We start from the raw sequence: 55,242 nt of genomic DNA on the forward strand, positions 1-55,242 counted from the left end.
CTCGCCTTGCTTGGCCTGACCCTGACACGCCAGCGAAAACGAGGTCCAGTTGTCCAATTTGCCAATTTGTGCGAAGGGTCCGTACGCTCTTTGCAAAGGTTGCGAATCGGCCGGTTCGCAAGTGATCGAAAATCCGCGTTCTTGACCGTTCACGTAACCGTTCAGGACCGGAAACCTTCCGGAAAGGAGGGCACGAATGGAGAAGACTTTCGCCGGCGCGCGGCTGCGACACCTCCGCGAAAGCCGCTCGATGAGCCAGGCCGACCTCGCCCGTGTGCTGGAGATCTCACCCAGCTACCTCAACCAGATCGAGCACAACTCGCGCCCGCTGACCGTGCCGGTCCTGCTGCGGATCACGCAGGCGTTCGGCGTCGACACCGAGTTCTTCGCCAACAACGACACCTCCCGCCTGGTCGCCGACGTCAAGGAAGCCCTGCTGGACGAGGTCCTCGGCGTGGACGTCACGACCAGCGAGCTCAACGACCTGGCGACGAACCTCCCGGCGATCGCGCAGGCGCTGGTCAAGCTGCACCGCAGCTACCGCAACGCCGTCGAGAGCACCGCCGCCCTGACCACGGAAAACGGTCTGGGCCTGCACGGCAGCGCCGCCGCGCCGCTGCCGCACGAGGAGGTCCGCGACTTCTTCTACGAGCGCGAGAACTATGTCGCGGAACTGGACGAACGCGCCGAGAAGATGGCCGCGGACATCCCGCTGCTGCGCGGGCAGGTGCTGGGCGCGCTGAAGGACCGCCTCTCCCAGCGCTACGGCGTCGAGGTGACCAGCGAGGGCATCGACGAAGGCGCCGGTCAGCAGCACCGCTACGAGCCGGTGACGCGGGTGCTGCGGCTGGCGCCCAGCCTGCGGGTCGGGCAGCAGGCGTTCCGGATGGCTTCGCAGATCGCGCTGCTCGAGTACGACGACCTCATCACCGAGCTGGCCGACTCGTGGGCGTTCTCCGGCCCGGCCGCCCGGTCGCTGGCCCGGGTCGGCCTGGCGAACTACTTCGCCGGGGCGCTGATCCTCCCCTACGGGCCGTTCCTGGCCGCGGCCGAGCGGTTCCGCTACGACATCGAACGGCTCTGCGACCACTACGGCGTCGGCTTCGAGACCGTGTGCCACCGGTTGTCGACTTTGCAGCGGCCGAAGCAACGGGGCGTGCCGTTCTCCTTCGTGCGGGTCGACCGGGCCGGGAACATGTCGAAGCGGCAGTCGGCGGCCGGGTTCCACTTCTCCCGGGTCGGCGGGGCGTGTCCGCTGTGGAACATCTACGAGGCCTTCACCCAGCCGGGCAAGATCCTCACCCAGATCGCCACCCTGCCCGACGGCAAGAGCTACTTCTGGATCGCGCGCACGGTGTCGCGCAACATCGGCGGCTACGGCAGCCCGGGCAAGACCTTCACGGTCGGGCTGGGGTGCGAACTGCGCCACGCCGGACGGCTGGTCTATTCGACCGGCCTCGACCTGGACGAGCCGGCCGCCGCGACGCCCATCGGGATGGGCTGCAAAGTCTGCGAACGGCCGGCCTGCTCGCAGCGCGCCTTCCCGACGATCGGCAAGCAGCTCACCGTGGACGAGAACACCAGCACGTTCGTCCCCTACCCGGCGGTGCCCAAGGGCTGATCACCCGACGACGTGCGTCGTCCACTTCGTCTCGTCCATGCCGAGCAGGGTGATCCGGCTCAGCAGTTCCTTCGCGGTGACGCCCCCGATCTTCGTCTGGTTGAACGAGACGCAGGCCTTCAGGCCGTTCTTCGTCACGCACTCCGGTTTGCCGAGGCCGTCGGTGGGGGCGCCGGGGGGTGCGACGTTGATCGTCGCCAGCCCGCCCTCCGACGTGTACTGCAGCACCAGCCGCCACGGAACGCCGTCCTGGTCCTGACGGCGGTTCAGGTAGCCGTCGCTGAGGGAGAACGTGCCCGGCAGGCTCGTGATGCGCAGCGGCAGCGGGACGGGCCGGATCCCGAACGTGACGTCGCCGGCCACCCGAGTCAGCACCTGCTGCCGGTCCGGGCCCGTGAGGTAGTAGGCGTGCAGCTGGGCCCACCGGCCGTCCCCTGCCCGCCAGCGCAGGTAGCTGTCGCCGCGGTTCAGCGGGTCGTTCGCGGCGGTCGTGAGCCAGTAGCCGTCCTGGGCGCCGATCCGGACGGGGATCCGCGACGGCTGTCCGCCCAGGCCGGGGGGCACGGGCGGCTCCCGGTCGTAAACCGACAACCAGATCATCGGCGGCAGCTCCCCGCGGCCGATGGCCAGCGTCGTGTCGCCGTGCGCGCCGACCGCGTACTCGATGCCCTTGATCTGCTCCGGCAGCCAGCCGAAGTTCGCCTTCGCCACCATCGGGTTGTCGACCGGCACCGGAGTGACGGGCGTGGGCGTGGCCGACGCCGGCGCGGACGCCGCGGGCGCGATCGCCGGCGGCGGGACCGGCCGGAAAAGCGACACCGCCGTCAAGCCGCCGGCCGTCACGACGGCGGCGCAGCCGACGACCAGCGCGGTGGTCCGCACCCGGCGACGGCGTCCCCCGATCCGGCGCGCGCGGTCGAGGTCGATCCGCGGCGGCGGGGCGGGCGTCTCGGCCAGTTCCTTCAGCTTGGTGGCCAGCTCGTGGTCGGTCATGCTCGTCCCTCCCGGATCGGTTCGCGCAGCAGCTCGCGAAGCGCGTCCACGGCTTTGGCGGTCTGGCTCTTGACGGTGCCCTCGGAGCAGCCCAGCGCCCGCGCGGTCTCCGCGACCGGGAGGTCGCAGAAGTAGCGCAGGACGACGGTCGCGCGCTGGCGGGCCGGCAGCCGCTCCAGCGCCGCCCGCAGGTCCAGGGCCAGTTCGACGTCCGCGCCGGGCGCGGGCGGGTCGTGGTCTTTTTCGCGCAAATCCACTCGCCGCCACCACGACGTCCGCTGTTCGGCCAGGAACGTGTTGACCAGCGTGCGACGTGCGTAGCCGTCGAGGTTGCCGGCGCGGGAGGCCCGCGGCCAGTTCGCGTAGAGCCGGGTGATCGCCGACTGGACCAGGTCGTCGGCCCGGTGCCAGTCGCCGCAGAGCAAGTACGCGACCTTGCGCAGCCACGCCGCCCGCGCGGTCACGTACTCGGTGAATCCGGCGTCCATCGGCGCCCCCCATTTCGTTCGTCACCCCTTTGATGCGCCCGGAGGCCCGCGCGGTTGCCCGGTGCGCGCGAGTCGTAGATTCACCGGGGTGCACGACATCGACACGGTGACCGCGGCGACGATCGAGAAGGCCGCCGAGCGGCTGGCCGGGGTGGTGACCCGGACGCCGCTGGAGCCGAGCGCCCGGCTGTCGTCCCGGGTGGACGCGCAGGTCTGGGTGAAGCGCGAGGACCTGCAGACCGTCCGGTCGTACAAGATCCGCGGCGCCTACAACTTCATCGTCCAGCTCGACGAGGACGTCCGCGCCCGGGGCGTCGTCTGCGCCAGCGCAGGCAACCACGCCCAGGGCGTGGCGTACGCGTGCCGGCGGCTCGGCGCCACCGGCCGCGTGTTCGTCCCCGGGACCACGCCGCGGCAGAAGCGCGAACGCATCGCGACGCTCGGCGGCGCGCACATCGAGGTCATCGTGGTCGGCGAAACGTACGAAGACGCCTTCGCCGCGGCCAACGAAGACGCCCAGCGCACGGGCGCGACCCTCGTGCCCGCGTTCGACGACGTCCGCACCGTCGCCGGCCAGGGCACGGTCGCCCTCGAGGTGGTCGAGCAGCTCGGCTTCGTCCCCGACGTGGTGGTCGTGCCCGTCGGCGGCGGCGGGCTGCTCGCCGGGGTCGGCAGCTGGCTGCGCGAGCGGCACCCGGACGTCCGGATCGTCGGCGTCGAACCCGCGGGGGCGGCCTGCATGTCCGCTGCCCTGGAGGCCGGGCACCCGGTGCGGCTGCCGTCGCTCGACTCCTTCGTCGACGGCGCCGCCGTGCGGGAGGCCGGCGCGGTCACCTATCCCCTGGTCCGCGAGAGCGGCGCCGAGCTGACCGCGGTCGCCGAGGGCGCGGTGTGCACCGAGATGCTCGCGATGTACCAGTCCGACGGGATCATCGCCGAACCCGCGGGCGCGCTCGCCGCGGCGTCGCTCGGCACGGTCGTCGACGTCGAGCCCGGCCAGACCGTCGTCTGCCTGGTCTCCGGCGGCAACAACGACGTCAGCCGCTACAGCGAGATCCTCGAACGCTCGCTGATGCACGAAGGGCTGAAGCACTACTTCCTCGTCGGGTTCCCGCAGGAGCCGGGCGCGCTGCGGCGGTTCCTCGAGCAGGTGCTCGGGCCCGAAGACGACATCACGCGCTTCGAGTACGTCAAGCGCACGAACCGCGAGATGGGTCCCGCGCTGGTCGGCATCGAAATCGCCCGGTCGGCCGACCTGCCCGGGCTGCTGGCCCGGATGGACGCGAGCCCGCTGCAGGTCGAGCGGATCGAGCCGGGCAGCCCCCTGTTCCACTTCCTGCTCTGAGCGCGTGGTCCACTAGGCGGATGGTGAAGGTCGACGGTGTCCGCAGTGTCGAGGCGTTGCGCGAAAAAGTCCACGAGGGTGCCGAGCCCGAATACCTGCTGTTCTACGGGCACACGCCCTCGAAGTCCGGGCGGGTGACGGCGAGCTGCCTGAGCCAGTGGTGGGCCGACCCGTTCGAGGCCGACGGCGTCGTCTACCCGACCGCCGAGCACTACATGATGGCCGGCAAGGCGCTGTTGTTCGGCGACGTCGAGAAGGCCGAGCTGATCCGATCGACGCCCGACCCGAAGACGGCGAAGGTGCTCGGCCGCGAGGTCGCCGGCTTCGACGCCGCCACTTGGGAGCGGCACCGGTTCGACATCGTCGTCGACGGGAACCTGGCCAAGTTCGGCGCCCACCGGGACCTGCGCCGGTTCCTGCTCGGGACCGGGGACGCGGTGCTCGTCGAGGCGTCCAAGAAGGACCTCGTCTGGGGCACCGGCCTCGCGCGCGAGGAGAAGAACGCGACCAAGCCGGACTACTGGCGCGGGCTGAACCTGCTCGGCTTCGCGCTGATGGAGGTCCGCGACCAGCTGCGGGCCCGCGTCTGAGTCACCGCGCTCACGGCGCCGGGATCGGCGCTCCGGCGCACGACGCCGACGTCGTCCTGCCCGTGTCGAAGAAAGTGACCACGGCGTCGGCGCAGGGCAGCGACGACAGCGAGCCGTGGACGTCGTCCTCGACGGTCATCAGCGTGCCGCCGATCCGCTCGCGCATCGCGATGGCCCAGCCGATCGGGGTGACCGGCTCGTAGAGGTGGCCGACGAGCTGCAGCGGGCTTGTCCCTTTTTCGAACATCCACGGCCGGGCGGCCAGGGGCCAGCCGACGCAGAGCTGTTCGTAGAAGCCGTAGCCGCCCGCGACCGGGAGGCGTTTCACTCGGTCGAGGCGGTGCTGCCAGACGGTCTCGAAGTCGCGCGGGCTCGGTGACTCGGTGCAGAGCAGCGCCGTCTGCTGGAAGTGGTTGAACGCGTGCGGCTCGCCGTCCCAGCCCAAGCCGCTCTTCGCCGGTTTTCCGGCAACGGGTGTCCCGCCGTCGCGGATGGCGGCGAGCTGCTTCGCCAGGCCGGCCCATTCGCGACGCGGGTTGGCGAGCATGTCGTTGACGCTGGCGCCGTACTCGTCCCGCAGGGCGAGCAGGGCCTTCGCGACTTCGGGCTCGGTGGTCCCGAATCGGTAAACGGCGTCGTACCTGGCGATCCAGGCCGCGAAGTCGTGGAAGGTGTTCTCACCCGCGGTCGCCTGGCCGTCGTCCATCGCGGTGACGCTGAAGTCCGGCGGCATGACGGAGTCGAGCAGCATCCGGTCGACGTGGTCGTCGAAGAGCGACCGGTACTGGGCGCCGAGCGCGGTCCCCCACGAGACGCCGTAGTAGCCGATCTTGTCCTCGCCGAGCGCGACGCGGATGCGGTCCAGGTCGCGGGCGATCGTCGGCGTGGTCAGATTCCGGACGAACGCCGGGTCGGCCGCGACGCACTTGCGGTTCGCCGCGGCGAACCGTTCGGCCGCTTCGCGGGCCTTCTCCTTGTCGGAGACGCCGGGCTCGGGTAGCTCGGCCGGGCACGGCAGGTCGGCGCTGTAGCCGACGCCGCGCGGGTCGAACCCGACGAGGTCGTGGTGGACGCCGAGGCCGCCGGCGTGGCTGTCGGCGATGCTGCCGGGCATGCTGAGACCGGACTGGCCCGGACCGCCCGGGTTCAGCAGCACCGCGCCGGTCCGCGTGCCGGTCGCCCGGATCCGGCTGACGGCGATGTCGATTTTCCGGCCACCGGGGTCGGCGTAGTCCACCGGGACCGGGACCAGCGCGCACTCGGTGCGATGGTCATCGGGGTCCCAGCCCTTCGCGACGGCGGCGCAGAGCTGCCAGGCGAGGCCGTCCGCGGCGGCGACCGCGGGGGCGACGGGCAGCAGCGCCGCGGCGGCGAGCAGCGGGACGGCGAACCGGGTGATCGACATGCGCCTCAGGCTGCCGGGCCGGGGTCCCGCGGAGATCGGCCGATCAGCCGACGATCGCCGCCGAACGGCCGGACAACGCGCGTGGCCGATTTCCGACCATCGGAAGGAACCGCAGGTCAGTCACCAGGGCACTCGTTGCCGCCGCCGCTGTGCTCGACGCAGCCGATCGGCTCCGGGGCCGGCGGCGGCCCCGGGTGGGCCTGGGCCCACCTGACGCCCACCACCACGACGACCACGACGACACCGACCCCGTAGAACCAGATCCAGCGCCGGCGCCGCGTGGCCGCGGAAACGACCAGACCCACGATCGGGATGCCGGCGCCCAGCCAGCTCGCCCCCGTGAAGGTCGAACTCGCCGCGGCGGGACTACCGGGCGCCAGCCCGATGCCATACGCAATCACCGCGCCATCGAGAAACATCAGCGGAACGACGATCAGCCACACGAACGCGCCCAGCCGCAGCAGGGTGGACACGACGACCTGGCGGTACTCCCCCATGCGACGACTATGTCGCGAAAACAGACCATGCCGCTTGAGTAGTACTACTGCTCTCCGAGCGTTTTCTGCAGGGCCTTGTTCGCCTTCCGGGCCATGTCCGCGACGGCCTCACGACGGGCGGCGTCGGCCGCGTAGTCGTCTTCGCGGTTGCGGACCACGCGGGCCGGCGCACCGACCGCGATCGAGTAGTCCGGAATGTCACCACGGACGACCGCGTGCGCGCCGAGCACGCTGCCGCGGCCGATGCGGGTGCCCTTCAGCACGCTGACCTTGGTGCCGAGCCAGGTGTCCGGGCCGATCCGGACCGGCGACTTCACTATGCCCTGGTCCTTGATCGGCACGTGGATGTCCGAAATGACGTGATCGAAGTCACAGATGTACACCCAGTCGGCGACCAGGGTGGCCGCGCCGAGCTCGATGTCGAGGTAGCAGTTGATCACGTTCTGGCGGCCGAACACGGACTTGTCGCCGATGCGCAGCGAGCCTTCGTGGCAGCGGATGGCGTTGCCGTCGCCGATGTGGACCCAGCGGCCGATCTCCAGCCGCCCGTAGCCGGGGCGGCAGTGGATCTCGACGTCCTTCCCGAGGAAGAGCATCCCCCGCAGGATGATGTGCGGGTTGGCGAGCCGGAACTTGAGCAGCCGGTAGTACCGGACCAGGTACCAGGGCGTGTACGCGCGGTTGCGCAGCACCCAGCGCAGCGAGTCGGCGGTCAGGAACTTGGCCTGCCGCGGGTCCTGCCGGGCACGGCGCCAGGCCCGCACCCGCGACAGCGCGGGCGCACCCCACATCGACGTCATGCCCGTGACCGTAACCTGTGTGCGGGACGGGTTCGCAGGCAAGGGGAGCGGGATGGGCACGAAGCTGATCATCGACACCGACCCGGGCGTCGACGACGCGCTGGCGATCGCGCTGGCAGCACTGTCCCCGGACGTCGACCTGCTGGGCGTGACGTCGGTTTTCGGCAACGTCCCCCTCGACCGCACGACGTCGAACGCGCGCCGCCTGCTGCAGCTGTTCGGCCGCGACGACGTGCCGGTGGCCGCCGGGGCGGCGCGGCCGCTCGTCTACTCCAAGCCGCGGGACGCGAAAGAGGTCCACGGGGGCGACGGCCTGTCGGGCCACTCCTACACGCTGCCCGAAGCGAGCCGTCCGCTGGAGGAGCGGGACGCCGTCCGGCTGATGCTCGACCTCCTCGAAACCGCCGGCGAACCGGTGACCATCGCCCCGATCGGACCGCTGACGAACATCGCCGCGCTGCTCGCGGCCCACCCGGGCGCGGCGGCGAAGATCGCGCGGCTGGTGATCATGGGCGGCGGCGTGACGTTCGGCAACAGCACGACCGCCGCCGAGTTCAACATCTGGAGCGACCCCGAGGCGGCCCGGCGGGTGCTGGTCGAGGAGGACGTCCCGGTCGTGCTGGTCCCGCTGGACCTCACGCACCGCTGCGCCGTCGACGGCGAGTGGCTGGCGAAGCTCGCGTCGTCGGGGCCCGTCGGCGCCACCCTCGAAGGACTGACGTCGACCTACCGGCAGCACTACACGCGCGTGTTCGGCGAAGACCGGATGGTCATGCACGACGCCGTCGCGGTCGCCGAAGCGATTTCGCCGGGCATCCTGCACACCGAGACCTACCGGGTCGACGTCGACTGCGGCCTCGGCCCGGCGCGCGGCCAGACCCTGGTCGACCGGCGGCGGCTCGGCGAGGACGATCCGCAGTTCTCCCCCGGCCGTCCGATCGAGGTGGCGATGGACACCGACCTCGACGGCCTGCGCGGTTTCGTCCTCGACCGGCTCACCGGAGCGGCCCGGTGAGCGAGAAGCCCGAGATCGTCCCGGCCGAAACACCCGAACCGTCCGAGTCGCCTTCACCGCGCCGCCGGAAGCCCGTGGTCGTGATCGCGGCGGTGGTCGTCGTCGCGGGCGCCCTGGTCGCCGGCATCCTGCTCGCGCCGAAGCAGCAGGAGACCACGAACGCCGCCGCGACGGCGACACAGACCTCGCCGAAGCCGGCGTCGCCGCAGCCGTCCAAGCCCCCGACCGCCCCGCCGCAGACTTCGACGCCGCCGAAGGTGCCCGAAGCCAGTGAGTTCGACGCCTGGGCGTCCAAGACCAGCCAGTGGCTCGACATCCCGCTGCGCGCGATGGTCGGCTACGCGAAGGCCACGACGAAGCTGAGCAAGGACATCCCCGGGTGTCACCTTTCCTGGGTCACGCTGGCCGCGGTCGGAAAAGTGACCACGGACCACGGCCGGGTCCAGGGCGGGCAGTTCGGCACCACCGGCGTCCTCGACAAGCCGCTCGCCACGATCGAGGTGCGCGACTTCTACAGCAAGGTCGTCTCGACGGCTAACGCCGCCGGGCCGATGCAGCTGGCCCCGGCGATCTGGAGCAAGTACCAGGCGAGCGCGTCCGGCGGGAAACCCGATGTCCAAAATATCGACGACGCCGCTTTGACCACGGGCCGCGCGCTGTGCGCCGACGGCCACGACCTGTCCCAGGGCCAGACGTGGTGGAACTCGGTCAGCACGCTGCAGGCGGCGCCGCTGTTCCTGCACCGGACGCTGGCGACGGTGAACGTCTACGGCACGGTGGGCCAGGGCTCGGCGGCGCCGAACCCGGCGGTGCTGAGCGCGGTGAACTTCGCGATCGACAAGATCGGCCTGCCCTACATCTGGGGCGGCAACGGCACCGGCGGCAACGACCCGGGCTTCGACTGCTCGGGCCTGACGACGGCGGCGTACGGGAGCGCGGGCATCAAGCTGATGCGCACGGCCGACACGCAGTTCCGCAGCGTGCCGCACGTGACCGACCCCGAGCTGGGCGATCTGATCTTCTACGGCGAGCCGGCGACGAAGATCCACCACGTCGGTCTCTACATCGGCAACCAGCAGATGATCGACGCGCCGCAGACCGGCCAGGCGGTCCAGGTCCACTCGTACCGGCGGGACGGCGACGACTACGCGGGAGCGGGCCGCCCGACGGCCTGATCCAGGGCGTGGTCGCGCAGGCGACAAAAGGATTGGACGCCTGCCGCGCCGGCTTGTAGCTTGCCGGGGACCGTGACACCGCCCGAGGAGGTGAGACCCATGAACGCTGGATCGACGTGGGTGCTCCCCCTTGAGTCACGGCCGGGCGGATGACGTAGGTGTCGCCGGGAGCGCCTCGACCTCAGGGCACTCCCGAAAGGCACCACCATGGACTCTTCGCCCCCTCCGTTCGACGTGATCATCGCCGGCTGCGGGCCCACCGGTGCGACGCTGGCCGCCGAGCTGCGGCTGCACGACGTGCGGGTCCTCGTCCTCGAACAGGACACCGAGCCCGTGTCGTTCGTCCGCATCGTCGGGCTGCACATCCGCAGCCTCGAGCTGATGGCCATGCGCGGCCTGCTCGACCGCCTCCTCGCGCACGGGCGGCAGCGTCCGGCCGGCGGGTTCTTCGCCGCCATTCCGGCGCCGGTTCCCCCGGACCTCGACTCCGCGCACGCCTACCTGCTGGGAATCCCGCAGCCGGTCATCGTCCGGCTCCTCGAAGAACACGCGGTCCACCTGGGCGCCGAGGTCCGGCACGGCGCGGCAGTGGTCGATTTCGAGCAAGACGACGACGGCGTGACCGTCGAGCTGGCGGATGGCGGCCGGCTGCGGGCGCGCTACCTCGTCGGCTGCGACGGCGGGCGCAGCACGGTCCGGAAGCTGAGCGGCATCGGCTTCCCCGGCGAGCCGTCGCGGACCGAGACGCTGATGGGCGAAATGGAAGTGAGCGCGCCGCCGGCGGAGGTCGACGCCAAGGTGCGGGAGGTCGGCGAGAACCACCGGCCGTTCTGGCTGCGGCCCTTCGGCGGCGACGTCTACAGCGTCGTCGTCCCCGCCGCCGGTGTCGGCGATCGCGCGGCGCCGCCGACCCTGGACGATTTCCGGCAACAGCTGCGGGCGATCGCCGGGACCGACTTCGGGGTGCACTCCCCGCGCTGGCTGTCCCGGTTCGGTGACGCCACCCGGCTCGCGGAGCGGTACCGGACCGGGCGCGTGCTGCTGGCCGGGGACGCCGCGCACATCCACCCGCCGACCGGCGGCCAGGGCCTCAACCTGGGTGTCCAGGACGCGTTCAACCTCGGCTGGAAACTGGCGGCGCAGATCCGCGGCTGGGCACCGGACCCGCTTCTGGACACTTACGAGGTCGAACGCCGTCCGGTCGCCGAGGCCGTCCTGGACAACACCCGGGCCCAGATGGAGCTGTCGTCGCCCGGACCGGGCCCGCGGGCCGTGCGGCGGCTGCTCGCCGAACTGATGGACATCGACGAGGTGAACCGGCGGCTGATCGGGAAGATCACCGCGATCGACCTTCGGTACGATTTCGGCAACGGCCCCGACCTGCTCGGCCGCCGCCTGCGTGACATCGACGTGGACCAGGGCCGCCTCTACGACCGGCTGCACCGGGGACGCGGGCTGCTGCTGGACCGCACCGGACGCCTGACGGCCGGTGGCTGGTCGGACCGGGTCGACCTCCTCGCGGACCCGGCCGCGGCCCTGGACGTTGCGGCCGTCCTGCTGCGCCCCGACGGTCACGTCGCCTGGGTCGGCGACGACCAACGGGACCTGGACGACCACCTCGCCCGCTGGTTCGGCTCACCTCTCCGGTGACGCCCGGTGCACGGCGTCGAGGCGGACGAGCTCGTCCGCCGCGAGCCGAAGACCGCCGGCGGCGCCGTTGTCCTCCAAATGACCAGGGGTCCCGGTACCGGGGATGACCAGCACGTTCGGTCCCCGCCGCAGCGTCGACGCGAGCCACACCTGCGCCGGGCTCGCCCCGTGCGCCCGGGCGGTGGCGAGCACCTCCTCGTGCTCGTCGCCGCCGGCGCCCGCCTCGCGTCCGGCGCCGGCGATTGCGAAAAAAACGGCACGAACGCGATGCCCTGCTCCCCGCAGGTGTCGACGAACGCGTCCTGCTCGCGGCGGTAGCCGAGGCCGTAGGCGTTCTGGACGCACACCACCGGCGCGATCGCCTGCGCCTGGGCGAGGTGCGCGGGCCGCGCGTTGGAGATCCCGAGGTGCCGGATCACCCCGGCGACGCGCGCAGGTTGACCACGTCCAGGTGGTCGCGGCCGAGCTGGCGCAGGTTGCCCGCGCAGCTGCTCCGGGCGGGCCAGGGGCAGCCAGTCGCCGCCCGGGTCGCGGGCCGGGCCGACCTTGGTGGCGATGACCAGGTCGTCCGGGTGCGGCGCCAGCGCGCGGTTGATCAGCTCGTTGGCCGACCGCGGCCGCGAGAAGTGGAACGCGGCGGTGTCGATGTGGTTCACGCCCAGCTCGACGGCCCGGCGCAGCACGGCGATCGCCTGGTCGCGATCGCGCGGGACGGCGTCGGCGGCGAACGCCTGGCCGTTTTGCGGCAACCGCATCGCGCCGAAGCCCGATCCGGTTGACCGTCAGGTCGCCGAGTGTCCAGGTGCCGGGCAGGTCCGTGCTCACCCGGCGGGTGATCGCACGGGCCGGGCACCGGCCACGCCAAGGATCCTGGACCTCTGCGAGACGTCTGTCCAGGTGCTCGAAGGCCGGCTTCGGGGCAGCCGATCATGACCCCACGGCCGCCGTCGCCTGACCTACGGTGGCGAGGTGAAGTCCTTGAGCCACGACCAGCTGGCCGCCGCCCTCGTCGCCGAAGCCGACCGGTTCGGGACGGCGATCGCGGGCGCCGCCCCGGATGTGCGCGTCCCGACGTGTCCGGAGTGGACACTGCGGGACCTGACCTGCCACGTCGGCGTCGCCTACCACAAGTCCGCTGCGATCATCGCGAGCCGGCCCACCGGTTACGTGCCGTTCGAGGCCGTCACGATCGACGACCCGCCTGCCTTCGAGGCACTGGGCGGCTGGCTGCGCGACGGCGCGGAGCGCCTTGTCGCCGTGGTGGTCGAAGTCGGCCCCGAGACCCCGACGTCGACGTGGACTCCGGATCGGCGCGCCGGGTTCTGGACGCGGCGGCTGACCCACGAGACGGTCGTCCACCGCGCGGACGCCGCCTTCGCGACGGGCACGGCGTACGACGTCGATGCCGACCTCGCCGCAGACGGGATTTCCGAGGGACTGGACCTGGTGGCCGTCTTCGCGCGGCAACCGCACCCGGCGCTGGACCGGGCGTCGCTGCGCGGCGCCGGTGAGACGCTGCTGTTCCACGCCACCGACCCCGACGTCTCCTGGCTGGTCCGGCGGACGCCGTCGGGGGTCGAGGTGAGCCGGGAAACGGCTTCGGAGCCCGACGTCGTCGTCGAGGGCCGCGCTGTCGACCTGCTGCTCGCGCTGACCCTCCGCATCGCCGCGGACGATCCCCGGCTCACCGTGTCCGGGGACGCGGCGCTGTTCCAGCACTGGCGGGAGAATACGCGCTTCTAGGGCGGCCGGCGTCGATGGTGGTGGCCGGGAAAATGTGTAAGGCTCCTGTCATGAGTCAAGCCCCGACCGGCGACCGGCCCGGCTACCTGCTCAAACGCGCCCAGCAGGCCCTGCACCAGGCCTGCACCGACCGGCTGCGCCCGCTGGGACTGTCGATGTCGCAGTACGCCGTGCTGCGCGCGCTCGACGACCACCCCGGCGCGTCGTCGGCCGAGCTCGCGCGGATCACCTTCGTCACGCGGCAGTCGCTGCGGGACGTCCTGGGCGGCCTGCAGTCGGCCGGACTGGTCACCGTCGCCGAGCAGGCGAGCACCGGCCGGGCGCGGCCGGTGACACTGACGCCGTCGGGGCGCGCTCGGCTCGACGCGGCCGAAGAGCTGGTCGCCCAGGTCGAAGCGCAGATGCTCGGCACGTTGTCGGCCGACCAGCGGCGCTACCTGGCCGATCTCCTGCGGACCTGCGTCGGCAACCTGGCTTGACGACGGTCGTATAGTCGGTTCCGACTAATAGGGAGCGACTGTTGGCGCCACGCAAAATCCGCAACACCCTGGCCCTGGCCCTGCTCGGCCTGCTGCTGGAACGCCCGATGCACCCGTACGAAATGGCGTCCACGCTGCGCGAGCGCCACAAGGGCTCGACGTTCAAGATCAACCCGGGATCGCTCTACGACACCGTGGAGTCCCTGGCGAAGCATCGCTGGATCGAGCCCGTCGAGACGGTCCGGGACGGCAACCGGCCGGAGCGGACGGTCTACGCGCACACCGAACTCGGCCGCCAGGAATTCGTCGCCTGGCTCGACGAGCTCGTCCGCGAACCGGTCGCGGAGTACCCGAAGTTCGTCGCGGCGGTGAGCTACCTCGGCGCGCTCGGCCCGGAGCGCGCCGCCGACGCGCTGGAGGAACGCGCCCGCCACCTCGCCGAACGCATCGACGGCGCCGACTCGGCCTTGGCCGAAACGGTCGGCAAGGGCGCGCCGCGGCTGTTCATGATCGAGGTCGAGTTCGTCCGGCACGCCTGGCGCGCCGAGCTCGACTGGGCGCGCAGCACGGCCGCCGAAATCCGGTCCGGCTCCCTGCCGTGGCCCGAAAACTTCTGAGGGGAAAACCGTGTCCGATTTCGAAACCGACGTCCTCGTCGCCGGCGCCGGCCCCGCCGGTCTGCTGCTCGCCGCGGAGCTCGCACTGGCCGGCGTCCGCACCACGATCGTCGAGCGCCTGCCGGAGCAGCCGCCGTACTGCCGCGGCTTCAACCTGAACGCGCGGGCGCTGGACCTGCTGGCCCGCCGCGGCTTGGCCGAGGGGCTGGTGGCCGAGGGACACCGGGTGCCGCACGCCCCGGCCACCGGCCTGCCCGGCCCGCTCCTGCTCGACGGCGCGGCGACGGACCACCCGTTCTCGCTGGGCATCCCGCAGACGCGCGTCGAAGAGGTGCTGGAGGCGCGGGCACTCGAACTGGGCGTCGAAATCCTGCGCGGCCACGATCTTCGCTCGTTCACCCAGTCCGCGGACGAGGTCGCCACGGTGGTCCACAATGGACGCTTCGGCCGGACGATCCGGTCCCGCTACCTGGTCGGCTGCGACGGCGGCCGCAGCACGGTGCGCAAGCAGGCGGGCATCGGTTTCCCCGGCGTCGACGCGCGCTGGTACGCGCTGCTCGGCGACGTCGAATGCGAGCTGCCGTACGGGCCTTCGTCGGGGCCGGACGGGCGGAGTGTGTTCGTGATCCCGCGACCGGGGTACGTCCGGATCGTGGTGCGCGAGGACGACCCGCCGTCGGACAAGGACACCCCGGTGACGCTGGAGAGGTTGCAGGCCCAGGTGGACGCGGTGCTGGGCCGCCACGTCGAGCTGCGCGCGCCCCGCTGGCTGAGCCGCTTCGGCGATGCGGCGCGCCTGGCGTCGCGGTACCGCGAAGGCCGGGTGCTCTTGGCGGGCGACGCGGCCCACATCCACCCGCCGGCGGGCGCGATCGGGGTGAACGTCGCGCTCGACGACGCGTTCAACCTGGGCTGGAAGCTGGCGGCGACAGTGCGGGGGACGGCACCAGAGGGCCTTCTGGACACGTACCACGACGAGCGGCACGCGGCGGGCGCGCGGATCCTGACGAACACGCGGGCACAGGTGGCCTTGGAGGAAGCCGATTCGGAGCCGTGGGCGGACCTGATGCGGCGGGTGGCGGCGCACCCGGCGGGGAACCGGGCGCTGGCGGAGATCATCACGGGATTGGACGCGTGTTACGAGCCGGGCGGACACGCTTGGCTGGGGCGGCTGGCTCCGGACGTGCCGCTGCGGGTTTCGGGAGCGGAGACGCATCTGGCGGCGTTGCTGCACGACGGGCGGCCGGTTCTGCTGGACCTGACTCCTTCGGGATCGTTCACCGCGTGGTCGGCGGGGCTGGAGGTGGTGGCGGCTTCGAGCCCGTCCACTTCGGACGTCGATGCGGTGCTGCTGCGGCCGGACGGGCACGTCGCCTGGGTGGGCACGCCCGGCTCGGGTGATGCCGGGCTGGCGGAGGCGGTGCACCGATGGGTGGGTGACGTTCCGGTTCCGGCATCCGCCTGACTCCGGCGCTCGGGCCCTCCGCCGTTCGGAGCGACGTCGCATCCTGCGGCGGACTCCACCGGACATCCAGCCCCTCCTCGACGATCGCCCACAACCCCGGGCCCGCGGTCGGCTTGCCGGCCTTGGGCCCGGTCCACCGCCCGGCCGGCGATCACGATCCGCTCGGCCAGGCCCAGAAACCGCGACCGGCACCACCGGTGTCGTCGCGGCTTGGGCTGCCTCGGCGCGCCGGCGTTTCGCGGTCCGGTAGTTGATCCCCACCCGCCGGGCCGCTTCGCGTCTACCGACACCGTCATCCACCAGGCCAAAGCAAGCCGGCCGCCCGGCAGGCAAACCCCCCGACCACGCCGCCCCGGACCCGGGACAAGCAGGCTAGGGCACGGTCACGAGCCCGTCCGGACACGACGCAACTCCTGAACACTCAGGTGGTTGCAACCACCTCGAGAAACCGCCTCCCTCGGGGGCGCCCCCCGATTCCAGTCTATCGGCCAGGTCCGACAAATCCTTGAGAACGACCGCCCCGTGGCCCGGTTGTCCACACCTCGGCGCCATTGTGGAAAACCGGCTCAGTGCGGCCGTTCCAGGACCGCTCGCTGCTCCACCCGTCCGTCGAGCACGAACTTTCTGTGCAAGGAAAATCCCAGCTTTTCGACCACCCGGGCCGAGGACTTGTTCACCGGCTCGTACACCGCCAGCAACCGCTCTGCCCAGCCCGACTCGAATGCCTTGTCCCGCACCGCCGTCGTCGCTTCCGTTGCGTACCCGCGACCCCAGCACGATGGCGCTATCCACCAGCCCATCTCCACCGCCGGACGGCCCAGGCCCGACTCTGTTGCCGTGCGCCGCACCAACGAGACCACTCCGTCGAACGAATCCGGAGCCGCCGATACCGCGAACCAGCCGAAGCCGTGCGACGCCCAGTGCGCCAGTGTCGCGCGGTGTTTGGCCAGCGTGTACTCGTGGCTCCACGGCTCTCCCGTTCCCACGTAACGGACCGTCTCGGGCAGCTGGGCCAGCGCGAACAAGTCGTCGAAACGGTCTTCGGTCCACGCGTGCAGCGTGAGCCTCTCCGTGGTGATCAGCACCGCCGCCAGTCTAGTGGCGGTCCAGCAGCACGGCGATCCCGTCGAGCTGGCGCTGCAGGCCGAACTCGAACGCCTCGTCGAGATCCACGTTCTCGACGCCGGTCATCACCTCGGCCAGCGTCGGGAACCGGCCCGACTCGAGGAATCCGGTCAGCAGCGCCATGTCCGCCGCCAGGCGCTGGTCGCCCGTGATGCCCGTGTCCTGCTCCGCCTGGACCTCGAACGCGTTGCTCGCCGCCAGGCCGCCCACCCAGCCGTTCAGCGTCATGATCACCTGCAGCTTCACGCGCCGCTTCAGGCCCGTTCCGGCCAAGGCTCGCAGTGACCAGTCGACCAGGCGCAAGCCCGCCGCCAGCACCGGCGGGCGGACCAGGGAGTTGAGCAGGATCGGCGCCAGCCACGGGTGACGGCGGTACGCCGCCCACTGCGCGCGCGCCGCTGCCTCCAGCCGGGGCCGCCACCGGGCCGGGCCCGGCTCCGGCAGCTCCGCCTCCCCGAGCGCGACGTCGGCCATCAGGCGGAGCAGCTCGTCCTTGTCCGGCACGTGCCGGTACAGCGCCATCGGACCGACGCCCAGCTCGGCCGCCAGCCGCCGCATCGACAGCGCCGCCAGGCCTTCGGTGTCGGCCAGCGCGATGGCCGCGCGGACCAGCGCGTCTCGGCCCAGCGGCGGCTTGACCGGCGCGCGGTCGGCGACGACCGTGCCGCTGCCCGGTACCGCGCGCACCCAGCCCTGCTCGCCCAGCGCGGACAGGGCCTTCGCCGCCGTCGCCATCGCGACGCCCCACTCGCGGACCAGCGCACGCGTCGACGGGACACGGTCGCCCGGCCGCAGCTCGCCCGCGGTGATCCGGCGGCGCAGGTCCGCCGCGATCCGCAGGTAAGGCGCTTCGGCCACGACCACTCCGTACTAGAACACTTGCCCACCGGACCTAGAACGGTTTCAGGGTACTCCCCCAATGTCAGCAGCAATGATTGCCGCGCACGAACCCCGGAAATACGGTTCGGATACACCGTAAGAAAGCAGGGGGAACCATGACGACGACCGAAGTCCGCCACCCGAAGCCGTGGGTGCGCCGCCCGTGGGTGTTCCCGCTGGGGCTGCTCGTCACGGCCTTCCTGGTCTTCTCACTGCCGCCCTACCTCGGGCTCGATCCCGCGCGGTCGCGCATCCCCGCCCCCACCGGCTGGTACTACCCGGTGCTGGTCACGCACATCGGCTTCGCGACCGTTGCCATGGTGACCTGCGCGCTGCAGATCTGGCCGTGGCTGCGGCAGAAGCACCCGGCGGCGCACCGCCGCACCGGGCGCGTCTACGTCTTCGCCGGCGCGATCCCGGCGTCGGTCGCCGGGTTCGCCATCGCGCTCGCGGCGCCGTTCGGTCCGGTCGGGGCCGTGTCGAACGTCCTGCTCGCGACCCTCTGGTTCGGCTGCACCGTGCAGGGCTACCGGACCGCGCGGGCCCGCCGGTTCGGCGAGCACCGCCGCTGGATGATCCGCAGCTTCGCGCTCTGCATGTCGATCATCAGCAACCGGATCTGGGGCGTGCTCTGGGCGATCGTGCTGACGCCGCAGCTGGACACCACGTTCGGCGGCAGCGAAGTCGCACTGGGCCAGGCGATCGCCGGGATCACGACGTGGACCGGCTGGGTGCTGCCCCTGCTGGCCGCCGAGTGGTGGCTGAGCCGGGGACGCCGTCGCGCGGTGTGACCGGGGTAGCCCGTTCGGCCGATGGTCCACACCACGGTAAATGGTCTATACCAATGGGGACAACTTTCCGCCGCCGCGCTCTCAGTCGTGGAGGTTTCCCATGCGCCTGAAGTCCCTGCTGGCCGCCCTGGCCGGCGCCGCCCTGCTGAGCAACGGGGTCGCCGCCGCGGCGGCCGGCTCCCCGATCCCGGTCGGTCCCTACGTCGACATGGGCGCCTGGCCGACCCCCAGCCTGTCGGCGATGTCGGCCGCGAGCGGCGTCAAGGGCTTCACGCTCGCGTTCGTCAACTCCTACGGCTGCAAGGCCAGCTGGTTCGGTGCCTACGACCCGCGCACGGCCTGGCAGAAGGAGGAGATCGCGAAGATCCGCAACGCGGGCGGGGACGTCAAGATCTCCTTCGGCGGCGCGTCCGGCATCGAGCTGGCCCAGGCGTGCAGCACGTCCGCGCAGGTCGCGGCCGAGTACGACGCCGTCGTCAAGGCGTACGGCCTCAAATACGCCGACTTCGACATCGAAGGCGCGGCCGTCGCGGACCCGACGTCGATCGCGCGCCGCTCCCAGGCACTGAAGACGTTGCAGGACAACAACCCCGGCCTGAAGATCTCGCTGACCCTGCCGGTGCTGCCGGACGGCCTGACCGCGGACGGGCTCAACGTCGTCAAGGCCGCGAAGAACGCCGGGGTGAACCTGGATCTCGTGAACATCATGGCCATGGACTACTACCAGGGCGCCGGCGACCAGGGCGCGAAGGCCATTTCGGCGGCCAAGGCCACGCAGGCGCAGCTCAAGTCGCTCTACGGGCTCGGCGACGCGGCAGCGTGGAAGAAGGTCGGCGTGACCCCGATGATCGGCGTCAACGACTCGCAGAACGAGATCTTCTACCAGAAGGACGCCAAGGCGCTGGTGGCCTTCGCGAAGACGGTCCACCTCGGCATGCTGTCCTTCTGGGAGCAGGGCCGGGACGCCAACGCGTGCACCGGGGCGCTCTACAAGTGCACCAACGTGCCCCAGTCGAAGTACGAGTTCGCGAAGATCTTCGCCGGCTACACCGGCTGAGTCACCACCGGGCGGCGTCCGCGAGCAGTGCGTCCCGCACCGCCGCGGGCCCCGCCCGGCACGGCTCGGTCCGGCTGACCACGAACAGCGTGTTGATCGGCGGCTCCTCCGGCTCCAGCAGCGCTTCCAGGTCCCCCGACGCCAGCTCGGCCGCGCAGAGGTACCGCGGCAGCACGCTGACGCCGAAACCCGCCCGCACGCAGGCCAGGACCGCGCGCAGGTCCGGGACGACGACGGCGGGGCCCGCCGGCGGTGGGGCGCCCAGGACCGAACGCCAGTAGCGGCGGATGATCGGCAGGTCTTCGGCGTAGGCCACCAGCGGCGCCGTGCGGGGATCACCCTCGAAGCCGCGAGGGCCGACCAGGACGAACTCCTCGTCGGTCAGCGGGGTGGCCGTGAAGCCGCGGCCGCGGGGCCGGATCGTCGAGACCACCAGGTCGAAGCGCCGCTGCGCGAGACCCGCCAGGAGGTCGTCGGCCAGGCCGAAACTCACGCGCAGCTCGAGCCCGCGCCCGACCAGGTCCGCCAGCGCGGGCAGGACCCGCGCGGTCGTCAGCTCGGCGGGTCCGGCCAGGTGCACCGGCGCGGCGAATGGCTCGGCCTCACCGGCGGCCACGGAGGTCAGCGCGTCGATGTGCGGCGCGATCCGGGCCGCCAGCTCGTCGGCGGCCGACGTGGGGGTGACACCGCGGGCGCACCGGACGAACAGCTGCCGGCCCAGCTGCTCCTCCAGGGCCCTGACCTGCGCGGTCACCGTCGGCTGGGACAGGCCCAGCGACGGTGCCGCACCGGTCAGCGAGCCGGCCCGGTGGACGGCCAGGAACGTGCGCAGCAGGTCGAGGTCCAGCTCAGTCCTCGACCAGGTCGATCGAATCGACCACGTTCGGGTAGAACGCGACGTGGTCCTTGATCGGCGCGACCGCGTCGTACGGCTTCTCGTACGTCCAGACCGCGTTCTCGGCCCGCACGTCACCGGCGTTGAGGCTGTAGTAGCTCGCTTCGCCCTTGTAGGGGCAGTACGTCTCGTGGTCGGTCCGCTCCAGCACACCCGCTTCGACGTCGGCCAGCGGGATGTACTGGACCGCCGGGTAGGTGGATTCCTGCAGGGTGAAAGCGTTGCGGCTGTCCGCGATGACGCGCCCGCCCGCCTTGACCACCACGCGGGCCTTGGTCGGCTCGACGGTGATCGGGTGGTCCGGGCCCGGCTGCAGAACCTTCTTCGCCATGTCAGCTCCCTATGACTCCTGTGTACAGGGAGCAGCACGCCGGGCCCGGCGGTTATTCCACCTCAGGGCAGGTAGTACATCGGGTTCGGCAGCTTGACCGGACGCAGCGCGTAACCGCCCTCGAGGTCGCTGAACTGGTCGCCGAGGTTGAGCACGATCTTCGCGCCGGTCGCCTCGATGTGCGCCCGCGTGCCCGACTTGTACTGGACGGTGGTGCAGGTCAGCCCGCACGGCAGGTAGTCCGGCGCGGTCGTCTTCGGCTTGAAGAACGCGCCGGCCGGGGCCGGGTAGCCCTCGTTGGCCAGGTTCTTCAGCGACTGCGGGCCCTGGAACTCGTTGCGGCCGGTCAGGAAGTACACCTTGACGCCGTGCTGCGCCGCCCAGTTGGCCAGCTCCAGCACCGGCTTGTTCGCCACGAACGTGCCGTTGTCGATGGCCTGCTGCTGCTTGACCGGGTCGAAGCCGAAGTCGTTGTCGGCCTCCCAGCCGTAGGTGACCTCGGAGGTGTCGTCGACGTCGAGCACGATCGCCGGGTTCTTCACCCGGCCCAGCGACTGCTGCAGAGAGCGCTTCGCGTCGGCGACGATCCGCGTGGTGTCCTTCACGAACCGGCTGGTGTCGGAGTAGTGGTGCTTGCCGGCGGCGTCGACGTAGTCGCCGTAGTAGGCCTTGACGTCGAGCTTGACCTGGCCGATGTTGGCCGGCTCCTTCGAGCGGGCGGCGGTCGATTCGTCGGAGCCGGCCAGCGCGGTGGCTCCCGAGGCGACGGTGGCGCCGATGGCCGCGGCGGCGGCGAGCTTGACGAGACCTGACCATTTTCCGGACACGGCGAACCCTCCAGCAGAACTTGACGACCCGGGGAACCTACGTCACGTTCACCGGGAGTTCCACCCCTCGAAAGTTTCCGTTCACGTGATTCGTTCGGCGCGGCACAGGAACGCCACGGGCGAGCGGCCGATCCGCGTCAGCACCACCGACGCCTCCGCCGCGCCACGCGGTTTCAGCCGCCGCCGCAGCGCGTCCGGATCGACGTCGAGACCCCGCACCAGGATTTCCAGCCGCCCGACGTCGTGTCGCTTGAGGACGGCCTTCAGCGCCTTCTCGGTGTACGGCCCGTGCTCCAGGACGCGGAACGCCCGCACGCCCGGCGGCGGGGTGTCACCGGTCAGGTACGCGATGCGTTCGTCCAGCTGCCACAACCCGTGCCGCGCCGCGTAGTGCCGGACGAGCCCGGCGCGCACGACGGCACCGTCGGGGTCGACGATCCACTCCCCCGGGCCCCTTGTGGGCAGTTCGTCCGGTTCGGCGTCGGTGACCGTCCACTGTGTCCCGTCGGACCGCAGCACGGTCGCCCGGCGGGTGACGCCGGTGCCGAGGCCGCGCCAGAGGCAGGATTCGCGCACCTGGCCGTCCAGGGAAACCAGCTCGACCTCTTCGGCCCACGGCGTGAGCGCGAAGTCGAGACCGGGAGCGCACTTGATCGCGAGCGGACGTCCCGGGTAGGCCTCGACCAGCCCGTCCAGGGGCGGGGCGAAGTCGGCGGGTTTCCACGCCCGCCGCCCGGCGGAGTCACGCCGGGCCGGATCGGCGACGACGACCCCGGACCGGCTCGCCGGGTGCAGCGCGTCGGCACGGGCGAGCCCGAACGCGACGCCCGCCGCGGTCCCGTTGTGGCGGGCCATTTCCAGCCGCACCGGGTCCAGATCGGACCCGAGCGCGGATCGCGCCACCCGGGCGATTTCGACGAGGTCGGCACCGACCGAGCAGGTGACGTCGTGGACGTCGAGACCCGCCAGCCGCCGGGCCCGGTGCCGCGCCACGACCGACGCACTCGCCTGCTGAAGGGCGTCGGAGGTGAACAGCCAGTCCACACCGGACAGCTTTCCGGCGGCTTTCCGCCGCAGCAGCACGGTTTCCAGGACGGCGGCCGCGTGCTCTTCGCCCACGAGGCGGCGGACGGCGGCCACGGACGCGATCGGGTCGGTCAGCGGCAGCGCCGATACCTCGGCGAGCGCCGCCGCCCCCGCGCCGGAACGCAGGTGGGCGACGTCGCCGAGGCTGAACGAATAACCCAACTCAGGACGGCCGCTTGGTCCCGGTGATCATGACGTTGTAGAACAGCTCCCGCGGCAGGATCTTCGACAGCACCTTCTTGTCCACGGCGGACAGCCGCAGCCACAGGTGGTAGGCGAACAGCCGCCAGCGCACGGTCAGCTTCTCCGACGGCACCGCGGCCTCGAACGTCCGGATCGGCCAGCCGGCCAGCGCGGCCGCGAACTCCTCGGTGACCGCGCGGACGTCCTGGGCGCCGGCCCCGCGCGCCCACGACTCCAGCTCCGACGGGTCGAAGGTGTGGATGTCGACCACGGCCTCCAGCGCGGCGGCGCGCGAGGACTCGTCCAGTTCGGACTGCGGCCGCCGCCAGCCGCTCAGCACCGGCAGCTTCGTCACGCGGGTGGTCAGGAACCAGGTGAACTGGCCGAGCTTGCGGGCGTAGAAGTCACCGATCTTCGTCGGCTCGCCCGCGAAGACGAACCGGCCGCCCGGCTTGAGCACGCGCAGCACCTCGCGGAAGGCCGCCTGCACGTCCGGGATGTGGTGCAGCACCGCGTGCCCGACCACCAGGTCGAACGTGTTGTCGTCGTACGGGATGCGCTCGGCGTCGGCGACCCGGCCGTCGACGTCGAGGCCGAGCTTCTCGGCGTTGCGCAGCGCGACCTGGACCATGCCGGGCGAGAGGTCGGTGACCGAGCCCTTCTTGGCGACGCCGCCCTGCATCAGGTTCAGCAGGAAGAAGCCGGTGCCGCTGCCCAGCTCCACCGCGTGCTGGTAGGGCTGGCCGTCCTCGCCCGCGACCGCGTTGAACACATCGGTGGCGTAGGAGATGCAGCGCTCGTCGTACGAGATCGACCACTTCTCGTCGTAGGTGCCGGCTTCCCAGTCGTGGTAGAGCACGTTCGCCAGCTTCGGGTCGGCGTAGGCCGCCTGGACCTCTTCGGCGGTGGCGTGCGGGTTCGGCGCCGGGTCGTTCACGTCGGTCAAGGCGTCATTTCCCTTCGAAAGTGGCCTTGCCGGGCCCGTTTTCGATGAACGACTTCATGCCGTTCTGCTGGTCTTGGGTCGCCCAGAGGGCGGCGAACAGGTGCGATTCGAGCTTGAGGGCGTTCGGGAGGTCCATGTCGAGGCCGCCGTCGATGGCCGCCTTCGCCGCGCGCAGCGCCACGGCGGGGCCGTTCGCGAACTGGGCGGCCCACTTGTGCGCGGCCGCGTAGACGTCGTCCGGGGCGACGACCTGGTCGACGATCCCCAGCTGCAGGGCCTCTTCGGCCTTGACGAACCGTCCGGTGTAGACGATGTCCTTGGTCTTGCTCGGGCCGATCAGCCGGGCCAGGCGCTGGGTGCCGCCCGCGCCGGGGATGACGCCGAGCTGGATCTCGGGCTGGCCGACCTTGACGTTGTCACCGGCGACGCGCCAGTCCGCGGTCAGGGCCAGCTCCAGGCCGCCGCCGAGGGCGTATCCGGTGATGGCCGCGACGACCGGCTTCGGGATGTTCGCGATGGCCGCGAGGGTGCCGGTGAGGTTCGCGCCGAACTTGGCGATCTCCGGGTACGTGCGGGTGGCCATCTCCTTGATGTCCGCGCCGCCCGCGAAGGTCTTCTCGCCGCCGTAGAGGATCACCGCGCGGACGTCGTCGCGCTCGGTGGCTTCCTTCGCCAGCTCGGCGAGCTCGGCGGTGACCTGGGCGTTCAGGGCGTTGACCGGCGGGCGGTCGAGCCGGATGGTGCCGACCCCGTCCTTCACCTCGAGGGTTACGAACTCTCCCACGTCACTCCTCCTCGTTGACGGACTGCCAGCAGGCTACCGGCCGGTAAGGCCACCCTAGCGGCGACGGGCGAAGAAGCGATCGCCGGAGCGCTCCAGCACGAGGTCCTGGTCGAACGTCTTCGACAGGTTTTCGCTGGTGATGACGTCGTCGACCAGCCCGGCGACCACCGCGTGGCCGTCCCGGAGGAGCAACGCGTGGGTGAATCCGGGCGGGATCTCCTCGACGTGGTGGGTGACCAGCACGATCGCCGGCGCGTCCGGGTCCATCGCCAGGTCGGACAGGCGGGCGACGAGGTCCTCGCGGCCGCCCAGGTCGAGCCCGGCGGCGGGCTCGTCGAGCAGCAGCATCTCCGGGTCGGTCATCAGCGACCGGGCGATCAGCGCCCGCTTGCGCTCGCCCTCGGACAGGGTGCCGAAGGTGCGCTCGGCCAGGTGCCCGATGCCCATCGCGTCCAGCAGCTCGGTCGCGCGGGCCGTGTCGAGGGTGTCGTATTCCTCACGCCAGCGGCCGAGCACCGCGTAGCCGGCGCTGACCACGACGTCCTTGACCAGCTCGTCGCCCGGCACGCGCTGGGCGATCGCCGCCGAGGTGAAGCCGATGCGGGGCCGCAGGTCGAAGATGTTGACCCGGCCGATCCGCTCGCCGAGCAGGTCGACCTCGCCGGTGGTGGGGTGCAGCTCGGCCGCGGCGAGGCGCAGCAGGGTGGTCTTGCCCGCGCCGTTCGGGCCGAGCACCACCCAGCGCTCGTCCAGTTCGACGGTCCAGTCGAGGCCGGCGAGAAGGTCGTTGGTCCCCCGGCGGACGCCGACACCGGCCATCCGGACCACGAGGTCGTCAAGTTCGCTGGGCTGGATCGGCTCGCTCACGAGGCCCATTCTGTCTTCCGTCGCGCGCGCGTGCGCACCCGCCCGGGTGAGACGGCGAACCGGCAGGTCGTCATGTGTTCCACGACCTGGAACGCCACCGCCCGGCGGGCCCGCGTGTGGCAGTATTCCGGCATGTCCGCCGACGCGCCCGTGACCCCGGTGACCCGGGGCTCGTTCTGGCGCCGTCGTGCGATCGACCTGCTGCTCGTCGCTTCGGCCGGGTGTACGCGGGCGCGGCTCCACTGATCCCTCGCGTCCTCCCGGCGCGTGTGGTGCCGCGCTGAACCCGCGTCCCCGATTCCCTGCGCGTTGCGAGGAGCACCCCGTTGACCACTTCCCTGGTTCGCCCGCCCGTCGAAATCCACCCGCAGCTGACCGACCCGCTGCTGCCCGAGCTGCTGCACCCGTCGCGGCTGCTCTGGACGCCGCGGGAGCTGGCCGACCTGACCGCCACCGTCACCACCGAGCTGACCGCGGGCCTGCGCGGCATCCTGCGCTTCGACGAGGACCGCCGCTGGTGGGCGCGGCTGGCGCTGACCGACGGCGTCGAGCTGTGGCTGCTGTCGTGGCTGCCCGGCCAGCACACGAAGCCGCACGACCACGGCGGCGCGTCCGGCTCGTTCACCGTCCTGCAGGGCGAGCTCGGCGAGGAGTACCGCTACCCCGGCGGCCCGATCCGGCGCCGGACGCACGTCGCCGGCGAGGGCCTGGGCTTCGGCGCCGGCCGCGCCCACCAGGTGACCGGCATCGGCGACCAGCCGGCGGCCAGCGTCCACGCGTACTCGCCGCCGCTGGTGGCGACACGCGAGTACACCTCGCTGGCCGAAGTTCCCGCGGAAATCCCGCCGCTGCCCGCTATCGTCCGGTCATGAGCGCCGTCGAATCACTGCTGGCTTCCGCGCGGTCCGGCTTGGACCGGGTGACGCCCGCCCGGGCCCGTGAGCTGCAGGAGGCGGGGGCGCTGCTGGTCGACATCCGGCCGCTGGCGAACCGCTCCGCCGAAGGGGAGATCCCGGGCGCGGTGATCGTCGAGCGGATCCACCTGGAGTGGCGGCTGGCGCCGGACAGCGAGTGGCGGCTGCCGGCGGTCGGCCCGGATTCGACGGTGATCGTGGTGTGCAACGAGGGCTATTCGTCGAGCCTGGCGGCGGCCGACCTGCAGCGGCTGGGGCTGCCGCGCGCGACCGACCTGGACGGCGGGTTCCGGGCGTGGGCGGCCGCCGGGCTGCCCGTGCAGGACGGCGGCAGCCCGGCGGTGCCTTAGCGCGTTTCCACGCTACCGAAGGGGGCCGAGGAGTTTTCAGCCGGCGAGTGCCGGGGCGACGTGCTTGGTGAACAGGTCGATGCCCGAGCGGTCGTACGCGGCATCCGGGAAGTTCACGATCGTGTACGACATGCCCCGCTTGCCCAGGGCGGCGAGGTGCTCGGCGACCTGCTCGGGCGTGCCGGCCGTCGGGCCGCTCGCGAAGGTGGCGACCGCCCGCTCGGCGGCCTCCGCCGGGACGTACTTCTCGTAGTGCGCCTTCAGCCAGGCCTGCTTCTCCTGGACCTCCTGCTCGGTCTCGCCGAGGACGACGCTGACGTTGCCCGAACGGACGATCGCGTCGAAGTCGGTGCCGACGTCCTTGCAGTGCGCCGCGAGGATCTCCGACTTGTGGGTGAACGCCTCCGGCTCGGGGAAGAAGTTCGTGTACTTCGCGTACTTCGCCGCGATCCGGAGCGTCTTCTTCTCGCCGCCGCCGGCGATCCACAGCGGGATCCCGCCGTCCTGCAGCGGGAGCGGGCGGAGGATCGCACCGTCGGTCTGGTAGTGCTTCCCGTCCAAAGTGGACTTCCCGGTCGTCCAGAGGTCGCGCATGATCTGCACACCCTCGTCGAGCTGGCCGAGCCGCTCGCCGGCGGACGGGAAGCCGTAGCCGTAGGCCCGCCACTCGTGCTCGTACCAGCCCGCACCGATGCCCATTTCGACCCGGCCGCCGGAGATGATGTCGGCGGTCGCGGCGACCTTCGCCAGGTAGGCGGGGTTGCGGTAGCCCATGCAGGTGCACATCTGCCCGAGCCGGATGGTCTCCGTCGCGGCGGCGAACGCCGAGATCAGCGACCAGGCTTCGTGCGTGGCCTCCTCGCTCGGCACCGGCACGGTGTGGAAGTGGTCGTAGACCCAGATCGATTCGAAGGGGCCGGCCTCCGCGTGTTTCGCGAGGCCGAGCATGGTCTTCCAGTGGTCCGCGGGGTCGATGCCGGCCAGGTCGAGCCGCCAGCCCTGCGGGACGAACATTCCGAAGCGCATGCGTACAACTTAGCTTCGCTCAGGGTTGCGCGCGGCGTGATTTCCCGGCTGGAGCTGCTCCAGGTCAGGCCTCGGCTTCCGGCAGGTCGTCACCGTGCTCGGCCAAGTAGCGGCGAGCCGCTTCGTTGACCTCGTCAAGCTTGGCGTAGAACGCGAGTGGCTCCGAGTGCCGTCGGCCGGCAGCGAGCGCGGAGTAGTCCGCATCCGGCGCCTTGGCGGGCTTCGCCTGCTCCTGATCGGCCTTCGTCGTCCACTGGTCGGACTGCCGTCCGGGATGCTCGAGTGCCGGCTTTGCGGGACCACCCCGGAAGACCGTTCCGCGGATGCTTTCCAGTTCTTCGGCGGCCTCGTGCACTCTCGCCGCGGCGAGGCTCGCCGCTTCGGCACGCTGCTGCTCCAGCCGCGCCAGCTCATCCGGCGACCATGCATAAGGCCGGCGCGCGCCCAGCTCACCCAGTACCGTGTAGTAGTAACCGAGCGACCGGGCGGCGACCTCGCAGGCGACCGCCGCCGCCCGACACCGCGCCGCCGCAGCGTTGCGTACCGCCTTGTACGCGTCGCCGGCATTACCTTCCCAGCCTTCGACGTCGGCCCGCCGGAGGTCGGAAGCCAGATCATCAAGCGTCTGCGTCAGCGAGCGAACGCGATCGGCTTCGCCCCGGATCAGGTTGAGGGTGCCCGGCAACCAGGCCGGAGATTCCGTCACCACGACATCCCCGTCATTGATCGGCGGCGGTGACCCCGCCTGATCCGGCCAGGTGCTTCAGCAGGTCGCGGAGCGGCCCTTCCTCGAAGCGCTCGTACACGTCTGCCGCCGTGGACAACCGTTCTACGAGTGTCTCGGCATCGTCCATGACTGCGCGTACCGCGGACCTCGAAGCCTCTTGGAACCGAGTCAGCGCGACGGCGAGGTCCTCGTCCCAGACCAGCTCCGGTTGGATCGAGTAGCGCAGAACAGTCCGCGTCCGGTCGTCGCTGACCTGGTTGTCGAGACGTCGCGAGACCGCGACCAGCCGGGCGGTGTCGACCGCAAAGCCATTCACAAGAGAACCTCCGTGACCGAGAGAGTGGGAAGACGGTGTCAACCAGCGGCGACGAGCCGGGCTACCTCGTCCGGGGTGAGCGGTAGCGTTTCCCGGTCCCCGGGGCGGAAGCCCGGGTTGACCAGCACACCGGTGGGGCGACCGCGACCGTGTGCCAGCCGGACGATCTCCCGGCCCGCCAAGTGGGTGGTGCGCGGCCACCGCACACCGATCGCGGCGCCGTAGTCGTAGAGCAACTCGGCTCGGGTGAACACGCACAGCCAGTCGCCCAGCGAGCCCAGGCGGACCGGCCGCAGGCTGCCGTCAGCCACGACCGGGCCGTAACACCTGCACCGGAGGAACTCGTCGGCTACGTCGGCTTCCGGCGCCGCCAGCACCCGGATGAGCTCGGCCACCCGGTCGGGGCCGTCCGTGAGCGGTGGGACCTCGTTCGCTTCGAGCCACTGCCGGGCCTGCCCGAGCTCCGCTTCCGTCACCTCCGGCATCGACGGCCGCAGGCTGTCCCCCAGAAGAACATGAAACGATTTCAGAAGACGCTGACATTTGCTCTCGGAGCACTTGATCTCACCGGCGACCCAGCGGATCCGAGCGGTCGTTCCCCGTTCGGCGAACGAGTCGGGCAGTCCGAGGCCGTAAGCCGCCCAAATGACTCGCGCCATCTCGGCGCTGCGAATCCGGGCCAGCTCCGCACGGATCCGCGCCACGACGACTTCACGAGTCCGCTCCGGCGTCGCGTCTTCTGCGACACCCCAGGAGCGCCGCAGCAACGGCGCTATCCGCGCCCGCAGCTCCGGCTGCCAGATCCCGTCGTGGTTGTGCAGGTCGAACACGACCTTGCGAAAGCCGTCGCCCGGCCGCCCGCCGCCCATTGCCATCCTTCCGCCCAGACATGGAAACGGGATCCTAAACGAGCCGGGGCAGCTCCCCGCATCCGGATTGGGCAAGTCGGCGGAAAATTCCAGCACACCCTCGCACGCTGCAGTTTTGTCAGAAATCTGTCACCTTTGATCAGCTCGCGAGTACCCTGAAACGATCTTGGCAGAGAATAATTTTTGGCCAAATAAAGCCGTACGTACGTCTTCCTAAATCACTTGTGACAAATTTGTCCACAAAGGACCTGATCAGGCTTCTCGGCTTATACGGTCGAAGCAGCGGCCACACGGCAGTGGCCATCGGACCGGGAGAATCGATGCAACTCGCCCTGATCGTCACGCTGGCCTTCGTGGCCGGCGTCCTATCGGCCTCGTTGGTCGCGCTGGCCTGCACCAGGCACCACCGTGACAAGGTGCACCGGGAGCTGGAGTTCCACCGTGAGCGGGTGCGCACGCTCGAACACCTGCTGCTCTACCACGGCGGGCCATCCGGGGCGCACATCATGCCGCCCGTCATCACCGTGCCGCCGGCGGGTCACGGGTGGTGAGCTCAGGCCAGGACGACCCGCGCCAGCTCCGCCGGCGTCGCCAGCAGTCCGTGCCTCGGCAGGACCCGGACCGTGTACCCGATCGCGCCCGGCCTTGGCAGCTTCACCCGGGCCGCGAACGCGCCGATGCCGTCGGCGGTCATCGGGACCGTCACCGGGTCGCGGAGCTCGTCGTCGTCGGCCACGCGGCCGACCACCGCCTGAATGTCCACTTCGGACGGATCAAGCCCGGCCAGGTCGATGCGGGCGCGGATCGTCACCTCGGTGCCCACCACCAGCGGCTCGGTCGCCTCCACCAGCAGCTCCGAGTCGAAGATCCGCAGCCGCGGCCACGACACCTCGAGCTTCGTGCGGTAGTCCGCCAGCGACAGCGCGCCGCGGTAGCCGTCGCCGGTGGCCGCCGCGACCGTGCGGGAGGCCGGGAGGTAGCCGTTGTCGACGTACTCGCGGACCATCCGGGACGCCTGGACGCGCGGGCCGAGCGTCTCCAGCGTGTGCCACACCATCGACAGCCAGCCCGTGGGCACGCCGTCGGCCGAGCGGTCGTAGAACAGCGGCGCGATCTGCTGGCCGAGCAGCTCGTACAGCGCCGCGGCCTCGAGGTCGTCGCGGCGCAGCGGGTCGGTGACGCCGTCCGCGGTCGGGATCGCCCAGCCGTTGCTGCCGTCGTAGCACTCGTCCCACCAGCCGTCGCGGATCGACAGGTTGAGCCCGCCGTTCAGCGCCGACTTCATCCCCGACGTCCCGCACGCCTCCAGCGGCCGCACCGGGTTGTTCAGCCAGACGTCGCAGCCGCGGTAGAGGTACCGCGCCATCGACATGCCGTAGTCGGGCAGGAAGACGATCCGGTGCCGCACGTCCGCGCCGTCGACGAACCGGACGATCTGCTGGATCAGCTGCTTGCCGTTCTCGTCGGCCGGGTGCGACTTGCCGGCGACGACGACCTGGATCGGCCGGTCTTCGTGCAGCAGCAGGGCGCGCAGCCGCTCGGGGTCGCGCAGCATCAGCGTCAGCCGCTTGTACGTCGGGACGCGGCGGGCGAACCCGACGGTCAGCACGTCCGGGTCGAACACCGAGTCGACCCAGCCCAGCTCCAGCGGCGACGCGCCGCGCTGCAGCCACGCCGCCCGCACCCGGCGCCGCACCTCGTGCACCAGCTTTTCGCGCAGCTCGCGCCGCAGCCCCCACAGCTGGGCGTCGGACACGCCGTCGCGCAACGGCCCCTCGCCGACGTCGAGACCCCATTCGCGGCCGAGCAGCGTGCTCAGCTCGCGCGCCACCCACGTCGGGCCGTGGACGCCGTTGGTCACCGACGAGATCGGCACCTCGTCGTGGTCGAACCCCGGCCACAGCCGGGAAAACATCTTGCGCGTGACGCGCCCGTGCAGCTGAGAGACGCCGTTCGCGCGCTGCGCCAGCCGCAGGCCCATGTGCGCCATGTTGAACAGGCCGGGGTTGTCCTCGGCCCCCAGCGCGAGCACGCGGCGCGGGTCGATGTCCGGGACCAGCCTGCCGTCGGCGAAGTAGCGCTGCACCAGGTCCACCGGGAACCGGTCGATGCCCGCGCTGACCGGCGTGTGCGTGGTGAACAGCGTGCCGGCGCGGACCGCGGGCATGGCCTCGTCGAACGCGAGGCCGTCGGCCTGCACGATCTCGCGGGCGCGTTCGAGGCCGAGGAACCCCGCGTGTCCCTCGTTCGTGTGAAACACCATCGGCTGCGGGTGGCCGGTGAGCTCGCAGTACTTCCGGACCGCGCGGAACCCGCCGATGCCGGCCAGGATCTCCTGCCGCAGCCGGTGGTCGGCGTCGCCGCCGTAGAGCCGGTCGGTGACGCCGCGCAGGTCTTCGTCGTTGGCTTCGAGGTCGGTGTCGAGCAGCAGCAGCGGCACCCGCCCGACACGGGCCTGCCAGATCTGCGCGCACAGCTCGCGCCCGCCCGGCATCGCGACGCCGATCAGCACCGGCCGCCCGCCCGCGGTCAGCAGCTCCAGCGGGAAGGCGTTCGGGTCGATCACCGGGTAGTGCTCGACCTGCCAGCCGTCGAGTGACAGCGACTGCCGGAAGTAGCCGTTGCGGTAGAGCAGCCCGACGCCGACCATCGGCACGCCCAGGTCGGACGCGGCCTTGAGGTGGTCGCCGGCCAGCACGCCGAGGCCGCCGGAGTAGTTCGGCAGCGCTTCGGTGACGCCGAACTCCATCGAGAAGTAGGCGACCGCGGACGGCAGGTCGGGGTCGTCGCGCTGCTGGTACCAGCGCGGCTCGGACAGGTACTTTTCCAGGTCTTCGGCCGCCTCGCGCGCCCGCGAGAGGAAACCGTCGTCGACGGCGAGCTCGTCGAGCCGAGCCGGCGGCAGCGCGGTGAGCATCCGGAGCGGGTCGCGCACGGCGTTGAAGAGCTCGGCGTCCATCGACGCGAACAGGTCGCGCGTCGGCGGGTGCCAGGTCCAGCGCAGGTTGGTGGCCAGCGCGCCCAGGCCGGACAGCGAATCCGGGAGGCTGGCGCGGACGGTGAACCGGCGGACTGCACGCATGGGAAGCGACGATATCGGGCCGCGGGCTCCGCTGCGCAGGGAGGAGTTCGGGTATTACGTGCACGCTCCGCGTATGCCCTGGGTATGGTCCTGCCCGTCGGGGTACCGGGTGGCACGAGAGTGAGTGAACAGAATGATCCCAGGGGGAGGACGGCGGGCGCTGGTGGCGCTGCTGGCCGTCGCGGCGGTCGCCGTTAGCGGGTGCAACGACAAGGGCGGCGCGAGCGGGGACCCGGCCAAGGACACCGGCGCCGGCTCGGTCTCCGGGCTGCCGGTGACGCACTTCGAGAGCGGCCTCAAGCCGGACGCGCCGAAGCCGAGCCTGAACGTCCGCAACGCCGACGGCGGCGAAGACGACAAGCTGGCCACCGCCGCGATCGAGGACGTCCAGACCTACTGGGGCGAGATGCTGCCGGCCAACTTCGGCGAGCAGTTCGAGCCGGTCAAGTCCCTGCTGTCCTACGACGCGCAGACCGACACCGAGAAGACCGGCTGCGGCAGCGTGAAGAAGCTCGTGAACGCGTTCTACTGCCCGGTCGACGACTCGGTGGCGTGGGACCGCGGCGTGCTGCTGCCGATGCTGCGCCAGCGGTTCGGCCCGATGTCGGTGGTCGTGGTGCTCGCGCACGAGTTCGGCCACGCCGTGCAGTACCGGCTCGGGGACAAGGCCGGGATCGCCAAGAACACCCCCACCGTGGTCAAGGAACAGCAGGCCGACTGCTTCGCCGGCGGCTACTTCCGCTGGGTCGCCGAGGACAAGAGCAAGTACTACCGCGTTTCGACGTCCGAAGGCCTGAACCAGGTGATGGCGTCGATGTTCCTGATCCGCGACCAGGCGGGCACCAGCGCCGCCGACAAGGGCGCGCACGGCACGGCGTTCGACCGCACCTTCGCCTTCCAGGCCGGGTTCGAGAAGGGCCCCAAGGAGTGCGCGGGGATGACGGCCGAAAACATCAAGGCCCGGCTCACCGAGCGCCCGTTCGACAAGGGCGACCAGGGCAAGGGCGACGCGAAGTTCAACGCGCAGACCGTCGCCCTGCTGAAGAAGAGCCTCGACGAGGCCTTCAAGGGCGCCGGCGTGGCCGCGCCCGAGATCACCGACGGCGGCAGCTGCCAGACCACCCCGCCGGCGTCCTACTGCCCGGCGGACAACACCGTCAGCATCGACCTGGCCAAGCTGGCCCAGCTCGCCCAGCCGATCGACCGCGACGCCGAGATGAAGGGCCAGGACCCGGGCGGCATGGGTGACTTCGCGGCGTTCTCGGAGGTCGCGGCGCGGTACGCGCTGGGCATCCAGAAGGGCGTCGGCGCGTCGATCGACAACGCGAACGCGGGCCTGCGCACGGCCTGCCTGGTGGGCGCCTGGGCGGCGTTCACCAACCGCCCGGGCGACCTGCGGCTGTCGGCGGGTGACCTCGACGAGGCCATCGCGGACCTGCTGCAGCCGGAGAGCCTCGTGTCGGCGGACGTCAACGGGAAGCGCCCGGACAGCGGTTTCGACCGGGTCGAGGCGCTGCGGAAGGGCTACCTCGAGGGCTCGTCGGTCTGCTCGAAGTCCTACGCCTGACGTACGAAAGGGGCCCCCGCCGTGGTGGGGGCCCCTTTTTCGTGTCTAGAAGAGGGCGCTCGCGAGGTCGCGGCGGGCCTTCATCACGCGGTCGTCGGCCGGGTCGAACAGGTCGAACAGGGCCACCAGGTGCTCGCGGACCTTGTTGCGGTCCTCGCCCGCGGTGCGGCGGACGGCGTCGATCAGGCGTTTGAAGCCCGCCTCGACCTCGTTCGCCGCGATCTCCAGGTCGGCCGCGTCGAGCTGGGCCGCCAGGTCCGACGGGTCGGCGTCCGCCTTGGCGCGGGCCTGCGGGTCGGCGCTTTCGGCGCGGGCGGTGAACTTGACCTGGGCCAGGGCGTTCTTCGCCAGCTCGTTCGCCGGTTCGACGTCGAGGATGCGCTCGTACGCGGCCTGCGCGGCCGCGAAGTCACCCCGCTCGAAGGCCTCTTCCGCCTCGGTGAAGCGCGGGTCTTCCGGCTCCTCGACCGGGCCGCCTGCCGCCTCCGCCTCGCGGATGCCCGGCAGCTTGTCGCGCAGGGCGTCCAGGAGCGCGGTGATCCACTTGCGGATCTCGGGCTCGGGCAGCGCACCGGAGAAGGCGTCGACCGGCTGGCCGCCGGCGATGGCGACGATCGTCGGGATGGACTGCGCGCCGAACAGCTGCGCGATCCGCGGGTTCGCGTCGACGTCGACCTTCGCGACGACCCACGCGCCGCCGGACTCGGCGGCCATCCGCTCCAGGACCGGGGACAGCTGCTTGCACGGGCCGCACCACTCGGCCCACAGGTCGACGACCACGAGCTGGTGCAGGGACCGCTCCACGACCTCGGCCTGGAAGGTGGCCTCCGTGACATCGATCACGGCCGCGCCCGAGCCGGGCCGCGGCGGCCCGTCGCCACCGCCGGCCGGGCCGGCGGGCGGGGCCGGCTGCCGCTGCGCCGCTTCGGCACGGGCCTTGAGCGCGGACAGGTCGACCGCGCCGGAAAGGGCGGCCGACAGGGCCGCTGACTTCGCTGCAGATCCGCGTGGTTGTGTCACGGTTCCATCCTGGCACGCGCGCCGGAGGAGTTTCACCGGGTGCCCGGCCTGTCCACGGTCTGACACGTTCCGCGCTCGGCGCCGGCCTCCGGCCCCCGGTCTCCAGCGTACCGACCGGCACCGACGATTCCGGGGGCCGCGCGCGCAGCCCGGAAACTGTCGGCGACCACCGGTACGCTGGAAATCGGGGCTGCCCGCACCGTGGGTTTCGGCACGCTCCCGGCCCGTCCGCTTGGCAGGGACGGCACCGCTGGGGCAGGCTCGGCCGGTGCACATCCGGCGTGACGTGAAGGTGGGCCTGTCGATCGCGGCCGCTGTCGTCTGGGTCGGTGCGGTGACGCTGCTCATCGTGCACCAGCCCGATCCCGGTGCCGCCTCGCCGGGCGAGCTGCGGGACAAGCTCGCCGCCGCCCTCTCCGGCCACGACGCGGACGCCTTCGCCGACCTCCTCGACTACCCCGGCTCGGGCGCCGACGACTTCGCCAAGGACTACGTCTCGGTGCTGGCCGACCGCGGCGCCCACGACGTGCACGTGGACCTCGGCCCGGACGCGGCGGCCCCGACCCGTGCCACCGTCTCCGGCGCGCTCGGCGACGGCAAGCCGTTCAGCTACCCGCTGACGGTGACGAGCGAAGACGGCCGCTGGACGGTCGCCTTCACCCCGCCGCTGCCCTGATCACGCTGCCCTGATCACGCCTCGCGAAGGTGGGCTTCGATGCGCTCCACCTTCGCGTCGAGCTGGCCGGAGAAACCTGGCCGGATGTCCGCTTTCAGGACCAGGCTGACCCGGGACGAGCCCTCCCCCGCGGCCTCGACCGCGCGCTTCACGACGTCCATGACCTGGTCCCAGGAGTCGCCTTCGATGTTGGTGAACATCGCGTTGGTCGAGTTGGGCAGGCCGGATTCGCGGACCACCTTCACCGCGCGGGCCACGGCTTCGCTCACCCCGCCGTCGGGGTCCCCGCCGGACGGGCTCACGCTGAACGCGACGATCATGCTCGGAAGTCCCTTCTTCGGTGTTCTTTCCGCCGGTCGTGCGACACCCGCCGGTACCCGCTGGTAACTTCGCGTGTCATGAACCGTCCGCTGCCGTTCGACCCGATCGCCCGTGCCGCCCGGATCTGGGAGGACCGGATCGGGCCCTCCGGGACCATGGCCGCGGTGACCGGGGTGATGCGGGTCCAGCAGATCATCCAGTCCGCGGTGGACGGCGCGCTCAAGCCGCACGGCTTGACCTTCGCCCGGTACGAAGCACTGGTGCTGCTCACCTTCGCCCGCAGCGCCAGCCTGCCGATGCGGGTGATGGGCGAGCGGCTCCAGCTGCACCCCACCAGTGTCACCAACATAGTGGACCGCCTGGAGCGCGACGGGCTCGTGAAGCGGGTCCCGCACCCGACCGACCGCCGCACGACGCTCATCGAGATCACCGACGAGGGCCGCAACCGCCGCGAGGCCGCGACCGAAGCCGTCACCGCCATCGACTTCGGGCTGAGCGGCCTGACCGAGCGGCAGACCGAGCAGCTGACGGACCTGCTGACCAAGGTCCGCCGCGCCGCCGGCGACTTCAGCGAGTAAGCGCTCGATGCGCAGAAAAGCCCGCACTCTCGGAGAGTGCGGGCCTTTCTCACCTGCCGGGATCAGGCGGCGACGGGTTCCTTCGCCTGGAACAGGCCGACACCGCCGTGGGACAGCCGCTGCGGGCCGTCGAGCCTGCCGTTGCGCAGCGCCCACTTCTCGAACAGCCAGGTGAACAGCGGCGGGATGCTCGCGAGCAGCGCGAGGACCAGCGTCTTCGGGCGCCAGCCGAGCGGCTTCGCCACGGACAGGGAGACGACCACGTAGAGGACGAAGATCACGCCGTGCACCATGCCGAGGACGGGAACGCCGCCCTCGCCGGAGGAGTGGACGACGTACTTGAGGAACATCCCGACCAGCAGCCCGGCCCAGGAGAGGGCTTCGGCCACTGCGGCCACGCGGAACACGAGAGCGGCCTTGCTGGACACTTCTTCCTCCTGTGGGGTCTCACCACGTTGATACGCAGACACAAAAAAGTCCGACACACCGTCCAAGGCGGACTTGCCTTGTACGTCAACGGCGCTGTCGGACGTGCTGGTACCAGTGTGAGGCGTGACGGCCCTCACGGGAACACCGGGGGCCGTGACGGTGCTCACGGCCGTGGTCCACTGTGGTCTGAACCACGGCCGTGAGCGTCGAGCGGTTACCCCGCGCAGGGCGAAGCCGGGGCGGAGGAAGGTGACGTCCCCCACTTCGCCGTCGCGTCGGCGGTGAGGCCGAACTCCAGCGTGGCGCCGTGTGCCAGCTGCTCGAACCCGACGTACACCCGGTCGCTCGGCTTCGAGCCGACCTCGAGACCCGAGACGTACTGCAGCTTCGCGCCGTCCGCGCCGGGCGCCCGGATCGTGATGTCGCGGCCGTTCTCCAGGTGCAGAACGGATTTCGCGAAACGCGGAGCGTTGAGCACGAAGTTCCCAGTCCCTGGGACGGCCGGGTAGAGCCCGAGCGCGCTGAAGACGTACCAGGCCGACATGGTGCCGAGGTCGTCGTTCCCGGTGACGCCGTTGGGCGCGTTGGTGAACAGCGTGTGCGCCGCCCGCACGACCGTCGACGTCTTCGACGGCTGCCCGGTGAGCGCGTACATCCACGGCGAGTGCAGGTCCGGCTCGTTGTTGGGGTTGTAGCGGAACTGGTCGTAGTAGTCGTACGGGCCGACGACCCAGTTCTCGCGGACCGCCGTCGCCGGGTTCTTCACCAGTTCGTCGTAGGCGAAGAAGTCGTCGAGGCGCTTCCCGGTGGCCGCCGGGCCGCCCATCCGCCACACCAGCCCGGGCACGTCCTGCTGCACGAGCCACTGGTACTGCCAGGCCGTGCCTTCGTGGAAGCCGTCCTGGCTCTGCGGGCTGTACGGCTTGTCCGGCGGCGAGAACCACGCGCCGCCGAGGACCTTCGGCCGGAAGAACCCGGTGAAGCCGCGGTCGGCCTGGGTGGTGTCCCACAGTGTCCGGTACGTCCGGCCCTTGGCGGCCAGCGCCGCGGCGTCGTCCTTCTTGCCGAGCGCGGCCGCCATCAGCGACAGCGAACAGTCACCGAGCGCGTACTCCAAGGTGGCCGACGCGCCGTGGTTCGGATCGGTGTCCTGGCCTTTCTTCGGGAAGCCCGGGTCGTACTGGACGAACCCGTCCTGCTGGTAGCTCGCGTTGCCCGAGCGCCCCTGGAACGGCGACGCGGCGGGCGGGATCTCCCGCGAGTTCTGCAGGAGCGCCTGGTAGGCGTGCATCTCCTCGCCCGACAGCGCGCCGAAGCGCCACAGGTCGACCAGGAACGGCGTGACCGGGTCGCCGGTCATCGTGTTCGTCTCCTGGCTCGCGTACGCCCACCGCGGCAGCCAGCCGCCCTGGTCGTGGATGGCGAGGATGCTCTTGGCGATGTCGCGAGCGCGGTCCGGCCGCAGCAGCGCCAGGAGCTGGTTCTGCGTGCGGTAGGTGTCCCACAGCGAGAAGAAGTCGTAGTACGTCCAGCCCGCCGCGCGGTGGATCTTCTTGTCGAAGCCGTAGTAGCGGCCGTCGGCGTCGTTGGCCGTCAACGGCTGCAGCAGCGCGTGGTAGAGGGAGGTGTAGAAGACCGTGCGGTCGTCCGGTGTACCGCCCTTGATGTCCACAGAGGACAACTCGCGCCGCCAGGTGCGCTGGACGGCGTCCTTGGCCGCGTCGAACGACCGGATGCGCTCCGAGGCCAGGTTCCCCCGGGCGCCGGCCGCGTCGACCTGGGAGATCGCCGTGGTGGCGGTGACCTGGCCGCCGCCCGCGAAGGTCAGCCACGCGCCCCGCAGGCCCGCGCCGCCTTCGGAGGCGCGGGAGCCGGGCGTGCCGCCGCTCGGCGACCACGTGCCGAACGCCTTGAACGGCTTGTCGAACTTCGTCGTGAAGTACGTCGTGTAGGCCTTGCCGCCGCAGAACGCCTGCGACTCCACGGTTCCTTCGACGGTCCGGTCGTCGACGACGCGGATGCTGCTGCCCGTCACCGGTTCCTTGTCGTTGGCCTGGCCGACGTTGACGAAGACGTTCGCGTCACCGGGCTTGGCGAAGGTGTAGCGCTCGGCACCCGCCCGCGTCGCCGCGGTGGTCTCGACGTCGACGCCGCCGTAGCCGGTCAGGCGGACCTTGTAGTAGCCCGGCTTGCCCACTTCGCCGTCGTGGGTGAACGGCGAGGCGTACTGCTTCTGGTCGAAGGTGTCCGGGCGAGTCGTGTCGAACGCCTTGCCGGGGCCCACTTCCCCGGTCGTCGGCAACGTCGAGACCAGGCCGCCCTGCTCCCAGCAGCCCGCGCCGGACAGGAAGAAGTGCCCGAACCCGCGGATCGCGGTGTCGGTGTAGCGGTAGCCGGCGTAGTGCGAGGTGATCGGGCTGACCTGCGTCATCCCGAAGGGGGCCGAGGCACCCGGGAACGTGTTGCCCTCGTCCTGCGTGCCGATGAACGTGTTGACGGCGGCCAGGGCATCCCCGCCGGCCGCGGCGGCGACGGTGGGACTCGCCACCGTCGCCGCCGCGGCGAGCGTCAGCACGCCCGCCAGGAACTTGCCCGTCATGCGCCGATCCCGATGGCGAAGACGTGCAGGTCACCGCCGCTGACGTTGGCCGGCAGCGTCACGCTGGCCACCGTCTTGCCCGCGGCCAGGGTGATCGGGTTGGTGCCGAACACCATCGTGCGGATCTGCTGCGGGGAGCCGCCCGAAGCGTTGCGGTACGGCGTGGACAGCACGATCCGGTTGCCGAACGCGGGCTGCGCGTTGCCGCCGCCGAGGGTCCAGTCGGAGAACCCGATGGTGGCGGTGGACGTCGTGCCGTCGGTGTAGGTCACCGTCAGCGTGCCGGACGCGTTCCCGTTCGACGCCGAGCCGAGCAGCGCGAGCCGGCCGGAGCCGCTCACGTTGACGGTCTGGCCGCCGGCGACCACGTTGTCCGGGTCCCCGGCCGGGAACGACGGCCAGGTGAACTTGAGCCCGTCACTGGTGACCGTGGCGCCCGGGGTGGCACCGGCCGCGGCGAGGGCGTCGGCCGAGTAGCTCCAGCCGCCGCCGTCGAAGTTCGCCGCGCCCGAGTTCGCGTCCGGGGAGATGCCGGCGTTGTTCACCGTGGCCAGCCAGCTGTTCGGCTGCGCGACCAGCACGGTCAGCACGGCCTGCGAAGAGGCCACGCCGGGTGCGGAGAACGTCACCGGGATGCGGCGGGCGCCGTCGGCCAGCCCGGCCGGGACGCTGACCGTGAGCTCGGCGCTCGCCTTGCCCGCGGCGGGCACCGCGATGCTGCCGGTCGCCGGGGTCAGCGTGATCCCGTCGACGCTGCCCGCGCTGTAGGTCCAGGTCCGGGCGACCCCCGAAAGGTCCTGGACACCCACGGACGCCTTCGACGTCGACCCCGCGGGCGTCACCGAGCGCGCCGGGTCCACGAAGGACAGGCTCGGCTTCTCCTGCTCCCGGAACGACGGCGGCGCGTCGGTCGCCGCGCTGCCCCACGAGGTCGCCGTGGCGGAGCGGGTGTAGTCGAGCGTGCCGCCGCTGGAGAGCAGGGCTTCCGGCAGCCACGCCTTGGCGGCCGCACCGCCGTTGACCTTGAGGCTGCCCACGTAGTCACCGGTGCCGGGCGCGTTGATGGTGATCTTCTTGCCCGCGCCGGTGGTGAGCACGGCGTGCTCGAAGCGCGGGGTGACCAGCAGCGTCTCGGCGCGGCCCGGGATCTCCGGGTAGATGCCGAGCGCCGACCAGACGTACCAGGCCGACATCTGGCCGAGGTCGTCGTTGCCGATCAGGCCTTCGGGACGCGGGTTGTACAGCTCGTCCATCGAGCGGTGCACGATCGCCTGGGTCTTGGCGGGCGCACCCGCGTACGAGTAGACGTACGGCGCGTTGGAGTTCGGCTCGTTGCCCATGAAGGCGTACGGCTCCTGCGTGCCCGCGTTCAGCTGGGTGAAGAAGGTGTCCAGCCGGGACTGGGTCGCGGTGTTGCCGCCGAACGCCGTCACGACGCCGCCGAGGTCGTAGGGCACCATCCACTCGTACTGCGCGCCGTTGCCCTCGACCCAGCCCTGCGAGCTGGCGGGGTCGTAGGTGCCGGAGAACGAGCCGTCCGCGTTGCGCGGCTGCAGGTGCCCGGTCCCCGGGTTGTAGAGGTTCTGCCAGTTCTGCGCGCGCTTCATGAACGTCGTGTACGTCGCGCTGTCGCCGAGCCGCTTCGCGAACTGGGCGATGGAGAAGTCGGCGCTGGTGTATTCCAGGGTGTCCGCGCCGGCGCCCGGCACGTAACCGAGCTTCTGGTAGTCGTCGAGACCCGGCCGCTCGGTGTAGCCCTGGGTCGGCTGGGTGGCGCCCTTGATCATGAGCAGCAACGCCTTCTGGGCGTCGAAGTCACGCGCGCCGAAGGCGTACGCACTGGAGACGATGATGTGGTACGGGTCGCCGTTCATGACGCCGGTGTAGTCGTTGGCCACCGTCCAGCGGTCCCACGAGCCGCCCTGCTCGGCGTAGGCCATCATCGACCGGACGATGTCCGAGGTCTCCTTCGGCGCGATCGTCGCCAGGAGCGGGGCTTCCGAGCGGTAGATGTCCCAGCCCGAGAAGTTGGTGTACATCGCGTGGCCCTTGTCGGCCGTGTGGACCCGGCCGTCGAAGCCGACGTACTGGCCGTTGACGTCGGAGAAGACGTTCGGCTGGATCAGCGAGTGGTACAGCGAGGTGTAGAACGTCGTCAGGTCGGCGTCCGAGCCGCCGGTGACGGCGATCTTGCCGAGCTGGTCGTTCCACGCCTTGCGCGCGTTCGACGCGACCGTGTCGAACGACTTGCCGGTGTTCTCGGCCTTGAGGTTGGCCTTCGCGCCGTCGGCGGACACAAAGGACAGTCCGACCTGGACGTTCACCTGTGCGCCGTTGAGGTTGGCGAAGGTGACGTACCCGCCGCTGCCCGGGCCGGACACGGTGGTGTTCTGCGGCGCCGCCTTGGCCGGGCGCGCGATCGAGGCGTCGACGCCGTTGGGCTGCGCGACCTTCGCCCTGGCCCCACCGGTCTCGGCGGCCTTGTTCGGCGTCACGGCGCCGTTCTTCCAGGTGCCGATCGACGCGAACGGCGTGTCGAACTTGGCCGAGAAGTAGACGCGGTAGCTGTTGCGCGCGCCGCAGAAGCGGCCGCTGGTCGCCCAGCCGCTGATGGTGTCCTTGCCGATGGTGATGGACGCGTCGTCGGTGCCGTTGACCGAGCCGGACGTGTTGACCAGCAGCGTCGAGGACGCGCCCGCCGGGTAGGTCAGCCGCGCGGAGCCGGTGCGCTGGGTCGCGCTCAGCTCGACCTTCGCGCCGCTGTCGAGGGTGACGTCGTAGGCGCCGGCGGTCGCGTGTTCGTTGGTGTGCGAGAACTTCGACGTGTAGTGCCCGGGGTCGGTCGCCGGGGACGTCGTCACTTCACCGACATAAGGGATGAACGGGATGTCCCCGTAGGTCGAACAGCCGGCGCCGGACAGGTGCGTCAGGCTGAACCCGGTGAGGGCGTTGTCGTCGTAGAAGTAGCCGCCGGGCTGGGATTTCACCGTGTCCGGGCTCCACTGGACCATGCCGAACGGCGCCACCGCGCCGGGGAACGTGTTGCCCGCACCGCCCCCGGTACCGTGGTCGGCCCCGCCGGGCCGGGTGCCCACGAAGGGGTTGACCCACTTCGCGTAGTCCGTGCCGGTAGCCGCGGCAGCGGGGACAGCGGGAGCCACCGCTGCGGTCACCGCCAATGTCAGGAAAGCTAAACCGGCTCTGAAGCGCGCTCGCGCCATGGCCATCGCCTCTCCACCTCGTCAGCGCGACCCAGAAACTGTCATGACAACCTTGTCGCGCAGTCGGTCGAACCCGGCCACCTTGGGTAGCCACTCACCGGACAGTCAAGGGACACGTCAAGACCTGTCCACTTCCGGACAGCGTGATCAGCCGTCTGTCCTACGCCATCGGTAGCCGAATCGGCACAATCCACACCCGGGGCGTTGACAAGCACCGGGGGCGTGGCGTTCAATCCCGGTCACTATGACAACGTTGTCTCCTCTGGGCCGGGACTCCGGCGGCAACACGCGCACGGCGAGCAGGCGGGCCACGATGAGCGACGTGGCCCGGCTGGCGGGCGTGAGCATCAAGACCGTCTCACGCGTGGTCAACGACGAACCGGCGGTGCACCCGGACACCGCCGAGCGGGTCATGGCGGCCATCGAGCAGCTGGGTTTCCGGCGCAACCTGGGCGCGCGGAACCTGCGCCGCGGGTCGACGACCGGCACCATCGGGCTGATCGTCGAGGACGTCGGCAACCCCTTCTACTCCGAGCTGAACCGCGCGGTCGAACGCATCGCGACGTCGTTCGGGCGCCAGGTGCTCACCGGCTCGTCGGAGGAGAACTCCGACCGCGAGCGCGAGCTCGTCCTCGAGTTCTGCGCGCGGCGGGTGGACGGCATCCTCGTCGTCCCGGCCGGCCTGCAGCACGGTTACCTGGTGCCGGAGATGCGCGCGGGCACGCCGGTGGTGTTCATCGACCGCCCGGCAGGCGACATCGTGGCCGACACCGTGCTGGTCGACAACCTGGGCGGCACCATCGAAGCCGTCACGCACCTGGCCCGGCACGGGCACCGGCGGATCGCGTTCCTCGGCGACAGCCCGGACATCTTCACCGCGGCCGAGCGCCTGCGCGGGTTCCGCGAGGGCTGCGTGCGCAACGGGATCTCCTACGAGGAGTCGCTGGTTTCGATGGGGACACCGACCCCGGACGCGGTCGGCAACGCCGTCAAGCGGCTGCTCGACGGCCCGGACGCGGCCACGGCGGTGATCGCGGGCAACAACCGGATCGCGGTGCACCTCCTCCGCGCCCTCGCGCACGCCGAGCGCCGCCCGGCCATGGTCGGGTTCGACGACTTCGAGCTGGCGGACCTGCTGAACCCGCCGGTCACCGTGGTCGCGCACGACGTCAGCGCGCTGGGCCACGCCGCGGCCGAGCTGCTCTTCGCCCGCGTCCAAGGAGATCAGTCCCCGCCGAGAAAGGTAGTCCTGCCCGTGCATCTCGTCGCCCGTGGTTCCGGTGAGGTCGCCCCGTGACCTTCGAACCGATCCGGCTCGCCGCCAACCAGCCGCCGCAGTTCTACCGCGGCGGCGACGCCATCGCGGCGCTGCGCGGGGCATCGTCCGACAAGAAGTTCGGCCCGGAGGACTGGGTCGCCTCGGCGACCACGATGTTCGGCCAGGAGACCAACGGCCTCACCCGCCTCCCGGACGGCGCCTGGCTGCGCGACGCCGTCGAGGCGAACGCGAACGGCTGGCTCGGCGCGAAGCACGTCGAGGCGCTCGGGACGTCGACCGGCCTGCTGGTGAAGCTGCTCGACGCGGGCCAGCGGCTGCCCGTGCACTTCCACCCCGACGACACCTTCGCCAAGCGGCACTTCGACTCCCACTTCGGCAAGACCGAGGCCTGGATCGTGGTCGGCACCTACGGCGACGACCCGCGCGTCTACCCGGGCTTCAAGGAGACGCTGTCGAAGGCGACCGTGTCCGAGTGGACGCGCGAGCAGGACGTCCCCTCGATGCTGGGCGCGCTGAACAGCATCCCGGTGGCCGCGGGCGACACCGTCTACATCCCGGCCGGGCTGCCGCACGCGATCGGCGAAGGCGTGTTCGTCGTCGAACTGCAGCAGCCGACCGACTTCTCGCTCACCATCGAGTGGCGCGACTTCCTCGCCTCGCCGGAGAAGGGCCACCTCGGCCTCGGCTTCGACACCGCGATCGAGGCGCTCGACACCTCGGGCTGGGACGACGAACGGCTGGCCACGATCATCAAGCACACCGCGGGCGACCCGTCGTCCACCGTGGACCTGCTGGCCGGCGGATCGGAGCGGTTCTTCCGAGCCGAACAGCTGCGCACCGACCAGCTGACAACGTTGTCACTCGACCCGTCCTTCGCGGTGCTGGTCGTCCTCGACGGCGAAGGCACCCTGCGGACCGAGCACGGCGGCGAGCACGCGCTGGCGAAGGGCGACACCTACGTCGTCCCGTTCGACGCCGGCCAGACCGAGCTGTCCGGCACGGCGACGGCGATCCGCTGCCGCCCGCCGGCGCCGGAAGAGAGGCACGGATGAGCGAAATCCTGCTGGACGCGATCGACCTCACCAAGCACTACGGCTCCGTGGAAGCCTTGCGCGGCGCGTCGTTCCAGGCCCGCGCGGGCGAGGTGACGGCCCTGATCGGCGACAACGGCGCCGGCAAGTCGACGCTGGTCAAGTGCCTTTCCGGGGCGGAGCAGCCGACGTCGGGGAAGATCCTCCTCGACGGGTCGGAAGTGCGCTTCGACTCCCCCACCACCGCCCGGCGGCTGGGCATCGAGACCGTCTACCAGGACCTCGCCGTCGCCCCCGAGCTCGACCCGGCCGCGAACCTGTTCCTCGGCCGGGAGATCCACCGCAAGGGCATCCTCGGCAAGCTCGGGATGCTCGACAAGGCCGAGATGCGGCGGCAGGCCGTCGAGGAGTTCCAGCGCCTCGGCGTGACGCTGCAGAGCACCGACGTCCCGATCGGCTCGCTGTCCGGCGGCCAGCGGCAGAGCGTCGCCGTGGCGCGCTCGGTCGTCTGGGCGTCGAAGGTCGTGTTCATGGACGAGCCCACCGCGGCTTTGGGCGTCGTCCAGCGCGAGCGCGTGCTGGACGTCATCAAGAAGGTGCGCGACAAGGGCATCGCCGTCGTGCTGATCAGCCACAACATGCCCGAGGTGCTGTCGGTCGCCGACCGCGTCGAAGTGCTGCGGCTGGGCAAGCGGGTCGCCCGGTTCACCGGGGCGGACACGAAGCTCGAAGACCTCGTCGCCGCGATGACCGGCGCCCTCGTGCAGGAGGAGGCGGCGTGAGCGTGTCCACTCCCCCGGCGAAGAAGGACATCCAGGAAGCGCCCGACGCGGGCTTCGGCAAGCGGCCGCTGGGCAAGCGGCTGGTCGGGGCCAACACGTTCTGGATCGCGCTGGTCCTGGTGGCGCTGATCGTCGTGTTCAGCGCGATCGCGCCCGGCGAGTTCCCGACCCTGTTCACCTTCCAGACGCTGCTCATCGAGACGGCCGTGCTGCTGGTGCTGTCGGTCGGGATGACGTTCGTGATCATCACCTCCGGCATCGACCTTTCGGTCGGCTCGGTGCTGATCTTCGCCGGCATGGTCGCCGGCAAGGTGATGGAGGCGATGTCCGGCGGCAACGCCTCGAACGCGGGCTGGGGCGTGATCACCGCCGGCCTGGTCGCCGCGGTCGTCGCCGGCACGGCCTGGGGCCTGGTCAACGGGTTCCTCATCGCGGTGGCGGGGATCCCGCCGCTGATCGTCACCCTCGGCACCATGGGCGCGGCGCTCGGCGCGGCCTACCTGCTCAACAACGGCTCCGACGTGCGGAGCATCCCGGTCGTGCTCAACCAGACCCTCGGCTACGGGACGTCGTTCGGCGTCGTGCCCAACCTGGTCATCGTCGCCGTGGTGATCACCTTGATCGGGGCGTGGCTGCTGCACACCACGAAGTTCGGCCGGTACACCTTCGCGGTCGGCTCCAACGCCGAGGGCGCGCGGCGCGCCGGCATCGGCGTCACCCGGCACCTGCTGAAGGTGTACACGCTGACGGGTTTCCTGGCCGGGATCGCCGGGTTCCTCTCGCTGGCGTACTACGCGTCGACCACGATCTCGGCGCACACCACCGACAACCTCAACGCCATCGCCGCGGTCGTGATGGGCGGGACGAGCCTGTTCGGCGGCGTCGGCTCGGTGCTGGGCACGGTGATCGGCGTGTTCATCCCGGCCGTGCTCAAGAAGGGCTTCAACATCACCCACGTCCAGGACTTCTGGCAGATGATCGCCGTCGGCGCCGTGCTCATCGCCGCCGTCTGGTTCGACCAGCGACGCCGCCGCCGTCGCAACTCCCGCTGAGTTCCCCACAGGTACGGTTCCCCCAAGTACAACGAGGTGCTTATGAAGCTGACCAAGACTCTCACCGCCATGGGTGCCGTGGTCTCCGCGGCGGCGCTGCTGTCCGCCTGCGGCTCCGGCACGGTCGGGCAGACCGGCTCCGGCGACTCCGCCAAGCCGGCGGGCAGCAAGAAGCTCGCGCTCATCCCGGGCGTGCAGGCCGAGCCGTTCTACATCTCGCTGCAGTGCGGTGCGGAGGCCGAGGCGAAGAAGCTCGGCTACGAGCTGACCACGCAGGCGCCGCAGAAGTTCGACGCCGCGATGCAGACCCAGCTCGTCAACGCGCTGGGCTCGAACCCGCCGGCCGCGCTGCTCATCGCCCCGACCGACGACACGGCGATGCTCGCGCCGATCCAGCAGGTCAAGAACCGCGGCGCGAAGATCGTCGAGGTCGACACCTCGCTGAAGGACACCGGCGTCGCCGTGTCGTCCGTTTCCTCCGACAACACCGCGGGCGGCAAGCTCGCCGCGCAGACGATGGCGAAGCTCGCGGGCGGCAAGAGCGGTTCGGTGCTGGTGCTCGACACGATCGCGGGCACGTCCACGACCGCCGCGCGCGCCAAGGGCTTCGAGGACGAGCTGAAGAACACCCCTAACCTGAAGTCGATCGGCGTCCAGTTCACCCAGAACGAGCCCGACCAGGCGGCGTCCAAGGTGACGGCGGCCCTGTCCTCGACGCCGGACCTCATCGGCGTCTTCGCGACCAACCTGAACACCGGGGAAGGCGCGGCGACCGGCCTGCGCAACGCCGGCAAGGTCGGCGCGGTCAACCTGATCGGGTTCGACGCGAGCCCGTCCGAGGTCGAAGGCCTCAAGAACGGCCAGTACCAGGCCCTGATCGCCCAGGACCCGGCCGCGATCGGCACCCAGGGCGTCCAGCAGGCCGTGGCGGCGATCGAGGGCAAGCCGGCGACGCGGAACCTCACCGCGGAGCTGCACTCGATCACGAAGGACGACATGGACGCCAACTCGCAGTACTTCTACAAGCAGAGCTGCTGAGCCGTCCGTCAGGGCCCTGCGGGTGGTCTGTGGCCACTCGCAGGGCTTTGACCAGCGGTGTTCACCGCCGGTGATCGGCCACTACCGGTCACCGCGGTGGGGGAACCGCTCACCGCACCACGCGTTTCCCGGACGGGTGGCTCGCGTCACACTCATCTGCACATGCATTTGCACTATCCGATGCATGATCGCAGGGAGGGGTGCGATGAACTACGAGCCGGCCTTGCACCGGACGATCTTCGCCGTGGACGTCGAGGGCTACGGCGACCAGCGCCGGACCACGCCCGACCGCCTGGCGCTGCGTGCGGGGCTCTACCGCGCGCTGGACCGGGCGTTCGACGACGCCGGCGTGCCGTGGCGGGACTGCCGCCCCGACGACTGCGGCGACGGCGTCTTCGTCCTGGTGCCGCCGGAGGTCCCGAAGGGGAACTTCGTGGAGTTCCTGCCCGCCGCGCTCGCCGTCGCGCTGCACCGGCACAACCGCACGCACGACCCCGGGGCCCGGATCCGGCTCCGGATGGCGCTGCACGCCGGCGAGATAGCCTACGACGACCACGGCGTCACCGCACCGGCGATCAACCAGACGTTCCGGCTGCTGGAGGCGCCGCCGCTGAAGGACGCGCTCAAGTCCTCGCGCGGGGTGCTGGCGCTGATCACGTCGGCGTGGTTCTTCGACGAGGTCGTCCGGCACAGCGACGGCCTCGACCCGACGACGTTCCGGCCGGTCCCGGTGGCGGTCAAGGAAACGCGCACGACCGGGTGGATCTCGCTGCCGGACCGGCCGTACCCGGCGAACTCGAGCCTGCTGGGCAACGTGACGGCGCTCGACCAGTACCGGACCTGGCGCCGCTTCCGCCGCCACGCCCAGGTGCTGAGCGACCGCGACGGGCCCGCGTAGCCGTAGGATCTACTGCCCTGGACACCGCCGCCGAGGGGAGGCCCGACCGTGCACCTGCGCCCGGCGTCCCGCGCCGACCCGCTGCCGGTGCTCGCCGCCGCCCGCCGCATCACCGACGACCTGCGCGACGGCCTGTCCGGCATGCCCGCCCGCCGGGCCGCGCACCGCCTGCGCCGGCTCTTCGGCTTCCCGGGGCTCGGCCTCACCGACCTGTCCGGGTCGCTGCTCTGGTCGGGACGGCCCGGACCCGACGCGGTCGTCGCGACGGTGCTCGACAGCGTGCTCCACAGCGAGGAACCCGGCTCGGCACCGGAGGTCCTCGCGCTGCCGCTGCACGTCCGCGACGAACTGGCCGGGGCGCTGCTGGTCGTCGGGGACGTCCGGGACGCGGTCGCGGCCCAGGCCGCCGACCTCGTCGTGCAGGCGCTGGAACGCGGCAGGCTCGAAGCGTCGGCGGAGCAGGCGGCCCAGGCCGAACTGCGGGCGCTGCGGGCGGAGATGTCGCCGCACTTCGTCTACAACGCCCTGACCGTGATCGCGTCGCTGGTGCGCTCGGACCCCGACCGCGCGCGCGACCTCATGCTCGACTTCGCCGACTACACCCGCTACAGCCTGGCTCGCCACGGTGAGTACACCGTGGTCGCCGAGGAGTTCCGGGCGATCGAGACGTACCTGGCGCTGCAGAAGGCGGTGCTCGGCGAACGGCTGCGCGTGCAGGTGCGGGTGGCGCCGGAGATCCTCGCCGTTGCCGTGCCGTACCTCGTGCTGGAGCCGCTGGTGGAGAACGCGATCCGGCACGGCATCGAGCCGCGGTCGGGCACCGGGCAGGTCCAGGTGCACGGCCAGGCGGAAGGGAACGACTGCGTGATCTTCGTCGAGGACGACGGGGTCGGCATGGACCCGAAGCGGGCGGCGGACCTCCTCGCCGGCCGCGTCGGCGAGGACGACCCGGCCGGGCTCGGACTGGCCAATGTGGACAGACGGCTGCGGGACGTCTACGGCGCCTGGTACGGCCTGACCGTGGAAACCGAGGTCGGGGCCGGCACCCGGGTGATCGTGCGGGTGCCGCGGTTCCAGCCGGGGGTGCTGCCGTGACCGGGCTCCGGGTGCTCGCGGTCGACGACCTCCCGCCCGCGCTGGACGAGCTCTGCCGCATGCTGCGCGAAGCGCCCGAAGTCGGCGAAGTCGTCGGGGCGGGTGACGCGCTGAAGGCGTTGAAGCTGCTTCAGGCGGATCGTTTCGACGCGGTGTTCCTCGACATCTCGATGCCGGGGCTCGACGGGCTCGAACTCGCGTCGCTGCTGGCGAAGCTGAGCGAGCCGCCGGTGATCGTGTTCGTCACCGCGCACGACGGGCACGCGGTGGCGGCCTACGGCATCGGCGCGGTCGACTACCTGCTCAAGCCGGTCCGGACCGAACGGCTGTCGGCGGCGCTGGCGAAGGTGCTGCGGATGGCGACCCCGGCGTCGCGGCCGACGCCGGACGCGATGGCGGCGCTGCCGGTCGAGGCCGGCGGGCGGACGCGCTACGTCCGGCGGGACGACGTCCTGTTCGTGGAGGCCCACGGCGACTACGTCCGGCTGCACACGCGCGGCGGGGTCCACCTGGTCCGGATGCCGATCTCCCGGCTCGAGGAGTACTGGGAGGGAACAGGGTTCAGCCGGGTCCACCGCGGTTTCCTGCTGGCCGTGGGGGCGGTGCTGGAGCTGCGCAGCGACACGGCGGGCGGGCTGCTGGCCCACACCGAGGCGGGGGACGTCCCGGTCAGCCGCCGGCACGCGCGGGACCTGCGCGACCGGCTGCTGGAAGCCGCGCAACGCGGCCAGCTCGGCTCGGGCTCGCGATGAGTGACCGCCGCCGGCCGGGGCCGCGATGAGCAAGATCCGCCGGGTCGCCGTCACCAGCCCGCAGACGCGGCTGGCCCACGCCCGCCGCCGGTCGCGCGGCCGCTGGCGCCAGCCCCGGCTCCCCGCGGGCGACACCCAGCGCGCCACCGCCCTCTACGCCGCCCAGCGCCGCCGAGGCCTCCCCGCGCTGGTCCTCATGTTCACGCTGCTGCTCGGCCTCCCCGGCGTCTTCGCGCTGTTCCCGGCACTGGACACCGTGCGGCTGCTGGGCATCCCGCTGTCCTGGTTGCTGCTCGCGGTCCTGCCCTACCCCGTGATGGCGCTGCTGGCCCGCTGGCAGCTCCGCCGCGCCGAGCGCATCGAGGACGACCAGTGACCCCAGCGCCCCGATGTGGCCTTCGGTGCGTCACACGCACCCAAGGCCGCCTTGGGGCGCTCGAGCGCGGCAGGGAGCGGTAGTGGGCGTCGCGCTCGCCGTCGCGCCGGTGGTGCTCATGACGCTGCTGATCGGCGTCCGCGGGGTCGCCGCCATGCGCACGACGTCGGACTTCCTCGTCGCGTCCCGCCGGATCTCGCCGCTGGTGAACTCCGCGGCCGTCTCGGGTGAGTACCTTTCGGCGGCGTCGTTCCTCGGGATCGCCGGGCTCGTCGTCAAGGACGGCATCGGGGCGCTGTGGTACCCCGTCGGCTTCACCGCCGGGTACATCGCGATGCTCGTGCTCGTCGCCGCGCCGATGCGCCGGTCGGGCGCGCTGACCGTGCCCGACTTCGCCGAGGCCCGGCTCAACTCCCCCGCCCTGCGCCGCCTGGCGGCGGTGGTCGTGCTGGTGATCGGCACGATCTACGTCGTCCCCCAGTTCCGCACCGCCGGCCTGGTGCTCGCCGCGGTCGGCGGCACGCCGTACTGGGTCGGTGTGGTGCTGGCGGGCGCCGCGGTCAGCGTCACCCTGGCGCTGGGCGGCATGCGCGCGGCGACGTACGTGCAGGCGTTCCAGTTCGTCCTGAAGCTGCTGCTGTTCCTCATCCCGGCGATCTGGCTGGTGCTGCAGGCCGGCGCGGTCAACCGGACCGACGCGCTCAACCCCGTCGAGTTCACCCACTTCGCCCGCGAGACCCCGGTGCGGTTCGAGGTCGACGTGACCATGGAGATCCGCGAACCGACCCCGGTGCGGCGCAACGGCGTCGTGGAAACCCTGCCGCCGGGCGAGTTCACCGCGCACAGCCAGGACGAGGTCGTGTTCGGCACGGGCGCGGCCGTCCCGGCGGTCCGCGGCGGCGCCGCGCTCGGCGGCCCGGACTGGCGGCGGCCGCTGCTCGACCTCGGCGACCAGGGCTACCCGCTGCTCGGCACCTGGGCCGTGCTCATCGCGACCATGCTGGGCACGATGGGCCTGCCGCACGTCCTGATGCGCTTCCACACCAGCCCGGACGGCCGCGCCGCGCGCCGCACCGCGGCGATCACGGTCGCCCTGCTCGGCGTCTTCTACCTCTTCCCCGGCGTCTACGGCGTGCTCGGCCGGGTGCTCGTCCCCGGGCTGTACCTCTCGGGCGCGACCGACACGGTGGTCGTCGCGCTGCCGTACCAGGTCGACAGCGGCTGGGCGGGCGGCCTGTTCACGGCGCTGCTGACGGCGGGCGCGTTCGCCGCGTTCCTGGCGACGTCGCTCGGCCTGCTGCTGGTGATGTCCGGCGCGCTCGCGCACGACCTCGTCCCCGGCGGGCTGCGGCGGCTGCGGATCGCGGTGTTCGGCGTCGCCGGGGCGATGGTGCTGCTGGCGCTGCGCTCGGCCGAGCTCGACGCCGGCGTCCTGGTCACCTGGGGGTTCACCGTGGCCGCGTCGACGTTCTGCCCGCTGCTGGTGCTCGGCATCTGGTGGCCGCGGCTGACCGCGACCGGCGGGATCGCCGGCGTGCTGACCGGGCTGGTCACGTCGACCGCCTCGATCCTGTACGCCCTCGCCGGGCCGCCGCTGCACGGCTGGGTGGCGATCCTGGTGCAGCAACCGGCACCCTGGTCGGTACCGTTGGCCTTCGGCGCAATGGCACTGGTCTCCCTGCGGGGCAGACCCCCCGGCTGGTCGACGGCGGCGATGCTGCGCCTCCACCTCGACGAACCCCGTTCGACCCGGCCGCGTGACCGTTCGTCAACCGTTCGTCGTCTGACCCGGCTGTTGAACCGCTGATCCTTCACGTCGGCCTCACGCGTCCCTACGGTGTCGCACGTCACTTTCCGCAGCGTCGCAGGGAGCAGCGATGAGCACGACCGACACCGGCGGGCCCCCGGAGACATCCGAAACGATCTGGGAACGGGCACACGAAAGCACCGAGTTCCGCGAGCTGCGCAGCCGCCTGCGCCGGTTCGTCTTCCCGATGACGGCGCTGTTCCTCGTCTGGTACCTGCTGTACGTGCTGCTGGCGGACTACGCGCACGGTTTCATGAGCACCAAGGTCGTCGGCAACATCAACATCGGCCTCATCTTCGGCCTGCTGCAGTTCGTCTCGACGTTCGTCATCACCGGCCTCTACGTCCGGTACGCCAACCGGAAGCTGGACCCGGTCGCGGAGAAGATCCGTGAGGACATCGAAAAGGACCAGGCATGAAGATCCTCGCCGCGAGCGTCGAGGGCAGCAATTCCGCCCTCAACATCAGCATCTTCGCCCTCTTCGTGATCATCACCCTGGTGATCGTGTTCCGGGCCAGCCGCAACACGAAGACCGCGTCGGACTACTACGCCGCCGGCCGCGCCTTCACCGGCCCGCAGAACGGCATCGCCATTTCGGGTGACTACCTGTCGGCGGCGTCGTTCCTCGGCATCGCCGGCGCGATCGCGATCAACGGCTACGACGGCTTCCTCTACTCGATCGGCTTCCTGGTGGCGTGGCTCGTCGCGCTGCTGCTGGTCGCGGAGCTGCTGCGCAACACCGGCAAGTTCACGATGGGCGACGTGCTCGCGTTCCGGATGAAGCAGCGCCCGGTGCGGGCGGCGGCCGCGACGTCGACGCTGGCCGTGTCGTTCTTCTACCTGCTCGCGCAGATGGCGGGCGCCGGCGGCCTGGTGGCGCTGCTGCTCGGCGTCGAAGGCAAGGGCGCGCAGGCGCTGGTGATCGCCGTGGTCGGCGTGATCATGATCGCCTACGTGCTGATCGGCGGCATGAAGGGCACCACCTGGGTGCAGATCATCAAGGCCGCGCTGCTCATCGTCGGGGCGCTCGTGATCACCCTGTGGGTGCTCGGCAAGTACGGCTTCAACTTCTCGCAGCTGCTGCAGGCCGCCGTCGACAAGGCGGGCAAGGCCGGGCAGACGCTGCTCGGCCCGGGCAAGCAGTACGGCGCCACCGGGACGTCCAAGCTGGACTTCCTCTCCCTCGGCATCGCGCTGGTGCTGGGCACGGCGGGCCTGCCGCACGTCCTGATGCGCTTCTACACGGTGCCGACAGCCCGCGACGCGCGTCGCTCGGTCGTCTGGGCGATCGCCCTGATCGGCGTGTTCTACCTGTTCACGCTGGTCCTGGGCTACGGCGCCGGTGCGCTGGTCGGGCCGGACACGATCAAGAAGGCACCGGGCGGGGTCAACTCCGCCGCGCCGCTGCTGGCCTTGGAGCTGGGCGGCCCGGTGCTGCTGGGCCTGATCTCCGCGGTCGCCTTCGCGACCATCCTCGCGGTGGTCGCCGGCCTGACGATCACGGCGTCGGCGTCCTTCGCCCACGACGTCTACGCGAACGTCGTCAAGCGCGGCCAGACCTCGCCGGACTCGGAGGTCAAGGTCGCCCGGATCACCGCGGTGGTGATCGGTGCCCTCGCCATCGGCGGCGGCATCCTGGCCAACGGGCAGAACGTGGCGTTCCTGGTGGCGCTGGCCTTCGCGGTCGCGGCGTCGGCGAACCTGCCGACGATCCTCTACTCGCTGTTCTGGAAGCGGTTCAACACCCAGGGCGCGCTGTGGTCGATCTACGGCGGCCTGGCCA

Annotated in this window: 56 protein-coding genes (1 of these 56 running past the window's edge); 31 read left to right on the forward strand and 25 right to left on the reverse strand. The window is 71.1% G+C overall.

Features of this window, described 5'->3' with window-relative positions; all coding sequences use genetic code 11:
• Positions 1 to 196: 196 nt before the first annotated feature.
• Positions 197 to 1,621 (forward strand): short-chain fatty acyl-CoA regulator family protein, encoded by a 1,425-nt coding sequence (locus ACWEGE_RS23650; protein WP_449662608.1) that lies wholly within the window; start codon positions 197 to 199, stop codon positions 1,619 to 1,621.
• On the opposite strand, the gene ACWEGE_RS23655 is transcribed toward ACWEGE_RS23650, so the two are convergent.
• Together ACWEGE_RS23655 and ACWEGE_RS23660 are read right to left on the reverse strand one after the other, a co-directional pair.
• Positions 1,622 to 2,614 (reverse strand): hypothetical protein, encoded by a 993-nt coding sequence (locus tag ACWEGE_RS23655; RefSeq protein WP_449662609.1) that lies wholly within the window; start codon positions 2,612 to 2,614, stop codon positions 1,622 to 1,624.
• The gene (locus tag ACWEGE_RS23660) at positions 2,611 to 3,102 is read right to left on the reverse strand and encodes a SigE family RNA polymerase sigma factor (protein WP_449662610.1); all 492 of its coding nucleotides are present in this window, start codon (positions 3,100 to 3,102) and stop codon (positions 2,611 to 2,613) included. The genes ACWEGE_RS23655 and ACWEGE_RS23660 overlap by 4 nt, the downstream gene beginning before the upstream one ends.
• A gap of 88 nt (positions 3,103 to 3,190) precedes the next feature.
• On the opposite strand from ACWEGE_RS23660, the gene ilvA reads away from it, so the two are divergent.
• The gene (gene ilvA, locus ACWEGE_RS23665; RefSeq protein WP_449662611.1) at positions 3,191 to 4,447 is read left to right on the forward strand and encodes a threonine ammonia-lyase IlvA; all 1,257 of its coding nucleotides are present in this window, start codon (positions 3,191 to 3,193) and stop codon (positions 4,445 to 4,447) included.
• A gap of 20 nt (positions 4,448 to 4,467) precedes the next feature.
• Entirely contained in the window at positions 4,468 to 5,037 is a 570-nt protein-coding gene (locus tag ACWEGE_RS23670; protein ID WP_449662612.1) for an NADAR family protein, read from the forward strand.
• A gap of 10 nt (positions 5,038 to 5,047) precedes the next feature.
• Here the strand turns inward: ACWEGE_RS23670 and ACWEGE_RS23675 are convergent, their stop codons facing one another.
• From ACWEGE_RS23675 to ACWEGE_RS23685, 3 genes are all read right to left on the reverse strand, one after another.
• Positions 5,048 to 6,442, reverse strand: a complete 1,395-nt coding sequence (locus tag ACWEGE_RS23675; RefSeq protein ID WP_449662613.1) for an alpha/beta fold hydrolase — start codon at positions 6,440 to 6,442, stop codon at positions 5,048 to 5,050.
• Positions 6,443 to 6,558: 116 nt separating this feature from the next.
• Positions 6,559 to 6,939 carry a hypothetical protein gene (locus ACWEGE_RS23680; RefSeq protein ID WP_449662614.1) on the reverse strand — a complete coding sequence of 127 codons (381 nt, stop codon included), beginning with the start codon at positions 6,937 to 6,939 and terminating at the stop codon, positions 6,559 to 6,561.
• Between the two features lie 44 nt (positions 6,940 to 6,983).
• Positions 6,984 to 7,739, reverse strand: coding sequence for an acyltransferase (locus tag ACWEGE_RS23685; protein ID WP_003058890.1), 756 nt, complete (start codon positions 7,737 to 7,739; stop codon positions 6,984 to 6,986).
• A 52-nt stretch (positions 7,740 to 7,791) separates the two neighbouring features.
• On the opposite strand from ACWEGE_RS23685, the gene ACWEGE_RS23690 reads away from it, so the two are divergent.
• The 3 genes from ACWEGE_RS23690 to ACWEGE_RS23700 all read left to right on the forward strand — a co-directional run bounded on the left by ACWEGE_RS23690 (position 7,792) and on the right by ACWEGE_RS23700 (position 11,579).
• Entirely contained in the window at positions 7,792 to 8,754 is a 963-nt protein-coding gene (locus tag ACWEGE_RS23690; RefSeq protein WP_449662615.1) for a nucleoside hydrolase, read from the forward strand.
• A gap of 74 nt (positions 8,755 to 8,828) precedes the next feature.
• Positions 8,829 to 9,929, forward strand: coding sequence for a C40 family peptidase (locus ACWEGE_RS23695; protein WP_449662722.1), 1,101 nt, complete (start codon positions 8,829 to 8,831; stop codon positions 9,927 to 9,929).
• Positions 9,930 to 10,136: 207 nt separating this feature from the next.
• Positions 10,137 to 11,579: an FAD-dependent monooxygenase gene (locus tag ACWEGE_RS23700; RefSeq protein WP_449662616.1), complete on the forward strand. Its 1,443-nt coding sequence runs from the start codon at positions 10,137 to 10,139 to the stop codon at positions 11,577 to 11,579.
• Here the strand turns inward: ACWEGE_RS23700 and ACWEGE_RS23705 are convergent.
• A complete protein-coding gene (locus ACWEGE_RS23705) occupies positions 11,501 to 12,334 on the reverse strand; it encodes an aldo/keto reductase (RefSeq protein ID WP_449662617.1) in 834 nt (277 codons plus the stop codon). The genes ACWEGE_RS23700 and ACWEGE_RS23705 overlap by 79 nt on opposite strands.
• A gap of 214 nt (positions 12,335 to 12,548) precedes the next feature.
• On the opposite strand from ACWEGE_RS23705, the gene ACWEGE_RS23710 reads away from it, so the two are divergent.
• From ACWEGE_RS23710 to ACWEGE_RS23725, 4 genes are read left to right on the forward strand one after another with little or no spacing between them, the layout of a single operon-like run.
• On the forward strand, positions 12,549 to 13,322 hold the full coding sequence (locus ACWEGE_RS23710) for a maleylpyruvate isomerase family mycothiol-dependent enzyme (RefSeq protein ID WP_449662618.1): 774 nt from the start codon (positions 12,549 to 12,551) through the stop codon (positions 13,320 to 13,322).
• Between the two features lie 50 nt (positions 13,323 to 13,372).
• The gene (locus ACWEGE_RS23715; protein ID WP_449662619.1) at positions 13,373 to 13,801 is read left to right on the forward strand and encodes a MarR family winged helix-turn-helix transcriptional regulator; all 429 of its coding nucleotides are present in this window, start codon (positions 13,373 to 13,375) and stop codon (positions 13,799 to 13,801) included.
• Between the two features lie 41 nt (positions 13,802 to 13,842).
• Positions 13,843 to 14,418: a PadR family transcriptional regulator gene (locus ACWEGE_RS23720; RefSeq protein WP_449662620.1), complete on the forward strand. Its 576-nt coding sequence runs from the start codon at positions 13,843 to 13,845 to the stop codon at positions 14,416 to 14,418.
• Between the two features lie 10 nt (positions 14,419 to 14,428).
• Complete coding sequence (locus ACWEGE_RS23725; protein WP_449662621.1) at positions 14,429 to 15,883, forward strand: FAD-dependent monooxygenase; 1,455 nt, start codon at positions 14,429 to 14,431, stop codon at positions 15,881 to 15,883.
• 566 nt (positions 15,884 to 16,449) lie between these two features.
• On the opposite strand, the gene ACWEGE_RS23730 is transcribed toward ACWEGE_RS23725, so the two are convergent.
• Together ACWEGE_RS23730 and ACWEGE_RS23735 are read right to left on the reverse strand one after the other, a co-directional pair.
• Positions 16,450 to 16,968: a GNAT family N-acetyltransferase gene (locus tag ACWEGE_RS23730; protein WP_449662622.1), complete on the reverse strand. Its 519-nt coding sequence runs from the start codon at positions 16,966 to 16,968 to the stop codon at positions 16,450 to 16,452.
• Positions 16,969 to 16,978: 10 nt separating this feature from the next.
• Positions 16,979 to 17,866, reverse strand: a complete 888-nt coding sequence (locus tag ACWEGE_RS23735) for a TetR/AcrR family transcriptional regulator C-terminal domain-containing protein (RefSeq protein WP_449662623.1) — start codon at positions 17,864 to 17,866, stop codon at positions 16,979 to 16,981.
• 137 nt (positions 17,867 to 18,003) lie between these two features.
• Here ACWEGE_RS23735 and ACWEGE_RS23740 point away from each other — a divergent pair, with 137 nt between their 5' ends.
• Positions 18,004 to 18,678 carry a DUF2306 domain-containing protein gene (locus ACWEGE_RS23740; RefSeq protein ID WP_449662624.1) on the forward strand — a complete coding sequence of 225 codons (675 nt, stop codon included), beginning with the start codon at positions 18,004 to 18,006 and terminating at the stop codon, positions 18,676 to 18,678.
• Between the two features lie 100 nt (positions 18,679 to 18,778).
• Positions 18,779 to 19,735 (forward strand): chitinase, encoded by a 957-nt coding sequence (locus ACWEGE_RS23745; RefSeq protein WP_449662625.1) that lies wholly within the window; start codon positions 18,779 to 18,781, stop codon positions 19,733 to 19,735.
• 1 nt (position 19,736) lies between these two features.
• Here ACWEGE_RS23745 and ACWEGE_RS23750 read toward each other — a convergent pair whose 3' ends face one another.
• The 7 genes from ACWEGE_RS23750 to ACWEGE_RS23780 form a co-directional block, all read right to left on the reverse strand.
• Positions 19,737 to 20,609 carry a LysR family transcriptional regulator gene (locus ACWEGE_RS23750; protein ID WP_449662723.1) on the reverse strand — a complete coding sequence of 291 codons (873 nt, stop codon included), beginning with the start codon at positions 20,607 to 20,609 and terminating at the stop codon, positions 19,737 to 19,739.
• On the reverse strand, positions 20,584 to 20,961 hold the full coding sequence (locus ACWEGE_RS23755; protein WP_449662626.1) for a DUF427 domain-containing protein: 378 nt from the start codon (positions 20,959 to 20,961) through the stop codon (positions 20,584 to 20,586). Before ACWEGE_RS23755 ends, ACWEGE_RS23750 begins: the two co-directional genes overlap by 26 nt.
• 62 nt (positions 20,962 to 21,023) lie before the next feature.
• Entirely contained in the window at positions 21,024 to 21,788 is a 765-nt protein-coding gene (locus ACWEGE_RS23760) for an HAD family acid phosphatase (protein WP_449662627.1), read from the reverse strand.
• An 81-nt stretch (positions 21,789 to 21,869) separates the two neighbouring features.
• Complete coding sequence (locus ACWEGE_RS23765; RefSeq protein WP_449662628.1) at positions 21,870 to 23,036, reverse strand: THUMP-like domain-containing protein; 1,167 nt, start codon at positions 23,034 to 23,036, stop codon at positions 21,870 to 21,872.
• Between the two features lies 1 nt (position 23,037).
• Entirely contained in the window at positions 23,038 to 24,003 is a 966-nt protein-coding gene (locus ACWEGE_RS23770) for a class I SAM-dependent methyltransferase (RefSeq protein ID WP_449662629.1), read from the reverse strand.
• A 4-nt stretch (positions 24,004 to 24,007) separates the two neighbouring features.
• Entirely contained in the window at positions 24,008 to 24,787 is a 780-nt protein-coding gene (locus tag ACWEGE_RS23775) for an enoyl-CoA hydratase/isomerase family protein (RefSeq protein WP_364258629.1), read from the reverse strand.
• 54 nt (positions 24,788 to 24,841) lie between these two features.
• The gene (locus ACWEGE_RS23780) at positions 24,842 to 25,663 is read right to left on the reverse strand and encodes an ABC transporter ATP-binding protein (RefSeq protein WP_449662630.1); all 822 of its coding nucleotides are present in this window, start codon (positions 25,661 to 25,663) and stop codon (positions 24,842 to 24,844) included.
• A gap of 63 nt (positions 25,664 to 25,726) precedes the next feature.
• Between ACWEGE_RS23780 and ACWEGE_RS23785 the strand changes: the two genes are divergently transcribed.
• The 3 genes from ACWEGE_RS23785 to ACWEGE_RS23795 all read left to right on the forward strand — a co-directional run bounded on the left by ACWEGE_RS23785 (position 25,727) and on the right by ACWEGE_RS23795 (position 26,918).
• Positions 25,727 to 25,900: a hypothetical protein gene (locus ACWEGE_RS23785; protein ID WP_449662631.1), complete on the forward strand. Its 174-nt coding sequence runs from the start codon at positions 25,727 to 25,729 to the stop codon at positions 25,898 to 25,900.
• A gap of 80 nt (positions 25,901 to 25,980) precedes the next feature.
• A complete protein-coding gene (locus ACWEGE_RS23790) occupies positions 25,981 to 26,526 on the forward strand; it encodes a cysteine dioxygenase (RefSeq protein WP_449662632.1) in 546 nt (181 codons plus the stop codon).
• Positions 26,523 to 26,918, forward strand: a complete 396-nt coding sequence (locus ACWEGE_RS23795; protein ID WP_449662633.1) for a rhodanese-like domain-containing protein — start codon at positions 26,523 to 26,525, stop codon at positions 26,916 to 26,918. The genes ACWEGE_RS23790 and ACWEGE_RS23795 overlap by 4 nt, the downstream gene beginning before the upstream one ends.
• Before the next feature lie 36 nt (positions 26,919 to 26,954).
• On the opposite strand, the gene ACWEGE_RS23800 is transcribed toward ACWEGE_RS23795, so the two are convergent.
• From ACWEGE_RS23800 to ACWEGE_RS23815, 4 genes are all read right to left on the reverse strand, one after another.
• The gene (locus ACWEGE_RS23800; protein ID WP_449662634.1) at positions 26,955 to 27,944 is read right to left on the reverse strand and encodes an LLM class F420-dependent oxidoreductase; all 990 of its coding nucleotides are present in this window, start codon (positions 27,942 to 27,944) and stop codon (positions 26,955 to 26,957) included.
• A 64-nt stretch (positions 27,945 to 28,008) separates the two neighbouring features.
• A complete protein-coding gene (locus ACWEGE_RS23805) occupies positions 28,009 to 28,650 on the reverse strand; it encodes a hypothetical protein (RefSeq protein WP_449662635.1) in 642 nt (213 codons plus the stop codon).
• 13 nt (positions 28,651 to 28,663) lie between these two features.
• Positions 28,664 to 28,987, reverse strand: a complete 324-nt coding sequence (locus ACWEGE_RS23810) for a hypothetical protein (RefSeq protein ID WP_449662636.1) — start codon at positions 28,985 to 28,987, stop codon at positions 28,664 to 28,666.
• Between the two features lie 38 nt (positions 28,988 to 29,025).
• Positions 29,026 to 29,856, reverse strand: a complete 831-nt coding sequence (locus ACWEGE_RS23815) for a hypothetical protein (RefSeq protein WP_449662637.1) — start codon at positions 29,854 to 29,856, stop codon at positions 29,026 to 29,028.
• 320 nt (positions 29,857 to 30,176) lie between these two features.
• Here ACWEGE_RS23815 and ACWEGE_RS23820 point away from each other — a divergent pair, with 320 nt between their 5' ends.
• On the forward strand, positions 30,177 to 30,407 hold the full coding sequence (locus ACWEGE_RS23820) for a hypothetical protein (protein WP_449662638.1): 231 nt from the start codon (positions 30,177 to 30,179) through the stop codon (positions 30,405 to 30,407).
• Between the two features lie 2 nt (positions 30,408 to 30,409).
• On the opposite strand, the gene glgP is transcribed toward ACWEGE_RS23820, so the two are convergent.
• Positions 30,410 to 32,938 carry an alpha-glucan family phosphorylase gene (gene glgP, locus ACWEGE_RS23825; protein WP_449662639.1) on the reverse strand — a complete coding sequence of 843 codons (2,529 nt, stop codon included), beginning with the start codon at positions 32,936 to 32,938 and terminating at the stop codon, positions 30,410 to 30,412.
• A 133-nt stretch (positions 32,939 to 33,071) separates the two neighbouring features.
• Between glgP and ACWEGE_RS23830 the strand changes: the two genes are divergently transcribed.
• Positions 33,072 to 34,505: a neutral zinc metallopeptidase gene (locus tag ACWEGE_RS23830; RefSeq protein WP_449662724.1), complete on the forward strand. Its 1,434-nt coding sequence runs from the start codon at positions 33,072 to 33,074 to the stop codon at positions 34,503 to 34,505.
• Between the two features lie 45 nt (positions 34,506 to 34,550).
• On the opposite strand, the gene ACWEGE_RS23835 is transcribed toward ACWEGE_RS23830, so the two are convergent.
• A complete protein-coding gene (locus ACWEGE_RS23835; RefSeq protein WP_449662640.1) occupies positions 34,551 to 35,525 on the reverse strand; it encodes a tetratricopeptide repeat protein in 975 nt (324 codons plus the stop codon).
• Between the two features lie 268 nt (positions 35,526 to 35,793).
• Between ACWEGE_RS23835 and ACWEGE_RS23840 the strand changes: the two genes are divergently transcribed.
• Positions 35,794 to 36,201 carry a hypothetical protein gene (locus tag ACWEGE_RS23840; protein WP_449662641.1) on the forward strand — a complete coding sequence of 136 codons (408 nt, stop codon included), beginning with the start codon at positions 35,794 to 35,796 and terminating at the stop codon, positions 36,199 to 36,201.
• A gap of 14 nt (positions 36,202 to 36,215) precedes the next feature.
• Here ACWEGE_RS23840 and ACWEGE_RS23845 read toward each other — a convergent pair whose 3' ends face one another.
• The gene (locus ACWEGE_RS23845) at positions 36,216 to 36,521 is read right to left on the reverse strand and encodes a thiamine-binding protein (RefSeq protein ID WP_449662642.1); all 306 of its coding nucleotides are present in this window, start codon (positions 36,519 to 36,521) and stop codon (positions 36,216 to 36,218) included.
• Positions 36,522 to 36,599: 78 nt separating this feature from the next.
• On the opposite strand from ACWEGE_RS23845, the gene ACWEGE_RS23850 reads away from it, so the two are divergent.
• Positions 36,600 to 37,100, forward strand: coding sequence for a MarR family winged helix-turn-helix transcriptional regulator (locus ACWEGE_RS23850; RefSeq protein WP_449662643.1), 501 nt, complete (start codon positions 36,600 to 36,602; stop codon positions 37,098 to 37,100).
• A 62-nt stretch (positions 37,101 to 37,162) separates the two neighbouring features.
• Here ACWEGE_RS23850 and ACWEGE_RS23855 read toward each other — a convergent pair whose 3' ends face one another.
• From ACWEGE_RS23855 to ACWEGE_RS23865, 3 genes are all read right to left on the reverse strand, one after another.
• Entirely contained in the window at positions 37,163 to 37,528 is a 366-nt protein-coding gene (locus ACWEGE_RS23855) for a DUF3817 domain-containing protein (protein ID WP_449662644.1), read from the reverse strand.
• Between the two features lie 215 nt (positions 37,529 to 37,743).
• Positions 37,744 to 40,128: a GH92 family glycosyl hydrolase gene (locus ACWEGE_RS23860; RefSeq protein WP_449662645.1), complete on the reverse strand. Its 2,385-nt coding sequence runs from the start codon at positions 40,126 to 40,128 to the stop codon at positions 37,744 to 37,746.
• A complete protein-coding gene (locus ACWEGE_RS23865; protein ID WP_449662725.1) occupies positions 40,125 to 43,349 on the reverse strand; it encodes a GH92 family glycosyl hydrolase in 3,225 nt (1,074 codons plus the stop codon). The genes ACWEGE_RS23860 and ACWEGE_RS23865 overlap by 4 nt, the downstream gene beginning before the upstream one ends.
• A gap of 313 nt (positions 43,350 to 43,662) precedes the next feature.
• On the opposite strand from ACWEGE_RS23865, the gene ACWEGE_RS23870 reads away from it, so the two are divergent.
• The 12 genes from ACWEGE_RS23870 to ACWEGE_RS23925 form a co-directional block, all read left to right on the forward strand.
• Entirely contained in the window at positions 43,663 to 44,646 is a 984-nt protein-coding gene (locus ACWEGE_RS23870; protein WP_449662726.1) for a LacI family DNA-binding transcriptional regulator, read from the forward strand.
• Positions 44,643 to 45,680 carry a class I mannose-6-phosphate isomerase gene (locus tag ACWEGE_RS23875; protein WP_449662646.1) on the forward strand — a complete coding sequence of 346 codons (1,038 nt, stop codon included), beginning with the start codon at positions 44,643 to 44,645 and terminating at the stop codon, positions 45,678 to 45,680. The genes ACWEGE_RS23870 and ACWEGE_RS23875 overlap by 4 nt, the downstream gene beginning before the upstream one ends.
• Positions 45,677 to 46,441: an ATP-binding cassette domain-containing protein gene (locus ACWEGE_RS23880; protein ID WP_449662647.1), complete on the forward strand. Its 765-nt coding sequence runs from the start codon at positions 45,677 to 45,679 to the stop codon at positions 46,439 to 46,441. Before ACWEGE_RS23875 ends, ACWEGE_RS23880 begins: the two co-directional genes overlap by 4 nt.
• The gene (locus ACWEGE_RS23885) at positions 46,438 to 47,493 is read left to right on the forward strand and encodes an ABC transporter permease (protein WP_449662648.1); all 1,056 of its coding nucleotides are present in this window, start codon (positions 46,438 to 46,440) and stop codon (positions 47,491 to 47,493) included. The genes ACWEGE_RS23880 and ACWEGE_RS23885 overlap by 4 nt, the downstream gene beginning before the upstream one ends.
• A gap of 42 nt (positions 47,494 to 47,535) precedes the next feature.
• Positions 47,536 to 48,531, forward strand: coding sequence for an ABC transporter substrate-binding protein (locus ACWEGE_RS23890; RefSeq protein WP_449662649.1), 996 nt, complete (start codon positions 47,536 to 47,538; stop codon positions 48,529 to 48,531).
• Positions 48,532 to 48,736: 205 nt separating this feature from the next.
• A complete protein-coding gene (locus tag ACWEGE_RS23895) occupies positions 48,737 to 49,429 on the forward strand; it encodes a hypothetical protein (RefSeq protein ID WP_449662650.1) in 693 nt (230 codons plus the stop codon).
• 48 nt (positions 49,430 to 49,477) lie between these two features.
• Complete coding sequence (locus ACWEGE_RS23900; RefSeq protein ID WP_449662651.1) at positions 49,478 to 50,524, forward strand: sensor histidine kinase; 1,047 nt, start codon at positions 49,478 to 49,480, stop codon at positions 50,522 to 50,524.
• Positions 50,521 to 51,276 carry a LytR/AlgR family response regulator transcription factor gene (locus ACWEGE_RS23905; protein ID WP_449662652.1) on the forward strand — a complete coding sequence of 252 codons (756 nt, stop codon included), beginning with the start codon at positions 50,521 to 50,523 and terminating at the stop codon, positions 51,274 to 51,276. Before ACWEGE_RS23900 ends, ACWEGE_RS23905 begins: the two co-directional genes overlap by 4 nt.
• A gap of 25 nt (positions 51,277 to 51,301) precedes the next feature.
• Entirely contained in the window at positions 51,302 to 51,652 is a 351-nt protein-coding gene (locus tag ACWEGE_RS23910) for a hypothetical protein (RefSeq protein WP_449662653.1), read from the forward strand.
• 82 nt (positions 51,653 to 51,734) lie between these two features.
• Positions 51,735 to 53,459: a sodium/solute symporter gene (locus ACWEGE_RS23915; protein ID WP_449662654.1), complete on the forward strand. Its 1,725-nt coding sequence runs from the start codon at positions 51,735 to 51,737 to the stop codon at positions 53,457 to 53,459.
• A gap of 70 nt (positions 53,460 to 53,529) precedes the next feature.
• Complete coding sequence (locus tag ACWEGE_RS23920; protein ID WP_449662655.1) at positions 53,530 to 53,877, forward strand: DUF485 domain-containing protein; 348 nt, start codon at positions 53,530 to 53,532, stop codon at positions 53,875 to 53,877.
• Positions 53,874 to 55,242, forward strand: partial view of a solute symporter family protein gene (locus ACWEGE_RS23925; protein ID WP_449662656.1) — the 5' portion only. Its footprint extends 239 nt past the window's final position; only the first 1,369 of its 1,608 coding nucleotides appear in the window; it begins with the start codon at positions 53,874 to 53,876; the stop codon falls past the right edge of the window. The genes ACWEGE_RS23920 and ACWEGE_RS23925 overlap by 4 nt, the downstream gene beginning before the upstream one ends.

The sequence above is a fragment of the Amycolatopsis sp. NPDC004747 genome (genome assembly GCF_053601335.1).

Bases quoted from the DNA above. Each gene is read 5' to 3' on its own strand.
- ACWEGE_RS23670 (WP_449662612.1), top strand. From the start codon at position 4,468: ATGGTGAAGGTCGACGGTGTCCGCAGTGTCGAGGCGTTGCGCGAAAAA.
- ACWEGE_RS23850 (WP_449662643.1), top strand. From the start codon at position 36,600: ATGAACCGTCCGCTGCCGTTCGACCCGATCGCCCGTGCCGCCCGGATC.
- ACWEGE_RS23675 (WP_449662613.1), bottom strand. From the start codon at position 6,442: ATGTCGATCACCCGGTTCGCCGTCCCGCTGCTCGCCGCCGCGGCGCTG.
- ACWEGE_RS23910 (WP_449662653.1), top strand. From the start codon at position 51,302: ATGAGCAAGATCCGCCGGGTCGCCGTCACCAGCCCGCAGACGCGGCTG.
- ACWEGE_RS23745 (WP_449662625.1), top strand. From the start codon at position 18,779: ATGCGCCTGAAGTCCCTGCTGGCCGCCCTGGCCGGCGCCGCCCTGCTG.
- ACWEGE_RS23880 (WP_449662647.1), top strand. From the start codon at position 45,677: ATGAGCGAAATCCTGCTGGACGCGATCGACCTCACCAAGCACTACGGC.
- ACWEGE_RS23845 (WP_449662642.1), bottom strand. From the start codon at position 36,521: ATGATCGTCGCGTTCAGCGTGAGCCCGTCCGGCGGGGACCCCGACGGC.
- ACWEGE_RS23705 (WP_449662617.1), bottom strand. From the start codon at position 12,334: ATGCGGTTGCCGCAAAACGGCCAGGCGTTCGCCGCCGACGCCGTCCCG.
- ACWEGE_RS23680 (WP_449662614.1), bottom strand. From the start codon at position 6,939: ATGGGGGAGTACCGCCAGGTCGTCGTGTCCACCCTGCTGCGGCTGGGC.
- ACWEGE_RS23830 (WP_449662724.1), top strand. From the start codon at position 33,072: ATGATCCCAGGGGGAGGACGGCGGGCGCTGGTGGCGCTGCTGGCCGTC.
- ACWEGE_RS23700 (WP_449662616.1), top strand. From the start codon at position 10,137: ATGGACTCTTCGCCCCCTCCGTTCGACGTGATCATCGCCGGCTGCGGG.
- ACWEGE_RS23795 (WP_449662633.1), top strand. From the start codon at position 26,523: ATGAGCGCCGTCGAATCACTGCTGGCTTCCGCGCGGTCCGGCTTGGAC.
- glgP (WP_449662639.1), bottom strand. From the start codon at position 32,938: ATGCGTGCAGTCCGCCGGTTCACCGTCCGCGCCAGCCTCCCGGATTCG.
- ACWEGE_RS23655 (WP_449662609.1), bottom strand. From the start codon at position 2,614: ATGACCGACCACGAGCTGGCCACCAAGCTGAAGGAACTGGCCGAGACG.
- ACWEGE_RS23800 (WP_449662634.1), bottom strand. From the start codon at position 27,944: ATGCGCTTCGGAATGTTCGTCCCGCAGGGCTGGCGGCTCGACCTGGCC.
- ACWEGE_RS23650 (WP_449662608.1), top strand. From the start codon at position 197: ATGGAGAAGACTTTCGCCGGCGCGCGGCTGCGACACCTCCGCGAAAGC.
- ACWEGE_RS23895 (WP_449662650.1), top strand. From the start codon at position 48,737: ATGAACTACGAGCCGGCCTTGCACCGGACGATCTTCGCCGTGGACGTC.
- ACWEGE_RS23660 (WP_449662610.1), bottom strand. From the start codon at position 3,102: ATGGACGCCGGATTCACCGAGTACGTGACCGCGCGGGCGGCGTGGCTG.
- ACWEGE_RS23780 (WP_449662630.1), bottom strand. From the start codon at position 25,663: ATGGGCCTCGTGAGCGAGCCGATCCAGCCCAGCGAACTTGACGACCTC.
- ACWEGE_RS23755 (WP_449662626.1), bottom strand. From the start codon at position 20,961: ATGGCGAAGAAGGTTCTGCAGCCGGGCCCGGACCACCCGATCACCGTC.
- ACWEGE_RS23870 (WP_449662726.1), top strand. From the start codon at position 43,663: ATGAGCGACGTGGCCCGGCTGGCGGGCGTGAGCATCAAGACCGTCTCA.
- ACWEGE_RS23785 (WP_449662631.1), top strand. From the start codon at position 25,727: ATGTGTTCCACGACCTGGAACGCCACCGCCCGGCGGGCCCGCGTGTGG.
- ACWEGE_RS23685 (WP_003058890.1), bottom strand. From the start codon at position 7,739: ATGACGTCGATGTGGGGTGCGCCCGCGCTGTCGCGGGTGCGGGCCTGG.
- ACWEGE_RS23920 (WP_449662655.1), top strand. From the start codon at position 53,530: ATGAGCACGACCGACACCGGCGGGCCCCCGGAGACATCCGAAACGATC.
- ACWEGE_RS23890 (WP_449662649.1), top strand. From the start codon at position 47,536: ATGAAGCTGACCAAGACTCTCACCGCCATGGGTGCCGTGGTCTCCGCG.
- ACWEGE_RS23690 (WP_449662615.1), top strand. From the start codon at position 7,792: ATGGGCACGAAGCTGATCATCGACACCGACCCGGGCGTCGACGACGCG.
- ACWEGE_RS23860 (WP_449662645.1), bottom strand. From the start codon at position 40,128: ATGACGGGCAAGTTCCTGGCGGGCGTGCTGACGCTCGCCGCGGCGGCG.
- ACWEGE_RS23715 (WP_449662619.1), top strand. From the start codon at position 13,373: ATGAGTCAAGCCCCGACCGGCGACCGGCCCGGCTACCTGCTCAAACGC.
- ACWEGE_RS23740 (WP_449662624.1), top strand. From the start codon at position 18,004: ATGACGACGACCGAAGTCCGCCACCCGAAGCCGTGGGTGCGCCGCCCG.
- ACWEGE_RS23865 (WP_449662725.1), bottom strand. From the start codon at position 43,349: ATGGCGCGAGCGCGCTTCAGAGCCGGTTTAGCTTTCCTGACATTGGCG.
- ACWEGE_RS23820 (WP_449662638.1), top strand. From the start codon at position 30,177: ATGCAACTCGCCCTGATCGTCACGCTGGCCTTCGTGGCCGGCGTCCTA.
- ACWEGE_RS23815 (WP_449662637.1), bottom strand. From the start codon at position 29,856: ATGGGCGGCGGGCGGCCGGGCGACGGCTTTCGCAAGGTCGTGTTCGAC.